Below are 57,671 nucleotides of genomic sequence, written 5' to 3' on the forward strand. Positions count from 1 at the left end.
ACGCGGTCGTGTTCACCCGGCGGCGGCTGTCCAATCCGGCGGGGGTGCTGCGTCGGTTGTGTGACGGCCGCCCGGCGGGGGCGGCCGCAGGACGCGAGGAGCGACCCGATGCCCAGCACCCAGTCCCGGAAAGTCCGTGACATGTACGTCCGGTGGGCCTGGAACAACCGGCACCCCGAGCGGGCCGACGTGTACGAGGGCGGCGACCACTGGGGCGACCTGACCGCCGAGCCCGGCGCGGTGGACTTCACCGAGACCGACGCCGGCGGAACCCCCGGCATGTGGCTCGACCCCAAGGACGCCGCCTGGGACCGGGTGATTCTGTGCGTCCATGGCGGCGGCTTTGTCGGCGGCTCGCTCTACTCCCACCGCAAGCTGTACGGCCGGCTTGCCCGGCAGGCCGGCACCCGGGCGCTGCTGGTCACCTACCGGCACACCCCGCGGCACGTCTTCCCCGCCCAGGTGGACGACGTCACCGGCGCCTACCGGTACCTGCTCGGCCAGGGCTTCGAGCCCGGCCGGATCGCTCTGGCCGGGGACTCCTCCGGCGGCGGGCTGGTGCTCAGCACGGTCCTGCGCGCCCGGCGCGACGGGCTGCCGCTGCCCGCCGCCCTGATGCTGATGTCGGCCTGGGCGGACCTGGAACAGCGCGGCGCGTCGTACGACGCCAACCGGGAGCGCGATCCGCTGTTCCACCGGGAGTTCGTCCAGGCGCTCGCCGACATGTACCTGGCCGGCGGCACCAGCCCGCGCGATCCGGTGGCGGGACCGCTGCACGCCGACCTCACCGGGCTGCCCCCGATGCTGCTCCAGGCCGGCGCCGACGAGTGCTGCCTGGACGACAGCCGGGCGGTCGAGAAGTACGCCCGCGACCACGGGGTGGACGTACGCCTGGACGTCTTCCCCGGCCAGCAGCACACCTTTCAGATGGCCGCAGGCCACGCCCCGGAGGCCGACGAGGCGCTGACCGCCCTCGCCGCCTGGGTACGGCCCCGGCTCGGTCTGGACTGAGCGCCCGGGCAGCGGACGCCCGGCGGCACCCGGACGTGCGTGTGCCGCACGACATGGCAGGTTGAGAGACGACCGGACGATTGGGGAGAGCACATGGCGCGTTTCATGCTGCTGCTGTACGCGAACGAGGGCGACGAGGCGGAGCGGGCCGAGCGCTGGGCGCAGATGCCGTTGTGGAATCAGCTCACCGAGGGGCTGCGGGAGGCCGGGCTGCTGGTCGACAACGCGCCGCTGCACCCGGCCGCAACGGCCACCACGGTGCGCGTGCGCGGCGGCCGGACCGAGCTGACCGACGGCCCGTACGCGGTGACCAAGGAGATCCTGGTCGGTTACTACCTGCTGGAGTGCGCCGAACTCGACGAGGCGCTGAAGGCCGCCGCCGCACTGCCCACCGCGAGCTTCGGGTCGGTGGAGGTGCGGCCGGTGATGAGCCCCGACAGCCTCCCGGGTCCCGCCGTGCCACTCGCCGGCCCCGCGACGCCGCCGACGGCACGGGATTGAGGACGACAGTGCCCCAGCAGCCCGCGGCCACCCCGGACGAGGCCGGCGCCGCCGTCTCCGAGGTCTTCCGCGCCGAGCGGATGACGGTGCTGGCCACCCTCGTCCGCCAGGCCGGAGACCTTCAAGTCGCCGAGGACGCCGTGCAGGACGCGTTCGCCGCCGCGCTCGTGGCGTGGCGGCGGGACGGGGTGCCGCGCAACCCGGCCGCCTGGATCACCGTGGCCGCCCGCCGCAAGGCCGTGGACCGGCTCCGCCGGGACCGGGCCACGGCCGAACGGGCCGCCCGGCTGGCGGAGTTGCGGCGGCTCGCGGACCAGGGGGACGCCGAGGACACCTCGGCGCGCGGCCCGATCGAGGACGACCGGCTGCGGCTGGTGTTCACCGCCTGCCACCCCGCGCTGGACCTGTCCGCCCAAATCGCGCTGACCCTGCGGGTGGTCGCCGGACTGACCACCGCCGAGATCGCCCGCGCCTTCCTGGTGGCCGAGCCCACCATGGCCAAACGCATCGTCCGCGCCAAGCACAAGATCGCCGCGGCCCGGATCGGTTACCGGGTGCCGGAGGCGGCCGACCTGCCCGAGCGGCTGCGCGGGGTGCTGCGGGTGGTCTATCTGATCTTCAACGAGGGCTACACCGCCGGTGAGGGCGACGACCTGGTCCGCGCCGACCTGTGTGCCGAGGCGATCCGGCTGGGCCGGCTGCTGCGCGAGCTGATGCCCGCCGAGCCGGAGTCCGGCGGCCTGCTCGCCCTGATGCTGCTGCACGACGCGCGCCGCGCGGCCCGGGTGGACGCGGTCGGCGACTGGGTGGCGCTGACCGAGCAGGACCGCTCCGGCTGGGACGGCGAACGGATCGAGGAGGGCCTGGCGGTCCTGGTGGCGGCGCTGCGGACGCGGCGGCCGGGCCCGTACCAGCTGCAGGCCGCCATCACCGCGCTGCATGTGCGCGGCGCCGGGACCGGGATCACCGACTGGCCCCAGATCGCGGCCCTTTACGCTCGGCTCGCCGACCTCGAACCGGGCCCGGTGGTCGCCCTCAACCATGCCGCCGCGGTCGGCTTCGCGCAGGGCCCGCACGAGGGCCTGCGCCTGCTGCGGCCGCTCCTGGACGACCCCCTGTTGCGCGACTACCGCCCGCTGCACGCCACCCACGGCGACCTGCTGCGCCGCGCCGGCGATCCCGACGCCGCCGCCCGCGCCTTCGAACGCGCTCTCGCGCTCGGCGGCAACGCGGTGGAACGCGCGGAGCTGGAACGACGACTGCACCGGATGCGCTGAGCACGGGCGGCAGGAGTGAGGACATCCCTCGGCGGTACGCCGGGCCCGTTCACCCCTGCCGGTCCTGTCGGCCGGTCGCCCCCGCACGTCGCCCGCTCACCCCCGCCGCGTCGCCCCCCTCACCCCTGTCGCGCCGCCGGGCGCTCGCCCCTCGCCTCACCGTCGCCCCGGCACTCGCCGTCCCCCGGCGAAGCACACTCGTCCGGCGGGACGGCCGGCTCCGGGCCCAGCGGGACCTCCGCCCAGATCGTCTTGCCGACGGGATTGTGCCGGGTGCCCCAGCGCTCGGTGAGGTTGGCGACGATGAACAGGCCGCGGCCGCCCTCGTCGAAGGTGCGGGCCCGGCGCAGGTGCGGGGAGGTGCTGCTGCCGTCGGAGACCTCGCAGATCAGCGCCTTCTCCCGGATCAAGCGGAGCTGCACCGGGCCGCCGGCGTAGCGGATGGCGTTGGTGACCAGCTCGCTGACCACGAGTTCCACCGTGAAGGCCGCCTCCGTCAGGCCCCAGGCGGCGACCTGGCGGCCGGCCGCGGTCCGGGCCTCGGCCACCGCACTGGGATCGCCGGGCAGCTCCCAGGTGGCGACGTGCCGCGTGTCGAGCGCCCGGGTGCGGGCCAGCAGCAGGGCGACGTCGTCGGCGGGGTGGCCGTCGAGCAGGGTGGACACCACGGTCTCGCACAGGGCGTCCAGCGACGGCGCCGGCCGGCCCAGGACGCCGCGCAGTGCGCAGATGCCGTGATCGATGTCGCGGTGCCGGGACTCGACCAGGCCGTCGGTGTAGAGGGCGAGCACACTGCCCTCCGGAAGCAGCACCTCCGCCGACTCGAAGGCCAGGCCGCCCAGGCCCAGCGGCGGCCCGGAGGGCAGGTCCACCAGCCGCACCTCGCCGTCCGGAGTGACCAGCGCGGGCAGCAGATGGCCGGCCCGGGCCATCCAGCAGCGGCGCGAGACCGGGTCGTACACCGCGTACAGGCAGGTGGCGCCCACGTCCGTGCCGAAGGCGCCGGGCGGTTCCGGGCCGCCGTGGCCCGTCTCGTCGCCGAGCCGGAGCACCACGTCGTCGAGGTGGGTGAGCAGCTCCTCGGGCGGCAGGTCGATGTCGGCCAGGGTACGGACCGCGGCGCGCAGCCGGCCCATCGCGGCCGACGCCAGCAGGCCGTGGCCGACCACGTCGCCCACCACCAGGGCGACGCGCGCGCTGGACAGCGGGATGACGTCGAACCAGTCGCCGCCCACCCCGCCGTACGCGCCGGCCGGCACGTAGCGGGAGGCCACTTCCACCGCCGCGAGCGCGTGGGTGCGGCGGGGGAGCAGGCTGCGCTGGAGGGTGAGGGAGGTGGTGTGCTCGTGCGTGTAGCGGCGGGCGTTGTCCAGGCACACCGCCGCCCGGGCCGCGACCTCCTCGGCGAGCAGGACGTCGTCGGCGTCGAAGGGGTCGGGCCGGCGGTGGCGGCCGAAGGCGACGACGCCCAGCGTGGCGTTGCGGGCACGAAGCGGCACGGCGATGCCGGAGTGGAAGTCGTACTCGGCTATCCGGGCCGCCCGCCGGGGGTCCACCCAGTCGCCCGTCCCGTCGCCCGCCGGCGTCCGGATGGCCCTGCCCTGGGCCAGCACCCGCGCCGGGAGGGAGAGCGGCGGATACGTCTCCGGTTCGCCCGGTTCGAGGACGGCCTCGGGCGCGCCGGGCAGCACCGAGCGCTGGGCGGCCCGGCGCAGGGTGATGTCGCCCTCGAAGGGACCCGGCGGCGGCTCCTCGCCGCGCAGCACCGAGTCGAACAGGTCCACGGTGACGAAGTCGGCGAACCCCGGGACGGTCACCTCGGCGAGTTCGCGGGCCGTACGGCTCACGTCCAGCGACCGGCCGACGCGGCTGCTGGCCTCGCTGAGCAGGGTGAGCCGGTCCCTGGCGACCATCAGACCGGTGATGTGCCGCTCCCGGGCCAGCCGCACCCGGCAGGTGACCAGGCCGACGCCGTACGCCAGCACCACCGCCATGATCACGACCAGCCGGCCGCCGGCCGAGATCGCGGGGACCACCCAGCCGTAGATCACGGTGACCGCGGCCACGTCGGCCGCGCCGATCAGGACGGTCGCCCGGAAGGGCAGCAGAGCCCCGGCGACGACGGGCCACAGCACCGAATAGCCGGCCCAGCGGACCAGTCCGCCGCCGGCCAGTCCCACCTGCAGGACCGAGGTCGCCACCATCGCGAGCAGCAGGAGGGCGACAATACCCCTGGTGGCGGGGTGGACCCTGAGCATGCCATGCACCTCCTGGGGGCGACGGCACGACTTCAGGCTACGCCCGGGCGACCGCGACGGCTCGCTCGCCGCGCGCCGCGGTCAGGGGTGCCCGTGCGGTCCGCGCGGATGCGCCGCGCGCGTCGTCCGCGGGAGGACCGCCCCCCGGCGGGCCCTTGCGCGCCCCCGTACGGCCGCGGCCCCCGCCGCCCGCAGCTCGGACGACGGGGGGCCGCGGCAAAAGGCTCACTGCGTGATGAGGTCGAACTCCTCCCACGGGCCGATCGCGGTGCGGTTGGCGATCAGCGGCTGGGTGCCGGCCTGTTCGGCGGTGACGTATTCGTTGTCGGCGCGGGCGAGCAGGGAGACGCTGCCGTCGCCGTTGTGCACGATCTGGAACTGCTCCCAGGGGCCGATGGCGGTGCGGTTGGCGATCAGGGGCTGGGTGCCGGCCTGTTCGGCGGTCACGTACTGGTTGTTGGCGTGGGCGCGCAGCGCGATCCAGCCGCCGCCCTGGTCGATCTCGTCGAACTGCTCCCAGGGGCCGATGGCCGTGCGGTTGGCGATCAGCGGGGAGGCGCCGGCGTTGTCGGCGGTGACGTAGTCGTTGTTCGCGTGCGAGCGCAGGCTGATCACCGGGCTGCCGGTGCCGGAGGAGGCGCCGAAGAGGTTCAGGTCCACCGCGTTCGCGATGGCCTGCAGGCCCGCCTCGTTGGGGTGCAGGTGGTCGCCGGCGTCGTACGCGGGCAGGTACCAGGTGGGGTTGGCGGGGTCGTGGGTGGCGGTGTCCTGGTCGATCACCGCGTCGCAGCCGCTGCCCGCGCCGCGGATGAAGTTGTTGACCGCCTGGCGCCCGTTCTCGCCGGCCTGCGTCCAGTAGCCCGCGCCCTGGAACGGGGTGAGCGTGGAGCACAGGAAGGACACGCCGGCCTGGTGGGCGCGGGAGATGAGCTGCTGGAGCCCGGTGATGAGCTGCGCGCCGGTGGGGGCGGGCGAGCCGCCCAGGTCGTTGATCGGGTCGTCGGAGAAGATCACCCAGCGCACTCCGGGCTGGCTCAGCACGTCGCGGTCGAACCGGTTCAGCGCGCTCTGCCCGGCTCCGTCCGCCAGCAGCCGGTTGCCGCTGATGCCCTGGTTGAGCACGCCGACCGTGCGCCCGCTCGCGGACAGCCGCTGGGCCAGGTCGTTGGGCCAGCGCCGGTTGTCGTCGGTGCCCGAGGCCACGCCGTCGGTGATGGACGCGCCGAGGGTGACCACCGCGCCCTGCGCGGCGGAATTCTGCACGTCGAGGTTGGTCAGGAAGGAGTACGTGCCGTTGGTCGCGGCGCCGGAGAGCGTGGCATTGCCGCTCACGTCGCCGCCGGCCGCGTAGTTGGTCTGGTTGCCCTGCTGGTGGTACGTGGCCGGGCCGGTGGCGTTCGGCAGGTAGAAGCTCACCGCCACGTCGGACAGCGCCGGCACGGTGAAGGCGGCCGAGTCGCTGACCGCGCTCCCGCCGGCCGGGACGGTCACCGAGGTCTGGCCGTTGAAGGTGAGCGCTCGGTCGGTCCCGGTGTTCACCGAGGAGCCGGAGGTGCGCTGGGCGATGTGCACGTCCGAGACGGTCAGCGGCGCGGAACCGAATACGTTGGAGATGTGGATCCGTGCGGCGCTCCCGCCGATGCTGGTGTGCACGATCTGACGCAGCGTCTGGCCGCTGTACGAGGGTCCGCCGCTCTGCGGGGACACCGACCAGCTGCCGGTCCAGGCCGTGGCGGCGGGAGCGGCTCGATGCGCCGCGGGCGACGCGGTGGGGGCGGCGGCGAAGGCTCCGGCGGACAGTGCCGGAACGAACAGCCCGGCGCCGAGGGCGGTGGCGACGAGCACCACTGCGCGCCGCGCGCCGAGGAGGGCATGCCGTTGCATGGGGTCTCCTGTGAAGGGTGAGAGACATGTCCTGTGCTGAGGCGGCGGCGACGATCCGGAGCGTAATGCGCCGCGGCGGATCCGCCAATCCCCGTGCGTCCGCGAACAGTCGATCCCGGCGCCGGAGCGGCGCCGGGAAGCCCGGCCCGAGTCCCGGACCTGCCCCCGACCTCGAATTTTAGTTTATTAGTAATAAACGTTGACAGGGTCGGGTGCCCCCGCCACAGTCGTCGTTCGTGACGGGCCGCCCCCTGCCGGGAGGCGTACGCCCGCACGTCACCGACTCTCGGGAGAAACACGTGACTTCGCATCGTTCAGGGATGGTGCGTGCCCGCCGCGCGGCGCTGGCGGCGGGCGCCGCGGCGCTGCTCGCCGTGGCGTTGCCGGGCGTGGCGCAGGCGTCGGGGCGCGGCGCGCCGGCCCGCGACGCGGGAGCGCCCGCGTACTACGACAGCGGCCTCGCGCCGACCCCGTACATGGGCTGGAACACCTACTACGGCCTGGGCGCGCCCACCGAGGCCCAGGTCAAGAGCGTGGCCGACTTCCTGGTCAGCAGCGGGTTGCGCAACAGCGGTTACGACATCGTGTGGCTGGACGGCGGCTGGCAGGCCGACAACCCGCGCGACGCGGCCGGGGAACTGACCGCCAACCCACAGCGCTTCCCCTCCGGCATCCCGGCGCTGGTGGACTACCTGCACGCCCGCGGACTGCGGGCCAGCATCTACACCGACGCCGGCGACTACGACCCGGCGTACTGCGGGCTGGGCAGCCGCGGCCACTACCAGCAGGACGCGGACCAGTTCGCCCGCTGGAAGATCGACGCCGTCAAAGTGGACTTCCTGTGCGGCATCGGCGAGAAGCTCGACCCGGGCCCGGCATACCGGCAGTTCAGCGACGCCCTGGCCAAGTCCGGCCGGCCGATGCTGCTCAACCTGTGCAACCCGCTCACCGACGACTGGGGGCTGCCGCACAAGCCCGAGCAGGACGCCCACAACACCTTCGTCTACGGCCCCACCACCGCCGACTCCTGGCGCACCGGCACCGATATCGCCTGGGGCAGCCCGACCGCCGGCGAATGGCCCGACATCCTGCGGAACATGGACGCCAACGCCTGGCACCCCGAGGCGCAGGGCCCGGGCCACTGGAACGACCCGGACTACCTCGTCCCGATGCGCAAGCTCGGCGACGGCACCTACGAGCTCAACCAGGAGGAGTCCACCACCCAGTTCGTGATGTGGGCCGAGATGGCCTCCCCGCTGATGCTCGGCTCCGACCCGCGCACCCTGTCCGCGTCCATGCTGGCCACGCTGCGCAACCCGGAGATCCTGGCCGTCGACCAGGACCCGCTGGGCATCCAGGGCGTGCGGGTGGCCACCGACGCCACCGGCGACGTGTACAGCAAGGTCCTCAAGGGGGCCGGCCGCCGCGCGGTGGTGCTGCTCAACCGCTCCGACCAGCCCGCGCAGCGCACCGTGACCTTCACCGACGCCGGACTCACCGGACCCGTCGCCGTCCGCGACCTGCGGGCCCGCGCGGACCGGGGCACGTACACCGGCTCCTACACCGTCACCGTGCCCGCCCACGGCACCGCATTCCTGAAGCTGACCGGCACCGACAACGCGCCCGGCGCCACGACCGGCACCGTCTCCACCGCCGACCCGGCGATCGTCGCCGACGGCGCGGCGCTGACCGCCTTCACCCGCGGCCGCGACGGCCACCTGACCGAGCAGGCCGGGCGCGCGGGCCAGTGGTCCGGGCCGGCCACCGACCTCGGCGGCCCCACCGACCGGCGGATCGAGGGCCAGCCGGCCGCGTACGGCTCGGCCGGCGGCCGCATCGACGTGTTCGTGCGCGGCACCGACGGCCACGCGTACCTGCGGACGTACACCGGCGGCCGGTGGGGGAACTGGCAGGACCTCGGCGGCGACCTGGCCGACGCGCCGACCGCCGCGTGGGCGAGCCCCGGCCAGTGGACGCTGTACGCCACCGGCGCCGACGGCACGGTGGTCACCCGCGGCCCGCAGGGCGGCTGGACCTCGCTGGGCGCGCCGGCCGGACTCGCCCTGTACGGCAGGCCGTCCGCGGTCCTGGACTCGGCCGGCCGCACCCATGTCGCGGTGCGCACCGCCGACGACTCGGTGTGGACCCGGGTCCGCGACGCCGCCGGCACCTGGTCGGACTGGACCGGCCTCGGCGGCACCATCAGCGGCAGCCCGACCCTGGTGACCACCGGCGGGACGGTCCAACTGCTCGCCCGCGCCTCGGACTACACGCTGTGGCGGCGCACCTACGACGCCGCCGCCGGCACCTGGGGCGGCTGGTTCCCGCAAGCCCAGTTCGTCAGCAACACCTTCGACGGCGCCATGGGCGCCACCGCCGGCCCCGGCGGCACCGTGCTCGCCGTCTCCCGCGGGGTGAACGGCGTGGTCCGGCAGAGCTCCTTCTGAGCCCCGTCCGGCACCGGTTCCCGAGGGTGCCCGGGCAGGACCCGCGACCCGGGCACCCTCGGATCCGTTACTGACTAAATTACGAATTAATCTTGACGCCGCCGCCGCGGCCCGCCAGGCTGAACCAGCCGACAAAGGAGTCCCATGAACACCCTCACCTCTACGCCGAGTACGCCGGGCAGCCGCCGGCAGTTCCTCGCCGGCGCCGGTGCGATCGGCGCCGCCGCCCTGATGAGCGGCTGCGTCACCTCCAGCTCGTCCAGCGGCGGCGGCAGCTCGTCCAACGGCGGTGGCACGGTCACCCTGCAGTCCAACCTGTCCTCGCCGCAGGCCAAGTCGGCCATGCAGGACCTGGTCGCCGCGTTCAACAAGCGCGGCAAGGTCAAGGCGGGCCTGAACACAGTGGCCTCCGAGACCTTCCGCACCCAGCTCCCGACGTACCTGACCTCCGCCAACCCGCCGGACCTGCTCACCTGGTACCCCGGCTCGGTCGCGGACACGTACGCCCGGAAGAACCTGCTGCTGGACGTCAGCGACATCTGGACCCGGCCCGAACTGTCCGGCTACTCCGACGCGCTGAAGAAGCTGTGCACCTCCTCGGCCGGCCACAAGGTGTTCGTCCCGGCCAGCTACTACTGGTGGGGCGTGTTCTACAAGAAGTCCAACTTCGCCAAGTGGGGCGTGCAGGAGCCCACGACCTGGGACGAGTTCCTCGCCCTGTGCGAGACCATCAAGGGCAAGGGCGTGCACCCCATCGGGCTCGGCGCCGGCGGCGGCACCGCCTGGGTCGCCTCGGCCTGGTTCGACTACCTCAACATCCGCGTCAACGGCGCCCAGTACCACCGCGACCTGCTGGCCGGCCGCCACCGCTTCGACGACCCCGAGGTCCACAAGGTCTTCGACACCTGGTCCCAGGCGCTGCCGTACTTCGACCCGAACGGCACCGCCCTGGCCTTCCAGGACGCCACCACCGCGCTGCTGAACAATCGCACCGGCATGATGCTGATCGGCACCTTCTTCGCCGACGCCGCCCCCAAGGACCAGCTCGGCGACCTCGACTTCTTCCGCTTCCCGATCATCGACCCCAAGGTCCCGGCCGCCGAGGAGGGCCCCACCGACGGCTACTTCGCCAGCGCCCGCACCCACCGCGCCGACGAGGTCAAGGAGCTGATGAGCTGGCTGGCCACCGCCGAGGCCCAGGAGATCTACCTCAAGGGCTCCTCCGGCACCGCGCTGCCGACCAACCCCCAGGCGAAGGACGCCGGCACCCCGCTGGTCAAGAAGGGCCGGGCGCTCATCGAAGGCGCCGCCGACGTCACCCAGTTCTTCAACCGCGACTCCAGCGACGCCCTCCAGCCCACCGCCGACACCGCGCTGACCAAGTTCCTGGCCAGGCCCAAGGAGGTCACCTCCATCCTGACCACCTGGCAGCGCGACGCGCAGAAGATCTGGAGCCAGTGACATGGCGCTCGTGACGGCCGGCCGGCTCCGGCGCCGCCCGCGCGGAGCCGGCCGGGTTCCCCCGCTGGTCCTGGCCTTCGTCCTGATCCCGCTGCTCGCCGAGGGCTTCTGGGTGTTCTGGCCGGCCGTACAGGGCTTCTACCTGTCCCTCACCAAGTGGGACGGCATCTCCCCGCCGCAGTTCATCGGCCTGGCCAACTACCGCGAGATGCTGCACGACAGCGTCTTCCACACCGCCGTGCTCGACACCGTGCTGTGGCTGGCCCTGTTCGGCGGGCTGTCCGCGGTCCTGGGCCTGGGCGCCGCGCTGCTGCTGCAACAGGAACGCCGCGGCGTCGGCTTCTACCGCGCCGCGCTGTTCCTGCCCGTGGTCTTCTCGCTCACCGCGACCGCCCTGGTCTGGCAGGCGATGTACCAGCCGGACGGCCTGATCGACAAGGCCATGAGCGGTGTCGGCCTCGGCAGCCTCACCCACCCCTGGCTCGCCGACCAGAGCACCGCCCTGTACGCGGTGATCGTGCCCGCGCTGTGGCGCCAGATCGGCTACGTCATGGTGCTCTACCTGGCCGGCCTGAAGGGCATCGACCCGGCGCTGTACGAGGCCGCCAAGGTCGACGGCGCCACCCGCTGGCAGCAGTTCCGCCACATCACCGTCCCCCAGCTCCGCAGTGTCAACGCCGTGGTCCTGTCCGTCATCGTCATCGACTCCCTGCGGTCCTTCGACGTGGTGTGGGCGCTCACCCGCGGTGGCCCTTACCACTCCTCCGAACTGCTCAGCACCTACATGTACTCCACCGCCTTCCAGTCCCTGCGGCTCGGCTACGGCTCGGCGCTCGCCGTCGTGATCTTCGTGCTCGCCTTCGGGGTCATCGCCTCCTACCTGGTCCGCGCGTTCCGGGAGGCCGACTGATGACGACCACCCACGCCGCGGCCCCGCCCGCCGACCGCGCCGAGGCGCAGCCGAAGCGCCTGCGCAGCGCCACCGCCGCCGGACGCCGCCGGATCTGGGGCACCGTGGCCTTCCACACCGGCGCCGGACTGCTGTCCCTGCTGTGGCTGGTGCCCATCGCGGTCGTCCTGATCACCAGCACCCGCTCCTTCGACGACATCGCCTCCCACGGCCTGGGCAGCCTGCCGCACTCCTTCACCCTCGGCGGCTTCCGCGCCGCCTGGGTGGACGGCGGCCAGAAGCAGGCCCTGATCAACAGCCTGATCGTCACCGTGCCCGCCGTGCTGCTGTCGCTGCTGCTGGCCTCCATGGCCGCCTTCGCGCTCAGCCGCTACGACCTGCCGCTGCGCCGGGCCGCGCTGCTGGTCATGCTCGGCGGCAACCTGCTGCCCCCGCAGATCCTGCTCATCCCCGTCTCCAAGCTCACCGAGCAGCTGGGCCTGTACGACACGCTGCCGGCGCTGATCGGCGTCCAGGTCGGCTTCGGCATCGGCTTCTACGTCTTCGTGCTGCACGGCTTCATGCGGGCCATCCCCGCTGAGATCCAGCAGGCCGCGGTCATCGACGGCGCGGGCCCCTGGCAGATCTACTCCCGCATCATCCTGCCGCTGACCCGCCCGGCCCTGGCCGCCCTCACGGCGCTGTCCTTCACCTGGATCTTCAACGACCTGCTGTGGGCCATCACCGTGCTGCGCAGCGACAGCAAGATGCCCATCACGGCCTCGCTGCTGGGCCTGCAGGGCCAGTACGTCTCGCAGTGGAACGTCGTCGCGGCCGGCTCGGTGATCGCCGCCGCCCCGACCGTCCTGGTCTTCCTGCGGTTCCAGCGGCACTTCGTGGCCGGACTCAACCTCGGAGCCGTCAAGTGACCGACCCTTCCGTGCCGTCGAGCGCCGCCGACCCGGTGACCGATCCCGCGACCGGCCCCGCGGCTGCCCCCGGTGCCGGTCCCGGTGCGGGTCCCGCCGCCGGTCCCGTCGCCGACGACCGGCAGTGGCGCTGGCTGCTGCGCACCGAACGGACCGCGTACGCCGTACGCCTGGAACCCGGCGGCCGGTGGGCCGAGCTCGACGCCTGGGGCCCGCACGGCACCGAGACCGGCCCCTCCGTACTCGGCCACTCGCGCCGCACCCACTTCATCACCCCCGCCGACGCCGCCCCCGCCGAGTACATCCCCACCGGCCAGCGGCCGTTCACCGGCGCCGACCTCACCGTGCGCCGCCCCGGCGGCGAACGCGGCACCTGGTGGACCTTCACCGGCGCCGTCCACGACCCCGACACCTCGCTGCGGCTGGAGTTCACCGACGAGGTCACCGGGCTGCGCACCGCACTGGCCTACCGGGTGGTGCCCGGCACCGACGTCCTGCTGCGCTGGACCGAACTCACCAACGGCGGCGGCGAGACGCTGCACCTGGAGGACCTGGACTCCGCCGCCGTCAACGTGCCGGTCACCGACGGCGCCCGGCTGACCTGCCTGTCCGGCCAGTGGGCCCAGGAGTTCCGGCTCACCCCGCTCGACCTGACCCGCGGCCGGTTCTCCATCGGCTCCACGCAGGGCGTCCCCGGGCACGCCTACGCCCCCTGGCTCGCCGTGCAGGACACCGCCGACGCCGACCGCCCCGACGCGCCCACGTACGGCATCGCCCTGGAGTGGCCCGGCAACTGGCACATCACCGCCGACGCCGAGCCCGGCGGCACGGTACGGGTCCGGGCCGGCCGCGTCCCCCACGAGGGGGCGGTCGCCCTGCGCCCCGGGCAGACGCTCACCACACCACGCCTGGCCTGCGCCTTCAGCGCCGAAGGGCTCGACGGCCTGTCCCGGGTCTGGCACCGCTACGAGCGGCACCTGGCCGGCGACCGGCTGCACCGTACCCGCAAGGTCCTCTACAACTCCTGGGAGGCCACCGGCTTCGACGTCCAGGCCGGCGCGCAGCTCGAACTCGCCCGGATCGCCGCGGACCTGGGCGCGGAACTCTTCGTCGTCGACGACGGCTGGTTCACCGGCCGGCACGACGAGAAGGGGGGCCTCGGCGACTGGGACCCCGACCCCGCGGCCTTCCCCGGTGGCTTCGACGCCTTCGTCGCCCAAGTACGCGGCCTGGGCCTGGACTTCGGCCTGTGGGTCGAACCCGAGGCGGTCAGCCCCGCCTCCCGGCTGTACGCCGAACACCCCGACTGGGTCTACCGGATCGACGGCCGCCCGGCGACCCCGGTGCGCGACCAGCTGCTGCTCGACCTCGGCCGCACCGACGTGCAGGACTTCGTGATCGCCACCCTCGACCGCCTGCTGGACGGCCACGCGATCGACTACCTGAAGTGGGACATGAACCGGCCGCCCACCCCGCGCGGCCGGCCCGGCGCCGGCCCGGCCGGCGAACTCGACCTGGACGCCGAGCACGCCGCCGGATACCTGCGGGTGCTGGACCACCTGCGCGCCCGCCACCCGCACGTCACCGTCGAGGGCTGCGCCGGCGGCGGCGCCCGCATCGAACACGCCACCCTCGCCCGTACCGACGTCGTCTGGCCGAGCGACAACACCGCGCCGCTGGACCGGCTCGCCGTTCAGCACGGCTACCTGCACGCGCACGCCCCGCACACCATGAGCTCCTGGGTCACCGACGCGCCCGGCGTGTTCGACCCGCGGCCGCGTTCGCTCGCCTTCCGCTTCGTCCTGGCCTGCGCCGGCGTCCTCGGCATCGGCGCCGACCTGCGCGCCTGGACCGGCGAACAGCGGGCCGAGGCCGCGCACTGGATCGCCTGCTACAAGCAGGTCCGGGACGTGATCCACCACGGCGAGGCCCGGCTGCTGGGCAGCCCCGGCGGACCGTCCTGCGGCGTGCAGTACGACGAGGCCGGCGGCCCCCGTACGGTCGTGGCCGCCTGGAGCACCGGGCCGCTCGACGGCGCGCCCCTGGTACCGGGCCGCCCCGCCCGGCTGCGGCTGCGCGGGCTGGACCCGGCCGCCGGCTACCAGGACACCGCCACCGGCACCGAATACCGCGGCGCCCACCTGATGCACGCCGGCCTGCCGCTGGCCTGGACCGCCCGGCACGACGCCGAGCTGGTGGTGCTGGCCAGGCAATGACCGGCCGGTCGGCCCGCCCTCACTAAAGTCGCCCGCACACCCCGATCCCGAGGAGACCACCCGCCCATGAACCCCACCGTCCCCCGCTTCGCCGGACAGGTCGCCGTGGTGACCGGCGCCGCCTCCGGGATCGGCGCGGCCACCGCCGAGCGCCTCGCGGCCGAGGGCGCGGCCGTCGTGCTCGCCGACATCGCGGCCGGCCCGGGCGAGGCGGTCGCCGCCCGGATCCGGGACGGCGGCGGGCGGGCCGTCTTCACCGAGGCGGACGTCGCCGACGAGGACGCCTGGCAGCGCCTGGTGACCGCCGCGCACGCCTTCGGGCCGGTCTCGGTCCTGGTCAGCAACGCCTTCACGGTCGATGTCCGGCCCGCCCACGAGACCACCCTCGCCTCGTGGCAGCGCCAGCTCGCGGTCAACCTCACCGCGTCCTTCCTCGGCGTCAAGGCCGCGCTGCCGGACCTGGAGCAGCGGCAGGGCGCGGTGGTGCTCACCTCCTCGGTGCACGCCCACCGCGGCATCCCCGGCCACCCCGCCTACGCCGCAGCCAAGGGCGCACTGCTGTCGCTGTGCGGCCAGCTCGCGGTCGAGTACGGGCCCCGGGTACGGGTCAACGCCGTCGTGCCCGGGCCCATCCTGACCGGCGCCTGGGACAGGGTGGGGGAGGAGGACCGGGCCCGCAGCGTCGCCGAGACCGCCGCCGGCCGGTTCGGCAGACCCGAGGAGGTCGCCGCCGCCATCGCCTTCCTCGCCGCGGCGGAGGCGTCCTACATCACCGGATCGAGCCTGCTCGTGGACGGCGGCTGGAGCGTCGTCAAGGCGTCCGCCTGACGCCTGGCGACACCCCGGCCGTACCCCCTGACCTGCAGAAAGGCAGAAAACGACATGACACCGTACGCGCGCCGCGGAGTGCACGGCCAGACCGTGGAGACTCTCGCGCGCCGGGTGCTCAGCGGCGAGATCCCCGAAGGGGCCACGCTCGACCTGGTGGCGCTGCAGCAGGAGTTGGACGTCAGCCTGACCGCGCTGCGCGAGTCGCTGAAGGTGCTCGCGGCCAAGGGCATGGTGGACGCCCGGCAGAAACGCGGCACCTTCGTCCGGGCGCGCTCCGACTGGAACCTGCTCGACGCGGACGTGCTGCGCTGGCAGTTCGCCGGCGGCGCCGCCGCGGACGTCGACCTGTCCCTGCTGCGCAACCTCGGCGAGGTCCGCGCCATCATCGAGCCCGCCGCGGTCCGGCTGGCCGCGCTGCGCCGCACCCCCGCCGACCTGGACGCCCTCACCGACGCGCTGGCCGCGATGGGCCGGCCGGACCTCGGCGCCGCGCACGCGGTGGAGGCCGACCTCGCCTTCCACCGTGCCCTGCTCGCCGCCACCCACAACGAACTGCTGGAGCGCATGGAGATGGTCATCGAGTCCGGCCTCGCCCACCGCGACCAGATCGTGCACTCCTCGCCGCACGGCGAGGACCCCGTGCCCAGCCACCGCGCCGTGCTGGACGCGGTGCGCGACCAGGACCAGGACGCCGCCGAGACCGCCATGCGGGCCCTGCTCGAACAGGCGGTCCGCGACCTGGACCTGGTGCACGGGGCGGACACCGACACCGCGGACGGCACCGACGGTTCCGCCCACGGGTCCACCGACGGCCTCACCGACGGGAGCGCCCGGTGAAGATCGCGCGCGTCGAGACCTTCCTGGTGCCGCCCCGCTGGCTGTTCTGCCGCATCGAGACGGACGACGGCGTGGTGGGCTGGGGCGAGCCGGTGGTGGAGGGCCGGGCCGAGGTGGTCCGCGCCGCCGTGGACGTGCTGGCCGAATACCTGGTCGGCAAGGACCCGTTGCGGATCCAGGACCACTGGCAGGTGCTCACCAAGGGCGGCTTCTACCGCGGCGGCCCGGTGCTCTCCAGCGCCGTCGCCGGCCTGGACCACGCGCTGTGGGACATCGCGGGCAAGGCGTACGGCGCCCCCGTGCACGCGCTGCTCGGCGGCGCGGTCCGGGACGCCGTACGCGTCTACGCCTGGGTCGGCGGCGACGAACCCGCCCGGCTCACCGAGCAGGTCACCGCCCAGATCGAAGCCGGCTTCACCGCGGTGAAGATGAACGCGGCCGGCCGCACCGACCCGCTCACCACCCCGGCCGGCACCGCCGCCGTCGTGGACCGGGTGGCCGCCGCCCGCGAGACGCTCGGCCCGGACCGGGACGTCGCCGTCGACTTCCACGGCCGGTTCAGCCCGGCCGGCGCCCGCCGGGTGCTGCACGAGATAGCCCCGCTGCACCCGCTGTTCGTCGAGGAGCCGCTGCTGCCCGAACAGGGCCACCTGCTCGCCCCGCTGGCCGCCTCCACCCCGGTGCCGCTGGCCACCGGCGAACGCCTCTACGGCCGCGCGGAGTTCCTGCCCGCCCTCACCGCCGGAATCGCGGTCGCCCAACCCGACCTGTCGCACGCCGGCGGCATCACCGAGGTCACCAGGATCGCCGCGCTCGCCGAGACCTTCGGCGCCCAACTGGCCCCGCACTGCCCGCTCGGCCCGATCTCGCTGGCCGCCAGCCTCCAAGTCGCCTTCTGCACGCCCAATTTCCTCATCCAGGAGCAGAGCCTCGGCATCCACTACAACAAGGAGGCCGACCTGTTGTCCTACCTGATCGACACCGAGCCCTTCCGCTTCGTGGCCGGCCACGCCCACCGCACCGACCTGCCCGGCCTCGGCGTCACCGTGGACGAGGCCGCGGTCCGCGCCGCCGACCGCACCGGGCACGCCTGGCGCAACCCCGTCTGGCGGCACGACGACGGCTCCTTCGCCGAATGGTGAGCGGGACCGTGAAGGGTGCGGCGGGCGGTGTCGTACGGGTCGTCACCGACCCGGCCCACGGCGGACGCTGGACGTCGCTGGTCACCGGCGGCCCGGGCGGCCCGCGGGAGTGGCTGTGGCACCGCGACGAGCCGCGGCGGTCCGCCGTGGCCCCCGGCGACCCCTTCGCCGACGCCGGCGGCCTGGAGGAATGCCTGCCCACCGTGCGCGGCACGCCCGACCACGGCGAGGTCTGGTCGCGGCCGTGGACCCGCGAGGGCGACGTGGAGCGGGTGACGGGCCCGGACTTCCGGCTCGACCGGCGGATCCGTACGGTGCCGGGCGGCGCGGTCGTGGCCGACTACCGGCTGACCGCCGCGCCCGGTCACCGCTTCCTGTGGGCCGCGCACGCGCTGCTCGACGTCTCCCCGGCCGCCCGGCTGGACCTGCCCGCGGGCGCGCCCGGCCGCCGCTACCCCGACGGCGGCGCCTCCTGGACCCCCTTCGCCTGGCCCGGCCCCGACCGCTTCGACCGGCTCGGCCCGGACGACGGCACCGCGCTCGGCGCGATCGTCACTGCCGCCGACGTCACCGTCCACGACGGACCGCACGCCCTGCGGCTCGCCCTCGACGCCCCCGGCCAGCCCGTCTCCGTCGCCCTGTGGCGCAACCTGCGCGGCTTCCCGGCCGGCGCCCCCTACCGCTCGATCGGCGTCGAGCCCATGCTCGGCCGCGTCTGGGACCTGTCCGCCGCGGCGGGGGACGAGGCCGCGCTCGTCCCCGCGACCGGTGAGGCGCACTGGCGGCTCACGATCTGCGCGGGCTGAGACCGCGGACCTCTTTCCCGTACCCACCCACCCTCCGTACCGGCACCGCCTGACCGCGTCCTGAAAGGACCCCCTCCCGTGGACCTGCTCGCCGCTCTCGGCGCCCATCGACTGTTGGCCATCGTGCGCGGCTCGTCGCCCGATGCCGCGCTCGCCACCGTGCTCGCCCTCGCCGAGGAGGGTGTCCCGCTGATCGAGGTCTCGCTGACCACCGCCGGCGCCTTCGGCGTCATCGCCGCCGCCCGGACCGCGCTCGGACCGGACGCACCGCTGGGCGCCGGCACCGTGCTGACCGCCGCCGATGCCGAGGGCGCCCACCGGGCGGGGGCCGCATTCGTGGTGACCCCGGCTCTCGGGGAGGGTGTCACCGCCGCCAAGGAGGCCGGGCTGCCGGTGCTGGCCGGGGTCATGACGCCCACCGACGTGGTGGCCGCCCGGCGGATGGGCGCCGACGCCCTGAAACTGTTCCCCGCCGCTCAGGCCGGCGGCCCCGGTTATCTGCGGGCATTGCGCGCACCCTTCCCCGACGCCCCCTTCGTCCCGGTCGGCGGCATCGACGCCCCTGCCGCACGCGAGTACCTCGCCGCCGGTGCCCTCGCGGTCGGCGTCGGGTCCCCGCTGGTCGGCGACGCGGCCGACGGCGGCGACCTCGGGGCGCTGCGGCTGCGGGCCCGGGACTTCCGCGCGGTGGCCGCGCGGCGGGAGGCGGCCCGATGAGCGAAGCGTGCTCACGGCAATGGAGGCGTACGACGGCTGCGGCACCCCGTCCGGCAGGTGCGCGGTGAAGGCGTTGCCGCCCGGGCCGGTGGTCTGTATCGGGGAGACCATGGCCGCGCTGGTGCCGGAGCCGGTGGGGGCGCTGGCGGCGGCGGGGTTGCTGCGGCTGACGGTGGCCGGGGCGGAGTCCAACGCGGCGATGTACCTCGCCGAGCACGGCGTGCCGGTGCGCTGGGTGTCCGCGGTCGGCGCCGACCCCTTCGGGCAGCGGATCCTCGCCGAGGTCGCCGCGTGCGGGGTGGACGTCACCGGGGTGCGCACCGACCCGGACCGGCCCACCGGGCTGCTGGTGAAGGACCCGGCGCCCGGCGGCACCCGGGTGCACTACTACCGGCGCGCGTCGGCCGCGTCGGCGCTCGGCCCGGAGGTGCTGGCCGGGGCGGCGGTGCGCGGCGCCGGGCTGCTGCACCTGACCGGGATCACCCCGGCCCTGTCCGCTTCCTGCCGGGCCCTGGTCGAGGAGGCGCTGACCGGTCCGCTCCCGGTGAGCTTCGACGTCAATTTCCGGCCCGCCCTGTGGCCCGACGGCTCCGCGCCGGAGGTGCTGGGGGCCCTGGCCGACCGCGCCGACCTGGTCTTCGTCGGCCTGGACGAGGCGCAGGCGCTGTGGGGGGCGCGGATCACCGCGCCCGCGGACGTACGCGCTCTGCTGCCGGGCCCGGCGCTGCTGGTCGTCAAGGACGGCGCCCTTGCCGCCACCGCCTTCGACGGCCGGGCCGTCCACACCGAACCGGCGCTGCCCACCGAGGTGGTCGAACCGGTCGGCGCGGGCGACGCCTTCGCCGCGGGCTTCCTGGCCGGCCTGCACCGCGGCGAGCCGGTCGGCCGCGCCCTGCGGCTGGCCCACGTCACGGCCGGCGCGGCGCTGCGGGCCTCCGGCGACCACGGTCCGCTGCCCGCCCCCGCCGAGATCGCCGCGCTGCTGGACGCACCCGCCGCGAGCCGCTGAGCGGACGGGGGCAGGGCCGGACGGACCGCCCCTCACCCGTCCGGCCGTACATGCGCATGCCATCCGCCCACTGGGCGTACCGCACCTTCACGTGTCCTTCCGTTCTCGTACCACTACCCCTGGTTACCTGAAGCAATGGACCACATCACCTTCCTTGTGGGAATGGTCATCGTCACGGCCCTCGCCTTCGACTTCACGAACGGCTTCCACGACACCGCCAACGCGATGGCCACGTCCATCGCCACCGGTGCCCTGCGCCCCAAGGTCGCCGTCGCGATAAGCGGCGTGCTGAACCTGGTGGGCGCTTTCCTGTCCACCGCGGTCGCCAAGACCATCTCGGGCGGCATCGTCGACGACAGCCTTGTCACCCCGGGCATGATCTTCGCCGGCCTGGTCGGGGCCATCCTGTGGAACCTGGCCACCTGGCTGCTCGGCCTGCCCTCCAGTTCCTCGCACGCCCTCTTCGGTGGGCTGATCGGCGCGGTGTGGGTCGGCGCCGGGCGGGGCGCCGTGCATTTCGACAAGGTGGTCGAGAAGATCATCATCCCGGCGGTGGCCTCGCCGATCGTGGCGGGCGTCGCGGCGCTCGCGGCCACGTACCTCGCCTACCGGATCACCCACCGGTCACGCAAGGAGACGGTGAGCGACGGCTTCCGTACCGGCCAGGTCGCCTCCGCCTCGCTGGTCTCCCTCGCGCACGGCACCAACGACGCGCAGAAGACCATGGGCGTGATCACCCTGGCGCTGATCTCCTGCGGCGCCCTGGGCCCGAACGCCGGGCCGCCGGTGTGGGTGGTGCTCACCGCCGGCCTGGCCATCGCGCTCGGCACCTACATCGGCGGGTGGCGGATCATCCGCACCATGGGCAAGGGCATCGTGGACATCGAGTCGCCGCAGGGCTTCGCGGCGGAGTCCGCGGCGAGCACGGTCATCCTCAGCTCGGCCAACCTCGGCTTCGCGCTGTCCACCACCCAGGTCTGCTCCGGCGGCATCCTCGGCGCGGGCGTCGGCCGTCGGCTCGCCGAGGTGCGCTGGAACACCGCCGGGCGGATGGCGATGGCCTGGCTGGTGACGCTGCCCGCCGCCGGGGCGGTCGGCGCGGTCGCCGCCAGCGCCGTCGTGCACGGCGGCACCACCGGGATCGTCCTGATCGCACTGGCCGCGCTGGCCGTCGCCGCGGTCATCGTCGTGCTCTCCCGCCGCAACCCGGTGCACGCCGACAACGTCAACAACGTCCCCGACACCGCCGTCCGCCGCCCGGCCCAGGCCGGCGCCGGCGTCTGAGCCCCCCGATCCCACCCAGACCCCCTTGATCCCACTGGGAACCCGATCCCACCGAGAACCGGGAGCAGCACCGATGAACATCAAATGGGGAGCCCTGGCCGAGGTCGCCACGGTGAGCTTCGGCGCCACGGTCGGCGTCGTGGTCTTCTTCGCCCTGGGGGTACGGACCCTGGCCGGGGGCGAGCAGCAGCGGGCGGCCGGGCGTACCGTGACCGCCCGGACGGCCGTGGCCGGCCTGTGCTTCACCGTGTGCGCGGGGGCCGTGGTCTACGGCCTGTACTTGATCGTTCCGCAGTTCCACTGACGGGGCAGACGGACCATGATGAAGGTGACCGGCACGGAGAACAGGCGAAAGGCGGTCGGGCGATGAGCGCGGACGCGGGCGACTCCCTCCTGGTCGGCATGCGTGTCGACTACAGCGACCAGGACGATCCGGTGCTGATCCGTCCGGACGGCAGCGTGGTCGACACCTGGCGGGAGAACTACCCGTACGACACGAGGATGGAACGGCCGGAGTACGAGCGGCACAAGCGGCTCCAGCAGATCGAGCTGCTGAAGCTGCAGAGCTGGGTGAAGGAGACCGGCCAGCGCATCGTCATCGTCTTCGAGGGCCGGGACGCGGCCGGCAAGGGCGGCACCATCAAGCGGTTCACCGAGCACCTCAACCCGCGCGGCGCCCGCGTGGTGGCGCTGGAGAAGCCCACCGACCGGGAGAACGGGCAGTGGTACTTCCAGCGGTACGTCGCCCACCTGCCGACCGCCGGCGAGATCGTGATGTTCGACCGGTCCTGGTACAACCGGGCCGGCGTCGAGCGGGTCATGGGCTTTTGCACCGACGACGAGTACCACCGCTTCATGCGGCAGGCGCCCGGCTTCGAACGGATGCTGCTGGACGACGGGATCCGGCTGGTCAAGCTGTGGTTCTCCGTTTCCCGCAACGAGCAGCGCACCCGCTTCACGATCCGCCAGGTGGACCCGGTCCGGCAGTGGAAGCTCAGCCCGATGGACCTGGCCTCGCTCGACCTGTGGGACGAGTACACCGAGGCCAAGGTCGCGATGTTCCAGGAGACCGACACCCAGTACGCGCCCTGGACGGTGGTCAAGAGCAACGACAAGAAGCGCGCCCGGGTCGAGGCCATGCGCAGCGTCCTGGACCGCTTCGACTACACCGGCAAGGACGAGGAGATAGTCGGCACCCCCGACCCGCTGATCGTGGGCGCCGCCGCGAACCTGCTGGAGGCGGGCGAGGACGCCACCGCCAGGTCGCTGGTACGCCCGTGACGACCGCCGCCGACCAACCCGTCCCCGGCCCGCGCGACGCCCTCACCGACGTGCGCGGGCTGCGGGTCGGCCACGCCGGGCGGGCCGGCGACGGCTGGCTCACCGGGGTCACGGTGGTGCTCGCCCCGGAAGGCGGCGTCGTGACCGCGGTGGACGTGCGCGGCGGCGGGCCGGGCACCCGCGAGACCGACGCGCTCGACCCGCGCAACCTGGTGCAGCGGATCGAGGCGGTGGTGCTCACCGGCGGCAGCGCGTACGGCCTGGACAGCGCCGGCGGGGTGGCCGGCTGGCTGGAGGAGCGGGGCCGCGGCTTCCGGGTCGGCCCGCCCGGGTACGTGGTGCCGGTGGTGCCCGCCGCCGCGCTGTTCGACCTGGGCCGCGGCGGCGACTGGGCGGCCCGCCCGGACGCCGCGATGGGCCGGGCGGCGGCCGAGGCAGCGGCGGCCTCTGCCGAGGGGGCGCCCGTTGCTCTCGGCAATGTCGGCGCCGGTACGGGAGCGGTCGCCGGAGGTCTGAAGGGCGGGGTCGGCACCGCGAGCCTGGTGCTGGCCTCCGGCACCACGGTCGCCGCCCTCGCGGCGCTGAATGCGGCGGGCTCGGCCGTCGACACCGGTACCGGCCTGTTGTGGGGCGTCCCCGCGGGCCGGTCCGCGGACTTCGGGCTGCCCGCCGGACCGCTGCCGGCCGCCACGGTGGCGGCGGCGCGGGAACGGCTCGCTGCCGCGCAGCCGCCGCCTTTCAACACCACCCTCGCCGTCGTCGCCACCGACGCCGTCCTCACCCGCGCGCAGGCGCACAAACTGGCCGGCACCGCGCACGACGGCCTGGCCCGCGCGGTCCGGCCGGTCCACCTGCTCTCCGACGGCGACACCGTCTTCACCATGGCCACCGGAGCCCGGCCGCTGGTTCCCGCCGACCGGCCGCCCCCGGCCGACCCCGCCTTCGGCGTGCACATGGCGGCCGGGGCGCTCAACGAAATCCTCGCGGCCGGTGCCGACGTTCTCACCCGCGCCGTACTGCGCGCGGTGCTGTCCGCCCGGAGCGTGTCCGGCCCGGGCGGCAGCTTTCCCTCCTACCGCGAACTGTACGGGCTGGGGCCGGGGCAAGCCGGCTGACGTCCGCCAGACCCGGCCGCAAGGTGCACTCGGCCCACCCCGCGGCCGGACTCGCGGGTCGCGACCGGCCGGCCGCCGTGCGCACCCGCGGCTGCCCCGCTGCGAGGCGCGCGCGACGCAGCCGGTCGGACCGGCTGAGGATCGCCCGGCCTCAGATCACCGCGGCCTCCAGCGACTCCGCCGCGAACAGCTCCTCCGGCTCCCACCGCCGCCGCGACAGCCCCTGCTCGTGGTGGTAGCGCAGGAAGGCCGCCAGCGCCTCCCGGTTGCGGTGGTCGGCCAGGCCGTACGACCAGTAGTCGCGGCCCAGCAGCGCGCGGGCCTCCTCCAGTTGCGGGGTGAGCCAGGGCAGCATGAAGCGCAGCGCCGAGGTGTCGTAGAGGGAGTCGTACGCCGCGTCGCGTGCCGCGACCAGCGCCTTGTACAGCGACTGGGCCACCCACCGGTGCTGCTCGTACACGTCGCGGCGGATCACCACCACGTGCATGATCGGGAAGATGCCGGTGGCCGCCCAGTACTCCTTCTCGGCGGCCACCACGTCGGGGAACAGCCGGCGCACCCGCGGGTCGCCGGCCGCGAACGGGCTCGGCACGCGCGGGGTGCACAGCGCGTCGATCTCGCCGGCCGCGAGCATCGCCGACAAGGTGGCGTCCTCGGGGATGCGGCTGATCCGCACCGACGCCGGCAGGTCCAGGCCGGCCTTCTCGATCCGGCCCGCGGTCTCCTGGCCGCCGGTGACGTAACGGACCGAGTCGAAGGGGACGCCGTGCCGGTCGCCGAGCACGCCGCGCATCCACACGCACGCGGTGAGCTGGTACTCCGGTGTGCCGACCAGCTTGCCGCGCAGGTCCTCGGGTTTCTCGACGCCGGAGTCGGCGTGCACGTACAGCGAGCCGTGCCGGAACATCCGCGAGGTGAAGACCGGCAGCGCGACGAAAGGCGCGGGGTCCTCGCGCAGGGAGACCACGTAGGAGGACAGCGACATCTCGGCGACCTCGAACTCGCGGTGCCGCAGCATCCGGAAGAAGGTCTCCTCCACCGGCAGCCGCAGGTAGGTCAGGTCGATGCCGTCGGCGCGGACCGTGCCCTCGGCAAGCGCCCGGGTCCGGTCGTAGTCGCCGCAGGCGAACGTCAGGTGCAGGGGGGCCATGGCGGTACTACCTGCCTTCCGTGAGCAGCCGGGCGTGCAGCCGGGGGTAGACCCGGCGGGCGTTGGCCTCGTAGACGCGGTGGCGCTGTTCGGCGCTCAGCCCCAGCCGTTCGACGTAGACCCGGGTGTCGTCCCAGGCGACGCCGGTCTCCGGGTCGGCGCCGCGCACCGCGCCGAGCATCTCCGAGGCGAAAAGGACGTTGGACGCGCCGATCACCCGGTGCAGCAGGTCGATGCCCGCCTGGTGGTAGACGCAGGTGTCGAAGAAGACGTTCTCCCGCAGGAGTTCGGCCGGGTCGGGGCGTCCCATGCGCATCGCGAGCCCCCGGTAGCGGCCCCAGTGGTACGGCACCGCGCCGCCGCCGTGCGGGATGACCAGCCGAAGCCCCGGGAAGCGGGTGAACAGGTCGCCCTGGAGCAGTTGCATGAACACGGAGGTGTCGGCGTTGAGGTAATGCGCGCCCAGTGTGTGGGCGCTGGGGTTGCAGGAGGTCGAGACGTGGATCATGGCCGGCACGTCCAGCTCGGTCATGGCCTCGAACAGCGGGAACCAGTACGGGTCGGTGAGCGGCGGCGCGGTCCAGTACCCGCCGGAGGGGTCGGGGTTGAGATTGCAGCCGACGAAGCCCAGCTCCGACACGCAGCGGCGCAGTTCGGCGACCGCGCCGTCCAGCGCGCCGCCGGGGGTCTGCGGCAGCTGGCAGACCCCGGCGAAGTGCGCCGGGAACAGCTCGGTGACCCGGTGCACCAGGTCGTTGGACGCCGCTGCCCAGGCGCGCGCGGTCGCCGGGCCGGCCACGTGATGGCTCATGCCGGACGCCTTCGGGGAGAACAGCATCAGGTCGGCGCCGCGCTGCCGCAGCACCTTGAGCTGGTGGTTCTCCACGCTGTCGCGCAGTTCGTCGTCGCCGATCGCGGCCAGTGCCGCCGGCGGCAGCGACGGGTCGGCCAGCCGGGCGAGCTGCGCGTCGCGGAACGCCTGCAACTGCGGCGGGGCGGTGGTGTAGTGGCCGTGGCAGTCGATGATCACCGGGCGGCCTCCGTACGGCTCCGGTTCGGCGGGACCGCGGCGCCGTCCTGGCGAGCGCCGTCGGGGTCCGCAGCGGTGCCCCGGCCGGCCGGGTCCGTGGGGCGTTCCGTGTGGTCGGTGTACGTCAGCCCCTTGGCCGCCAGCCGCTCGCGCATCGCGTGGATGTCCAGGCCGAGTTCGCCCCGCGCGTACCGCTCGCGCAGCGCGGCCTCGCGTTCCTCGCGGGCCCTGGAGGCGGCCAGCACCGCGGCGGCCCGGGCCCGCGGCACGCGTACCACGCCGTCGTCGTCGGCCAGCACCACATCGCCCGGCTCGATCCACTGACTCCCGCACACCACGGGCACGTTGACGTCGCCCAGCGTCTCCTTCACCGTGCCGAAGGCGCTCACATGCCGGGCCCACACCGGGAAGCCCATCGCGCGCAGCTCGGCCACGTCGCGGCAGCCGGCGTCGATGACCAGGCCGCGCACCCCGCGCGCGGCCACCGCGGTGGCCAGCAGGTCGCCGAAGTAACCGGCCTGGGACGGCGAGGTGGGCGCTACCACCAGGACGTCGCCCTCGCGGCACTGCTCCACCGCGACGTGCAGCATCCAGTTGTCGGCCGGGGGCACACTGACGGTGACCGCGGTGCCGGCCACCCGGGCGCCGGCCCACACCGGGCGCAGGCGCGGGTCCAGCAGCCCGGTGCGGCCCTGGGCCTCGTGCACGGTGGCGACTCCGAAGCCGGCCAGCTCGTCGACGGTCCGGAGGTCCGCCCGCGGCGGGTTGCGCACCACGACACTCATGCGGCCTGCTCCCAGGGCAGCAGGGACACGTGCACGGCGCCGTCGCCGAACTCGCCGCCCACCGTGCGGATCGCCCGGTCGGCGTCGGCCAGCCCGAAGGTGTGGGTGGCCAGCCGCTCCAGCGGGAAGCGGCCCGACGCGAGCTGTTCCAGGGCCAGTTCGCAGGAGCGGTAGCTGTGGCCGCGCGCGCTGCGCAGGCTGATCGACTTCTCGGTGATCTTCTTCAGCGGGAAGTCGGGGAAGGCGGCCAATTCGCCCTGGACCACCATCGTGCCCTCGCGGCGCTTGAGCGCGTCCACGCCGAGCAGCAGCGGCGCGGTGCCGGCGCCGGCCGTGCAGTCCAGCACCACGTCCACCCCGCGGCCGCCGGTGATCTCCATGACCCGCTCCAGCGGGTCCTCGCGGGTCACGTCCACCACGACGTCCGCGCCCAGTTCCTTGGCCAGCGCCAGCCGCGCCGCGTCCCGGGAGGTGCCGGTGACGATCACGAGTGAGGCGCCGGCCTGCTTGCAGGCGACCACCTGCGACAGCCCCTGCTGGCCGGGCCCCTGGATCAGCACTGTGGAGGCGTAGCGGACACCCCCGGTCACCAGCGCCCATTCGATGCCGTTGGACAACGGCGTGACCAGCCCGGCCAGTTCGGCGGTGACCCCGTCGGGCACCTTGTGGGTGACGGCGTTCCACGGCAGGTAGAGGTATTCCGCGAACCCGCCCCACAGGTGGTACGGGTTGGCGGCCGAGGTGTAGCCGTAGCGGCGGGCGTCGGGGTTGGTGCGCCAGTCGGTCGCCTCGCAGTGCCGGTACTCCCCGGCGTGGCACCACTCGCAGCGGAAGCAGCCGACGTAGTGCTCGACGAAGATCCGGTCGCCCTCGGCCAGCCCCTTGCGCTCGCGGAAGGTCCGCCCGGCCCTGGCGATCACGCCGACGTTCTCGTGGCCCATGATCACCGGGTCCGCGAACGGCGGCCGGGCGTACATCTTCACGTCGGTGCCGCAGATCCCGGCGACTTCCACCTTGAGCAGGGCGCCGTCGTCGGGGACGTCGGGCATCGGGAACTCGCGCAGTTCCGTGGTGCCCGGCGCGGTCCTGACCGCGGCCCGTACCTGTTCTGCCATCGGGGCCCTCTCCTCGTCCTCGCTGGTCCCTGGGTCGCCTCACTCTATGGCCTTATGGACTGACCATGCTACCTTTCGGGCATGGCCGGACCGAAGCTCACCGCAGTGACCCGCACCCAGGGCGCCAACGAGGCGCTGAAGAACGGCGATGTGCGCCCGCGCGGCGCCGAACTCGTCTTCGAGGAGGTGCCCGTGCTCGTGCACGCCTTCCGGCGGATGGTGCGCGGGCTGGAGTTCGACGTCTGCGAGATGGCGCTGACCACGTATCTGGTGGCCCGCGAGCACGGTGTCCGCTTCACCGCGCTGCCCGTCTTCCTGGTCCGCGGCTTCCACCACGGTGCGATCCTGTACGACCCGCGGTCCGGGCTGCGCGGCCCGAAGGACCTGGAGGGCCGCCGGGTCGGCGTCAACCGCGGCTACACCGTCACCACCGGGGTGTGGGCGCGCGCGGTGCTCGACCGTGAGTACGGCGTCGACCTGGACCGGGTGACCTGGGTGCTGTCCGGCGACGAGCACGTGCCCGGCTACCGGCCGCCGGCCAACGTCGAGCCGATGCCCGAGGGCGGCGCGCTGGAGGAGATGGTGCTCAGCGGCGAACTCGCCGCCGTCGTCGGCCTCGGCGCGCACACCACCCGCCTGGCACCGCTGCTCCCCGACCCCGAGCAGGCCGCGCTGGCCTCCTTCGCCGGCCACGGCACCTATCCCGTCAACCATCTGGTGGTGGTCCGCGACGACGTGCTGCGGCAGCACCCGGACCTGGCCGCCGACCTCTTCGGCGCCTTCGCCGAGGCCAAGCGGCAGTACGTGGAGCGGCTGGCGGCCGGGGCGATCGAGCGGCCCACGCCCGCCGACCTGACCAACCTGGCGGTGCTGCGGGCCGGCGGCCGCGACCCGCTGCCCTACGGCATCGAGCCCAACCGGGCGGTGCTGGAGGAGCTGACGGTCCACGCGGTCCGCCAGCACATCCTGCGCGCCCCGCTGCCGCTGGAGGAACTGTTCGCCGACGGCACCCACGACCTGACGGCCTGAGGGGAATCCGGTGCGCATCGCCGTCGCCGCCGACCACAACGGCGTCGCCTTGAAGGCCCGGCTCGCCGCCTGGCTCACCGCGCACGGGCACCGGGTCGACGACCGCGGGGCGCACGCGGCCGAGCCCCGCACCGACTACCCGCCGCTGTGCGCCGACGTCTGCCGGCACGTCACCGAAGGCACCGCCGACCGCGGCATCGTGCTCGGCGGCAGCGGCCTGGGGGAGACCATCGCCTGCAACAAGATCCGCGGGATACGGGCCGGGCTGTGCCACGACGAGTGGAGCGCGCGGATCTCCCGCGGCAACAACGACGCGAACGTGCTCGTCCTGGCCGCCAAGGTGATCACCCCGGAGACCGCCGAGCACGTTCTCGCCGTCTGGCTCGACACGCCCTTCCGTGGCGGCGAACACCGGCGGCGGCTGGACCAGATCGCCGCGCTGGAACGCGGGTTGCCGCTGAGCTGAGTGGCGGCCCGGGGCCGGTCCGCGATCGCGGCGCCCCGGGGCATGCGGCCGGTGGCCGAGCGGCACGCGCCCGGTGCGCCGACCGAATTCCCTCGGCCGGGTACGGCGGACGGGCATTCGGTGACAGCCGGCGGCCCCCGGCGGGCAGGACTCGCGCCGGGGACCGCGTCGTCACCCCGTTACCGCGGTGCCGCCGCCATCCCCGCGGCCTTGGCCGCTGCGTCCAGGAACTCCAGGATCCGCGGCGGCGCGGTGGCTTCGGTCTGCTCGGCCACCGGGACGTCCCAGAACTCGGCCCGCGGCAGGCACTCGCGCAGGTAGTGCGCGGCGGAGGGGGCGTGCGAGTCGTCCTGGCCGGGCACGATCAGCGCCGGCACGTCCAGCGTCAGCAGGTCCTCCGGTTCGGGGCCGGGCACGGTGTCGCGGTCGAAGAGCAGCCGGGCCGTCCCGGTCACCGCGATCCGGTACCGCTCGAGGTCGGTGCCGGCGTACCGCTCGGCGAAGAGCGGATCGGACCGCAGCACGCTCGCCCAGGGCCCGACCCGCGGGTCGGCCGAGAACCCCGCGGTGGTACTGCGGGCCAGTTCCACCACCCCCGCCGTTCCGTGTCGTTCGGTGAAGGCGAGGTGGGTGACGAAGCGGGCGTGCTGCTTCATCCGGTAACGCACGCCGCCGGCGGGGGAGTACAGCACCATGCCGGCCACCCGCCGCGGGTGGGCGACCGCCGCGGCGGCGACTGTGGAGCAGCCCACGCAGCCGCCCATCAGGAAGGCCCGTTCGACACCGAGATGGTCCAGCAGACCCATGCCCTGGCGTACGTAGTCGGCCCACCCGATGCGCTCCACCCGGCCGCCGGACCGGCCGGACTCGCGGCGGTCGAAGGTGACGCAGGTGTAGCGGCGGGTGAGGTGGTCCAGCAGGTTCAGCCGCTTGTAGACGCCGACCGTGCGCCAGCTCTCCAGCGTCGAGTCGAAGCCGCCGGGGGAGAACATCAGCAGCGCCGGGCCCGAGCCCGCGCTCTCGTAGCGGGTGGGGATCCCGTCGATCACCGCGGTGGGCATGGGCGTTCCTGTTCGCTCGGGAAGGTCGGGAAGGTCTGCAAGGGGGGTGGGTCGGCCGTCCGCCCGGGTGGTGACCGCCGGGCGGACGGGGGACGCGGCCCGGCCCGGGGGAAGGGCCGGGCCGCGCGATCAGCGGTCCGGGGGGACCGGGACGCCGCCGGCGATCTGGCGTGCGGCGCGGACGTCGCCGGCGTAGGCGGTGAGGGCGTCCAAGGTGATCCGGGCGACGTTGGCGTAGGTCTGCGGCGGGTCGTCCAGCGCGGAGGCGGCGTAGCCGATCGCGGCGTGCGCCATCCGCATCCGCCCGTCCAGCCAGGGCCCGCCGCCGAAGCCGCCGACGACCGGGACCGACACCGCTTCGGCGACCGCGGCGCCCACCACCGGGCCGGAGTTGGTGAAGTTCAGCAGCACCGCGCCGGCCTCCTCCAGCTTCTTGGCCTCCGCCACCATCGCGTCCTTCATCTCCACCGGCACCTGGTCGGCGGCCGACGGGATCGCGCGGTACTCCACGCCGTACCGCAGCGCGGTCTGCGGGGTGATGCCGAACTGGGCGAAGACGGGGATGCCCGCGGCGGCCACGGCCGCCACCGCGTCCAGGTGCTCGGCGGCGGCGTCCAGCTTGACCATGTCGACGCCCGCCTCCTTCACGAAGCGGACGGCGGCCCGCAGCGCCTCGGCGGTGCCCTCCTGGAGCGGGCCGAACGGGAAGTCCACGCTGACCAGGGCGCGGCGCACTCCGCGCCGTACCGCCTTGGCGACCAGGACCATCTCGTCCATGGTGACCTCGAACGGGTTGGCGTGCCCCCAGAGGTTGACGCCTACGGTGTCGCCGACCGAGACCAGCTCCACACCGGCCCGGTCCGCGATCCGCGCGACCTGGTAGTCCCAGGCCACCACGCCGACGATCTTGCGGCCCTCCTCCTTCATGCGCTGGAGTGCCCGCGGGGTGATCTTCTGACCGGACGGAACGCCCTGACCGGGCTGATGCGACTGACCGGGCCGGCGGGACTGACCGGACGGAACGGCCTGGCGGGACTGATCTGACGGGTCGGACATGGGGTGGGACATCTCGCCTTCGCGTCTGGGCCCCAGCGGGCGGGGCGGCGGTGGTGACGGGGGGCCGGGGTGATCGGGGGATCGAGGAGGTGCGTCCGGGCCGCGCGGGGGTGACGTGGACCCGCGCGGCCCGGGGATCCGGGGGAGCGCTACACCCGCAGTGCGGTGAGGAGTTCGACCACGTCGCCCTCGTCCGCCGACAGCAGCAGCACCCGCGCGTACGGACGCAGTGCCGCCACCGCCTCGTCCGCCTCGAAGCCGTCGCCGAGCACGACCCCGGCGGTGGTGACCGCGCGGGCCCAGCAGGCGCCGCCGATCGCCGCCGCCTGCGCCCCGCCGGAGTCCTCGCTGGCCAGCACCATCACCACGTCGGTGCCCTCCAGCGCGGCGGCCAGCGCGATCGGCGCCACGTCGGGTGCCTCGCCCACGGCGGACAGGGCCAGCTCCTCCGGCCGGCCCGGCGGCACCGGCCCGCAGGTGTAGAAGCGGGCGTGCGCCCAGGAGCGGCCGGCCACCGACCGGGCGACGGCGGCCGCGGCCTCGTCCAGCGCGATCACCCGGGCGTTGCGGGCCGGGGCGATCGGCCGGGTGATCCGGAATCGTGCCTCGGCGGCCGAGGCCGCCCGCGCGGACTGGCTCGGGTAGGTCACGGGCGCCGTCATGTCGCCGGCCTCGTCAGCCACGTCGACCGCCATGTCACACCGACGACTGGGCGACGCCCGGGGTCACGGTGACCGCGTCCCGGCAGGAGTCCAGGAACGACTCGGCCTGCGGCAGCACCACCGCCGCCGAGCGCACCCGGTGGTGCTTCGGGTCCACGCCGGGCGGGCGCACCCCCTCGTCGCGCAGCGCGATCGCGGCCTTGCGCAGCTTCTGCCGGGCCTTGATGATCCCGCTGTCGGCCGGCACCAGCCGCTCCTTGGTGCGGTCCACGATCGGGCCCATGCTCTCCTGCAACGAGGCGTCCTGCATGGCGATGCCGGCCACGCCCGAGTACGTGTCGCCGCGGCGCTGTGCCTCGCGGTCGATCAGGTAGTCGTTGTCCATGTTGGCCACCGGCCGATAGGTGCCGGGGATGTTCTTGCTGTGCACGCCATGGCCGTCGATCATCGCCTGCCGCTCGGTGTCGGTCAGTGCCCGCACCGGGTGGTAGTCGAAGCTGTACGTCCAGCAGTTCTCGTCGTCGATCGGCACCCAGAAGTGGCCGTGCACCGGGTGGTCGCCGCGCGGCGGCACCATGGTGAAGGACGGCATCACCCACGGTGTGATCCGCCAGTAGTACGTGCCCGGTTCGGCGTTGCGGCGCGCCCCGACGAACAGCCCGCCCTCGCTGTCGGCGACCTCGAAGAAGGGCTTGGTGTCCTTCATGTTGTACTCGTTGCCCTTGGCGCCCTTGAACAGCGGGTCGGTCCGCAGACCCCCGGAGTGCAGAAACGTCACATGGCTGGAGTCGATGCCGCCCTCGAACGCCTGGAGCCAGTTGCACTGCTGCCAGCGCTTGGAGGTGTACGTCTGCTCCGCCGGCACCTGCGCGAACTCGAACTCGGGCAGCGGCGGCTGCTCGGCCGCGTCGCCCATGTACGTCCACAGCACGTCGCCCACCTTGACCAGCGGATAGGCGGTCAGGTGCACGTTCTGGCAGAAGCTGCTGTTGTCCGCCTCGGAGGGCACCTCGACGCACTGGCCGGTGACGTCGTACTTCCAGCCGTGGTACGGGCAGCGCAGCCCGGAACCCTCGTTGCGCCCGAACCACAGCGAGGCGCCGCGGTGCGCGCAGAACTCGTCGACCAGGCCGTAGCGGCCCTCGCTGTCCCGGAAGGCGACCAGGCGCTCGGAGAGCAGCTTCACCCGGACCGGCGGCGAGTCGTTCTCCGGCAGCTCCTCGGCCAGGAGCGCGGGGATCCAGTACTGCCGGAACAACTCCCCCATCGGGGTCCCCGGGCCGGTCTGGGTCAGCAGCTCGTTGATGTCTCGTCTAAGCACGGCCGTATCCCTTTCACATGATGACCGTCACCGGCCCCGCCACCATCCGGCGGGGCAGGCGGTCAGGGCTGCTCCGGCGGGATCTCGACGGTCAGGCCGTCCAGTTCCTCGGTGATGCGTATCTGGCACGACAGCCGGCTCGTGGCGCGCCGCTCGGAGACCGCCATGTCCAGCAGGTCGTCCTCCATGTCGTGCGCGGGGCCCACCGCCCGGGCGAACTCCTCGCCCACGTACACGTGGCAGGTCGCGCAGGAACAGTTGCCGCCGCACTCCGCCACGATGCCGGGGACCCCGTTGCGGACCGCTGCGGCCATCACGGTGTCGCCGACCGATGCCTCGACGGCGTACTCCTCGCCGGCGCTGCCGATGTAGATCACTTTGGCCAAGGTCCCTCAGCCCTTTCGCGGTTGGTCGCGTCCCCGGGCGGTTCGGACGCGCCCCGCGGACCGACGTCCGTTGGTATGTCCATTAGACCAGGAGCCTGGCGGCGGCACAAGCGTCCGATCCCGGCCACGGCGTCGCCCGGTTCCGTCGAGGGGTCGTGCGGGCGGCGTGCCCGCAGGCCGTTGACAGGCCAAAATCCTTGGCCTTAAGGTCCTACCAATAGTGCCGTGCAGGAAGGTCGCGCCCATGTCCAGTGACGCCATCGTCAACGACTCCTTCGCGGCGAAGTTCGCCACCGAGAAGGACTCGCCGTACACCCGCTGGGTGGCTGCCGAGGGGCTGGACATCATCGCCGCCCACTACGTGCCGGACCTGCGCACGGTGGAGCTGCGGCCCTGGGAACGGCGCGGCGGGCGCGGGGTGTTCATCAACCACGAGGCCAGCCGCACCTCCAACGACTGCTACGTGTGCGAGATCCCGGCCGGCGGCGCGCTGGCCCCGCAGCGGCAGCTGTTTGAGGAGATGATCCTGATCCTGGACGGCCACGGCTCCACCCGGGTGTGGAACGACGCCGGCGCCGAGGTCGGCTTCGAGTGGGGCCCCGGTTCGCTCTTCGCCATCCCGCTCAACGCCCACTACCAGCACTTCAACGGCTCGGGCACGACCGCCGCGCGCTTCGTGGCCTCCACCAACCTGCCGCCGGTGCTCAACCTCTACGACGACGTCGACTTCGTCTTCGGCACCTCGCGCGACTTCCCCGAGCGCTTCAACGGCGAACCCGACTACTTCGCGCCCGGCGGCGAGCAGAAGGGCCTGCTGCTGGACACCAACTTCGTGGCCGACGCGGTCAACCTGCCGCTGATCGAGGCCAAGGAGCGCGGGGCCGGCGGCGGCCACATCCGGTTCGCCATGGCCCGCGGCTCGATGAACAGCCACATCTCCCAGTTCCCCACCCGCACCTACAAGAAGGGCCACCGGCACGGCCCGGGCGCCCACGTGATCATCCTGTCCGGCACCGGCTACAGCATGATGTGGCCCGAGGGCGAGGAGCCCAAGCGGTACGACTGGGGTCCGGGCACGCTGATAGTGCCGCCCAACATGTGGTTCCACCAGCACTTCAACACCGGTGCCGAGCCCGGCCGCTACCTGGCCTTCAAGCACGAGGCGGTCTCCCTGCGCAACGCCCAGGGCGTGCCCAAGGCATGGATCAGCCGGCGCATCGGCGGCGACCAGATCGACTACGCGGACGAGTCGCCCGTGGTGCGCGACACCTTCCGCAAGGCGCTGGCCGAGCAGGGCATGGAGCCGGAGATGGACGCGGCCTACGAGGCCGAGCTCGCCACCCTGCCGCCCAAGCCGTAACGGCCGGCCGTGCACAGCGACCACACACACGGCCACGCGAGCCACGGCGGGGGCGGACCGGTGACGAACCACTGCGCGTACCGGCCGGACCACGAGCACGACCACGACGACGCCCCGGGCCCGCTGGAGGACAACCCGATCTGGCGGCAGGACAACGTGCTGCTGCACAGCGTCGGGATGGACATCGGCTCCTCCGGTACCCAGGTGGTCTTCTCCCGGCTGCACCTGCGCCGCATGGGCGAGGAGCTGACCAGCCGTTACGTGGTGGTGCGCCGGGAGAACGTCTACCGCTCGCCGGTCGCGCTGACCCCGTACGCGGGGGCCGACCGGATCGACGCGGAGGCGCTGGGCGTCATCGTGGACCGCGCCTACCAGGCGGCCGGCGTCGACCCGGCGGGCGTGGACGCCGGCGTGGTCATCCTCACCGGGGAGGCGCTGCGCCGCGGCAACGCCGAGGCCATCGCCCGGGTGCTGGCCGAGCGGGGCGGCGAGCTGGTCACCGCCACCGCCGGCCACCACATGGAGGCGATGCTGGCCGCGTACGGCTCCGGCGCGGCCCGTACCTCCCACGACACCGGCGCCCGGCTGCTGACCGTCGACATCGGCGGCGGCACCACCAAGCTGGCCGTGGTCGACCGCGGCCGGATCGTCCGCACCGCCGCCCTGCACATCGGCGGCCGGCTGCTGGCGTACGACCCGCGCGGCCGGCTGACCCGGCTGGAACCGGGTGGTGAGCGGCAGGCCGCCCGGGCCGGCCTGGCCCCGCGGCTCGGCGAGCGGATCGGCCCGCCCGAGGTGGAGCGGCTCGGCTCGGCCATGGCCGACGCGCTGCTGGCCGCCCTCGCCCACCCGTCCGGCGGCGGCAGCGCGGACGAACTGTGGCTCACCGAGCCGATCGGGCCGCTGGACGGCGTGAGCGGCGCGGTCTTCTCCGGCGGCGTCGCGGAATACGTCTACGACCGCGAGCCGCGCGACTTCGGCGACCTCGGCCGGGCCCTCGGGCGCGCGCTGCGCCGCCGGCTCGACGCGGGCGCGCTGCCCTTCCCGCTGCTGCCGGCCGGCGAGTGCATCCGCGCGACGGCGCTCGGCGCCAGCGAGTACAGCGTGCAGCTCAGCGGCAACACCGGCTGCGTCACCGCCCCGGACCGGCTGCTGCCGCGGCGCAATCTGCAGGTCGTCCGGCCCGACTACGCACTCGGCGACCGCATCGACGCCGACGCGCTGGCCGCGGCGATCCGCCGCCGGCTGACCGATCTGGACGCCGACACCAGCCCGGCCGACGTGGTGCTCGCCCTGCACTGGCAGGGCCTGCCGCGCTACGACCGGCTCGTCGCGTTCGCCCGCGCGGTCCGGGACGGCCTCGCGACGCGCACCGCCTTCGGCCACGCGCTGTACGTCGTCCTCGACGGCGACGTGGCGATGACCCTGGGCCGGCTGCTGCGCGAGGAACTCGGCGTCACCGTCGACCTGTTCGTCGCCGACGGGCTGACCCTGCGCGACTTCGACTATGTCGACCTGGGCCGGCTCCGGCACCCCTCGAACACCGTCCCGGTCACCATCAAGTCCCTGGTCTTCGCCGCGGACCCGCTCCCGGCCGGCCCCGGGGCCGCGGCCCGCTGACCCGGCCGCCCTCGCCCGGAGTGCCCGCACGGCGCTCCGGGCGAGGGCGCGTCCACGCAACGCAGCGGTACACCCGACGGTCTCCGCGAGCCGTGTACGGAAGCCGGTGATTCGGTACGGCGGGGGCCGTCGCGGTGGAGCGACCGGCGCAGAGCCTCGCCGTACCGGCCGCGGGGGCCGGCAGGGCGGGTCCGTCACGGCAGAACCCGGGGTCGCGGCTCGCGGTCCCGCGGCGCCCTGATCCGCCGGCGGCCCGCCCCCTCCGCGGTGCTCCTGCGGCACCCCGGGGAGGGCGGCCGTCGCACGTCCGGACGGCCCGCCCCCGGCCGGGCCGGACCGCTCAGGCCGTGGTGGACGCCGTCGCCGGGTCCCGGCGGGCGGTGACGAGGGACTTCAGGGTCGTCGAGGTGTCGCGGGCGAGGTCGGGGTCGATGGTGACGCCGTCGGTCAGGGCGCGGCGCACCGCCATGTAGTCGGCCGGGCGGTTGACGGCGTCGGCCGCGAGCAGGCGGCCGTCGCGGTAGTAGAGGACCGAGAAGGACTCCGCGGCCGGATCGCCGCGCACCACGTAGCCGTCGTGACCGGCGGACAGCCCCGCCGTCTGGAGCGTCAGGTCGCCCTGGTGCGACCAGAACCACGGCACAGCGGGCGGCGGCACGGGCCGGCCGAGCAGGGTCGCGGCGGCGGTCTGTGCCTGGGCCACCGCGTTCTGCACCGACTCCAGCCGCAGCCGGCCGAGGCCGGTCAGCGGGTCGGGCCGTACAGTGCAGTCGCCGGCCGCCACCACCGCGGGATCGCTGGTGCGCGCGTGGGCGTCGACCACGATGCCGCCGTCGCAGGCCAGCCCCAGCCGCTCGGCCAGTTCGGTGCGCGGCGCGGCGCCGACGCCGACCAGCGCCAGGTCGGCCGGCAACCGGGTGCCGTCGGCCAGCAGGACTCCGGTCAGCCGGCCGCGCGGGTCGCCCTCGAAGGCCGCGACCGCCGCCGACAGCCGCACCGGGGTGCCGCGCCGCTCGTGGGCGGCCCGGTAGAACTCCGAGACCACCGGCGCCACCGCCCGGCCCATCAGCCGGCCGGCCGCCTCGACCACGGTCACCGAGGGCCGGCCCAGCGCGCGGGCCGCCGCGGCGGCCTCCAGGCCGACGAAGCCGCCGCCGACCACCACCACGTGGTCGGCCGTCGCCAGCCGCTGCCGCAGGTCGGCGGCGTCGTCGTGATCGCGCAGGGTGCACACGCCGTCCAAGTCGGCGCCCGGGAGGGCCAGTCGCCGGGGCCGGGCGCCGGTGGTGAGCGCGAGCCGGTCGAAGGCCAGCCGGCGCCCGCTCGCGGTGACGGCGACGCCCGCGCCGGGCGACGGGCCGGACAGCTCCACGTCGGTCACCCGCTCCCCGCACACCAACTCGATGCCGGCCTCGGCGTAGAAGGCTGGTGTGCGCAGCGCGAGATCGGCCGGTCCCGCGGAACCGGCCAGGAACTCCTTGGACAGCGGCGGCCGCTGATACGGCGGCAGCGATTCCGCGCCGACCAGCGTGATCGGCCCCGCGTCCCCCCACTGGCGCAGGGAGACGGCCGTCTGGAGGCCGGCCTGGCTGGCGCCGACGATCAGGGTCCCGTTGCGGCTCACCGCAGCTCCTCTCCGTCCCGGCTCCGCCCGGGCGCAGCTCTGATTGTCATACCATTATGCCATAGCCCTCCGATTCGTTGACGCTCCTTGAGGTCCGTTGATATAACGGTTAGGCCATTAAGGGGCCTGAAGGGCGAGGCCGACAGCAAGAGGAGAGCCGTATGAGCGACAAGAAGGGCCGGGTCTTCCTCCGGGGCATCACCTCGGAGACCTACGGGCTGAAGGAGTTCCGCCGCCGGCAGCTCGAAGCACCCCGGGTGCGTGACGACTCGGTGGTGGTGGACGACGCGAAGGTCGGCCACTCGGGCGACTCCGAGCAGTCCCGCACATGGTGGCGGATCGGCCCCGGCGACGACCCCTTCCTCACCCAGAGCCTCCAGGTGCACTTCGTGGAGCTGCCCCCGCACTCCTCCAACCACGGCCACGGCCACCAGAACGAGGCCGCCTTCTACATCCTGGACGGCGCCGGCTACGAGATCCACGACGACCAGCGCTACGACTGGGCCAAGGACGACCTGGTCATCGTGCACACCGACTCCGTGCACCGGCACTTCAACCCCTACGACGAGACCGCCCGCTGCCTGATATTCAAGGCCAAGTCCCTGTGGATGTACCTCGGCCTGATCCAGCAGGGCCGCAGCGGCCCGGTCGCCGACGAGGACCGCTTCGGCCCGCGCGAGGACTGGTCGCAGGTGTGGACCCCGGGTGTCGCGGACAAGCGCAAGGTCGTCAAGTCCGCCGACACCAAGTGGGAGACCACCCCGCTCGGCCGGGTCCGCACGCTGTCCGCCATCGGCGACGACGTCCGCACCTTCAGCGTGGACGCCTTCGTCCTGGAGGTCCCGGCCGGCAGCCGGTCCGGCAAGCGCTGGCAGATGGCCGACGAGGTGCTCTACGTACGTTCCGGCGCCGGCTACAGCCTGCACTGGGAGGTCGAGGCGGAGATCGCCGAGAAGTACTACGCCCGGATCGCCAAGGAGCCGACCCGGCACGAGTTCAAGGCCGGCGACACGATCTACGTCCCGCACAACACCGTCGCCCAGCACTTCGCCGCCGACGGCGAGCCGGTGACCCTCATCTCCGGGCAGAACCGTATCTTCAAGCAGCTCGGCTACGACCAGGTCACCTACCTGGAGAACGCCCCCGAGTACGACGCGGCCCGGTGATGGGCGAGGCGAGCAAGGTGTCGGCCGCGGTCTGGTCGGACCCGCAGTTCGCCCAGGCCTGGCTGGCCGCCGACCCGCAGGGGCCCCAGGACCTGCTGGCGCTGCCGCGGCGGATCGCGGCGGCCGTGGTGGCCGAGGAGACGCCCGCCCCGCGGCTGGTGGTGGACGTGGCGGCCGGCGCCGGCGCGTTCCTGTCGGTGCTGCTTGACGCCTTTCCGCAGGCGCACGGGGTCTGGCTGGACGCCTCGCCGGCGATGGGGGAGCGGGCCAGGACCGAACTGGCCCGGTTCGGCGACCGGGTGGAGTTCCTGGCCGGCGACATGACGGCGCTGCGCGCGGCCGGCGTGCCCGACGGCGCCGACCTGGTCGCCACCTCCCGGGCCACCCACCACCTGGACCGCGCGGAACTGCACGGCTTCTACCGCGAGGCCGCCGGACTGCTGGCCCCCGGCGGCTGGCTGGTCAACCTCGACCACGTCGGACTGGACGAGGTCTGGGACCGCCGGCTGCGCGCGGCGCGGCGCCGTTTCGTACCACCGCGCCCGGCGGCCACCGGTCACCACCACGACCGGCCGCTGCCCACCGTCCGGGACCACCTGGACGGCTACCGCGTGGCCGGCCTGCCCGAGGCGGAGGTGGTGTGGCGGGCCTTCCACACCTGCCTGTTCGCCGCTCGTGCGAACGAGCAGCCGGGCCGCGCGGACTGAGCGCCCGTTCGGCCGCCTCACCGTTCGCCTGCCTCAACTGCCCAGCAACAGATGGGCAGTTGAGGCGGCAGGATGTGCCCGGCAGGTGCTACGCGCCCGCCGGCGCCCGGCCGCGCGAGGTGCGCCGGGCGGCGGGTTCGTCCAGGCACAGCCGGTCGGCCGTGCGGCTCAGGTGCTCGCGCATGATCCGCTGGCCGGTCTCGCTGTCCCCGGACCGCACCGCGGCGATCAGCTCGCGGTGCTCCCGCACGCCCCGCTGCCCCATCTCCGGAGCGGTCTTCTGCGCGGTCGCCAGCGACATCAGCAGCGGCCCGTGGAAGGAGTGGATCAGCATCTCGAAGGCGGTGTTGTGGGTGCTCGCCGCCAGCCGGGTGTGGAACTCCGCGGACAGCGCCACGTCGTACTGCCCGGTGGCCAGCGCTGCTTCCTGCCGGTCGCAGATGTCCTCGAGCGCCGCCAGGTCGGTCTCGTCGGCGTGCTCGCACAGCAGCGGGATGATGCCGACCTCCAGCACCAGCCGGACCTCGGTGACATCGGCCGCGGTCACCGATGACAGGGTCAGCAGGTCGGTGAGGCTCGCGCCCACCCGGTCGCTGGTCGGCTTGGTGACGAAGGCGCCGCCGTGCGCGCCCACCCGGATCTCGACCAGGCCACTGGCCTCCAGCACGCGCAGGGCCTCGCGCACGGTCACCCGGCTGACCCCGAAGCGTTCGCACATCTCGCGTTCGGGCGGCAGCCGGTCACCGGGCGTCAGCTTGCCCTCATGGATCAGCGAGCGGACCTGGTCGACGATGAGCGCGGAGATGCGCCGGTCGGTCACCGGGCTGAGCAGTCCACCCGACTGACCGTCCGTGGTCCTTGCGGTACGGCGAGGCGGCACGGGGGTTTCCCTTTCTGGTCGTTGAGCCTCCCAGTGTACCGCCCTAGGGTATGACCAATAGGCCTGTTCCGGACGGCTGTGGCGCAGGCCACTGCCCCGCTGCCGGCGGCCCGCCTCCCCGCGCCGCGGCCGTGCTGTCACGTCCCGTGACGGCGAGCGCGTTCCCCCAATTATGTTCTATCTATTGCAATGGTCATACCGACAGCCCACAATGTCACTGTTTTCGAGCGGGCCACCCGCGAAAGTGGCTGCTGGCCAGCGCTTTTCCGGGCCCTCAACCGGAGGATGACCGCATGCACGAAGTCAGACACAGCCGAGCGGGCCGTCGAGCGCGCTCCGCGGCCCTCGTCGGCGCGGCCCTGCTGCTGCCCTGGACGCTCACCGCCTGTGGCAGCGCGGGACTCGGCTCCATCGGCGCGGTCGAGCCGGCCCGCACCCCCCAGGCGCTGCTCCCGCAGGCCCAGGCCGAGGGCAAGGTGGTGTGGTACACCACCTTCGCCGACTCCGACGTCAACGACATGATCTCCGCCTTCCAGAAGGCGTACCCCGGCATCAAGGTCGACGCGCTGCGGCTCAGCGCCGACAAACTGCCCTCCCGCCTGGTCACCGAACAGCGCGGCCGCAAGTACAACGCCGACGTCATCTCCGCCGACTGCGAACCGGTCTACCAACTGATCAAGGTCGGCACCCTGGCACCGTACCGGGTGCCCGCGGCGCCCCCGCTGCCGGCCCAACTGCGCAACCTCCCCGACGGATTCGGCAACGCCGTCTACGTCCTCACCAGCGCCATCGCCTACAACCCGGACGGCGTCAAGGCCCAGCACCTGCAGCCGCCCACCAGCATCGAGGACCTCACCGAGCCGCAGTGGAAGGGCCGGTTCTCCATCGACCCCTCGGCCATCAATTGGTACGAGAGCCTGATCTCCTCGATGGGCCACACCAAGGCACTGCAACTGGTCAAGGAACTCGGCGACAACTCGCCCCGGCTGGTGGAGAGCCACACGCAGTCGCTGACCGAGGTGCAGTCCGGTGAACCGCTGGCGTCGGTCAACGCCTACGCCTACAAGGCCGCCTCCCTGGCCCGGAAGACCCCCGGCCGGATGGCCTTCGCCAACACCGACCCGCAGCCGGCCGCCGCCGCCCTGGCCGAGATCGCCAGGAACGCCCCGCACCCGTCCGCGGCCAAGCTCTTCATGGACTGGATCATGTCCCCACAGGGCCAGGACAGCGTCGTGAAGATCACCAACCACACCTCGCTGAGCCCCGCCGCGGCCAACGATCCCAGCGTCTGGAACCCGGCGAAGTGGAAGCCCGCCTGGTCGATGCCGGTGATCACCGCCGACACCTACGACCGGTACCTCCAGGAATACCAGAAGGCGCTGCACGCGATCTGACGCGTCCCGCGCCCCGGCCGGCGCCGCCCGCGGGCCGCCCCGCACCCGTCCGCATCCCCGGCTCCCACCCACCCGACCCGAGAACGGCCACCGCATGAGCCTGATCAGCCGGTCCCGCCCAGCGCCACCACCCGCCCTCGCCGACCCCCGACGCCCCGCCCGCTCCACCCAAGGCCTGCGCGGCTGGTTCCGCGACCCCCGCAACCTGCTGCTCGCCGTCGTCGCCCTGGTCGTCGCCTACCTCGCGATCGTCCCGGCCGCCACCATGGGCGTGGCCAGCCTCCAGTCGCAGTTCCTCAGCACCGGCCCGGTGCACTGGACCTTCCGCCACTACACCGAGACCCTGGGCACCGCGGACTTCTGGACGCTGGTCGGCAACTCCTTCGGCTACGCGGCGGCCACCGCCGTCATCAGCACCGTGATCGGCTTCGGACTGGCGTACCTGGTCGCCCGCACCGACACCCCCGCCAAGTTCTTCGCCCAGGTCGCCGCCCTGGTGCCGCTGATCATCCCGGGCATCCTCAACACCGTCGCCTGGGCGCTGCTGTTCGCCCCGCACACCGGCGCGCTCAACGTGCTGCTGCGCGACGTGCACCTGCCCGCCTTCGACATCTACTCGCTGGCCGGCATGGTCCTGGTGCAGTCCATGCACGTCACCCCGGTCGCCTTCCTGATGGGCACCGCCGCCTTCAGCCAGATGGACTCCTCCCTGGAGGAGGCCGCGCTGGCCTCGGGGGCGCCGCCGCTGCGGGTCTTCCGTACCATCACCGCCCGGCTGATCCGCCCCGCCGTGCTCTCCGCAGTGCTGCTGATGTTCGTCCAGACCATCTCCACCTTCGAGGTGCCGCAGCTCATCGGCGTGCCCGGCCGTACCTTCGTCTTCGTCAGCCGGATCTACAACGCCTTGCAGGCGTTCCCCACCGACTACGGCACCGTCGGCGTCATCGGCGTGTTCATCCTGGTCGTCGCCACCCTCGGGCTGTGGCTCTCGCGCCGGCTCAGCGGCCCCGGCGCCGGCGTGCAGACCATCTCCGGCAAGGGCTACCGGCCCACCGTCACCGAACTGGGCCGCTGGCGCTGGCTGGGCCTGGCCGCCTTCGTCCTGTTCTTCGTGGTCGCCGTCGCCCTGCCGCTGCTGATGCTGGTGTGGTCCTCGCTGCTGCCCGGCTACGAGCCGCCGTCGTGGTCCGCGCTGCACCACCTGACGCTGTCCAACTACCGGGAGATCTGGCACACCCCGGGCCTGGTCGACTCCGTCCGCAACAGCCTGATCACCGCGGTGCTGGCCGGTGCGGTCGTCACCGTGCTCAGCTCCCTGGTCGCCTACATCACCGTCAAGACCAAGGCACGCGGCCGCGGCCTGCTCGACGGCCTGGCCACCATCCCGCTCGCGGTGCCCAGCGTCGTGATGGGCGTCGGCATCCTCTACTGGTACCTGAGCATGCCGCTGCCGGTGCACCTGTACGGCACCCTCACCATCCTGGTCATCGCCTTCGTGACCATCGGCCTGCCGTACGGCCTGCGCTACATCGTGCCCGGCATGGCCCAGATCAAGGACGAACTGGAGGAGGCCGCCGCGGCCAGCGGCGCGTCCTGGCCGCGCACCTTCTGGCGCATCTACGTGCCGCTGCTCGTGCCCTCCCTGGCCGCCGCCTTCCTCTACACCGTCATCGTCGCCTTCCGGGAGATCTCCGCGGCGATCTTCCTCTACACCCAGGGCACCCAGGTGGTGTCCGTGACGATCTACCAGCAGTGGTCCAACGGCAGCTACCCCGTGGTGGCTGCGCTCGGGGTGGTCATCGTCGTCTTCCTCGCCATGATCGTCGCCATCGTCCGCCTCCTCACCAGGAGATTCGGGCTGAACCGCCAGTAATGAGCACTCGAAGGAGAGTCTCGTGATCGAGGTACGCGGACTGACCAAGCGCTACCCGGGAAGGACCGTCACGCGCAACGCCGTCGACGGCATCGACCTGGAGATACCGGAAGGAAAACTGGTCACCCTGCTCGGCCCCAGCGGCTGCGGCAAGACCACCACACTGCGGCTGATCGCCGGCCTGGAACGCCCCGACGCAGGTGAGATCCGCATCGGCTCCCGGCTGATGTGCGCCCCCGCCGAAGGGGTCTTCGTCGGCGTGCACCACCGGCCCATCGGCGTGGTCTTCCAGTCCTACGCCGTGTGGCCGCACATGACCGCCGTGCAGAACGTGATGTTCCCGCTCCAGTCCGGGCAGAAGCGGATGGGCCGCACCGAGGCCCGGCGCCGCGCCATGGAGGCGCTGGAGATGGTGGGCCTGGCCGAGTTCGCCGACCGCCCGGCGCCCGCCCTGTCCGGCGGCCAGCAGCAGCGCGTCTCGCTGGCCCGCGCCCTGACCCGCGAGCCGGAGGTGCTGCTGCTCGACGAACCGCTGAGCAACCTCGACGCCGGGCTGCGCGACCGGGTCCGCGACGAGATCCGCTCGGTGCAGCAGCGGCTCGGCATCACCACCGTCTTCGTCACCCACGACCAGGACGAGGCGCTGGCCGTCTCCGACGAGGTCGTGGTCATGGACCACGGGCGGATCGTCGAACGCGGCCAGGCCCAGGACATCTACCGCTGCCCGCGCGAGGAGTTCACCGCCCGCTTCATGGGCATCTCCAACAGCCTGCCGGGCACCGTCCAGGAAGGCGGCCAGGACATGGCGGAGATCTCCCTCGCCCACGGCCGGCTGCGCTGCCTCACCCCCGCCGCGGCCCCGGTCGGCAGCCGGGTCAACGTCTTCATCCGGCCCGAGAGCCTGCGGCTGTCGCGCAAGGACTCCTCCGGGCGCGGCTGGAAGGGCACCGTGGAGTTCAGCATCTACCACGGCGACTGCTGGGACTACCACGTACGGGTCGGCGACACGCTGCTGCGCTCGCGCATGTACCGGGAGAAGGTCGGACTCGCCCACGGCGACCCGGTGTTCGTGGTCCCCGAGGAGGAGACCGCGATCGCCATCGCGGACAAGATCGCCGCCTCGGACGGAGCCGTCGCGGACAAGGACGAGTCATGGGCGAAGTGACGTGGACAAAGTGACCGCCGGTGCTGCCGAGGCGCTCGCCGACCTGCCCCACGGGGCGTCGGTGGCGGTCGGCGGCTTCGGCCTCAGCGGCGTGCCGGCCACCCTGATCGCCGCGCTGCACGACGGCGGCGCCCGCGACCTGCACGTGGTCTCCAACAACTGCGGAGTCGACGGCGCCGGCCTCGGCGTGCTGCTGGCCGCGGGCCGGATCGCCCGCGTCACCGGCTCCTACGTCGGGGACAACAAGGAGTTCGCCCGCCAGTACCTGTCCGGCGAACTGGAGGTCGAGCTGATCCCGCAGGGCACGCTCGCCGAGCGGCTGCGGGCCGGCGGCTGCGGCATCCCCGCCTTCTACACCCCCGCCGGCGTCGGCACCCTGGTCGCCGACGGCGGGCTGCCCTGGCGGTACGGCCCCGGCGGCGCGGTCGCCGTGGCCTCCCCGCCCAAGGAGGTCCGCGCCTTCGCCGGCCGCGACCACGTCCTGGAGCACGCCATCACCACCGACTTCGCCCTGGTCCGCGCCGCCCGCGGCGACCGGCACGGCAACCTCGTCTTCGCCCGGGCCGCACGCAACTTCAACCCGTTGGCGGCGATGGCCGGCCGGATCACCGTGGCCGAGGTCGAACAGCTCGTCGAACCGGGCGAGCTCGACCCCGACGAGGTGCACCTGCCCGGCGTCTTCGTGCAGCGCGTCGTCGCCCTCACGCCCGAACAGGCCGCGGCCAAGGGCGTGGAGCGGCGTACGGTCACCGAACCGCCCGCGGTTTCCGCCGCTTCGGGAGCGCGCGGCTGATGGCCTGGACCCGCCAGGACATGGCTGCCCGCGCCGCCGCCGAACTGACCGACGGCTCCTGCGTCAACCTCGGCATCGGCCTGCCCACGCTCATCCCCGGCCTGCTGCCGCCGGGCGTGGACGTGGTGGTGCACTCCGAGAACGGGCTGCTGGGTGTCGGCCCCTACCCCGCGCCCGACCGGGTCGACCCCGACCTGATCAACGCGGGCAAGGAGACCGTCACCCTGCTGCCCGGCGCCGCCTGCTTCGACTCGGCGCTGTCCTTCGGGATGATCCGCGGCGGCCACGTCGACACCGCCGTGCTCGGTGCCCTCCAGGTCTCCGCCCGCGGCGATCTCGCCAACTGGTCCGTCCCCGGCCGGATGATCAAGGGCATGGGCGGCGCGATGGACCTGGTCCACGGCGCCCGCCGGGTGATCGTCCTCATGGAACACCTGGCCAAGGACGGCTCGCCCAAGCTCGTCGACCACTGCACCCTGCCGCTGACCGGCCACGCCTGCGTCCACCGGGTCATCACCGACCTCGCCGTGATCGACGTGACTCCCGCCGGCCTCCTCCTGATCGAGACCGCCCCCGGCGTCCAGCCGGAGGAGGTCGTACGGGCCACCGGCGCGCCTTTGTCGACAGGTCGCCCCGACCCGCGGGCACCCCAGCGGGAGGTGGTCGTATGACCGTCGCCGGCGCCCCGTCGCCGTCCTGCCGTCCGGTCCCGTGGGCCCTCGATCGAGTCGGCCGTGCTGTTCGGCGGCTGCATCGATGCCTGGGCCGTCCGGGCCGGTGGGCACCCGAGCGGGAGGTGGTCCGGTGACCGCTGCTGACGTCCCTGTGTCGAGTTGCCGTCCGGGCCCGTGGGCCCCCGACCGGGAGGTGACCCCGTGACCGCCGCCCCGCCCGTCCGCCCGGCGTCCCCTGCGCCCGCGGACCCTGTGGAGCCCGAGGAGCCCACGCAGGCGCGGATCAGCGCCGAGATCGCGGCCGCGCACCGGGCCGCCGCCGATCCGGAAGAAGCTGCCGCCGGGCACCCGCCGCGCGCCTTCGCGCCGTACCGGAGCAGCGCCCTGCGCCACCCGAGGCAGCCGCTGGTCGCCGCCGGCGGCGATCCGGAGGCGGTCGAGCGCGGCGGCCCGGTGTTCGGCGTCACCGATGTCACCGACCTCGACGCCGACCTGACCGCCCAGCACCTCGGCGAACCCATCGGCGAGCGGATCACCGTCACCGGGCAGGTGCTCGACCGGGCCGGGCGCCCGGTGACCGGCCAGCTCGTGGAGATCTGGCAGGCCAACGCGGCCGGCCGCTACGCCCACCGGCGCGACCGACACCCGGCCCCGCTGGACCCGCACTTCACCGGCGTCGGCCGCTGCCTGACCGACGCAGAGGGCCGCTACCGCTTCACCACCGTCCGCCCCGGCGCGTATCCCTGGCGCAACCACACCAACGCCTGGCGCCCTGCGCACATCCACTTCTCCCTCTTCGGCACCGCCTTCGCCCAGCGCCTGGTGACGCAGATGTACTTCCCCGGCGACCCGCTCTTCCCCTACGACCCGATCCTGCAGTCCGTCACCGACCCCGCCGCGCGCTCCCGGCTGGTGGCGGCCTACGACCACGACCTGTCCACGCCCGAGTGGGCGCTCGGCTACCGCTGGGACATCGTCCTCGACGGCCCCGCCGCCACCCCGCCCGACCCCGAGGACCCCCGCTGATGCCGCTGCCCACCCCCTCCCAGACCGTCGGCCCCTTCTACGGCTACGCGCTGCCCTTCCCCGGCGGCGGCGAGATCGCCGGCGCCCACCGCCCCGACGCGATCACCCTGCACGGCCTGGTGTACGACGGCGCCGGCCGGCCCGTCCCCGACGCCCTGCTGGAGACCTGGCAGGCCCACCCCGACGGCTCGCTCACCGGCCGCCCCGGATCCCTCCGGCGCGACCCCGTCACCGGCGGCTTCGCCGGCCGCGGCACCACCGACTTCACCGGCTTCGCCCGCGTGGCCACCGACGCCGCCGGCCACTGGGAGGTCCGCACCCTCCCGCCCCCGCCCCAGCGCCCCTACCTCTCGATCTGCGTCTTCGCCCGCGGCCTCCTCCACCACCTCTTCACCCGCGCCTACCTCGACCCCGCCCCCCACGACCCGCTCCTCGCCGCCGTCCCCGCCCCCCGCCGCCCCACCCTCCTCACCACCCGCGAGGACGACCACACCTACCGCTTCGACATCCGCCTCCAGGGCGAGGGGGAGACGGTCTTCCTTGATTTCGGGGCCTGAGGGTGCCGGTGCCTGCGGCGCTCCGGCCGGATGGGGTGACCCGGAGGGTCCCGCGGGCCGGGCCGGTGAGGTGACTTCGGCGTACGACGGCGGTCCGGCTGTCGACAGCCGTGGCGGCCCGGCCGGTGGGGACGTCTCGGCTGATTCGGCCGATGTCGTTGGTGGGGCGGGTTCGTTCGAGGCGGTCGACACGGTTGATCGGGTGGGCCAGGTGGTGTCGGTGCGCGACGGTGGCCCGGGCGATGAGGCCGGCCCGGTGGACGATGCTGATGGCGCTGATCCGAGGCGAGCCATGGACGCGGTGGATCGGGGCGGTCCGGCCGGTCGGATCGGCGCCGTGGCTTCGAGCTCTGAGAGCGACAGGGCTGCCGTGGCCGGTCAGGGCGATGCGGCTGACTCGCTGGGGCAGGCGGCTTTGGCGCGGGACGGGGTTCCGGCTGATGAACCCGGACGGGACGGCGCGGCTGAGCCGGGCGACGCGGTCGGCCCGCGTGACGCGGCTGATCGGCTGGTTCAGGCGGCCTCGGAGCGGGACGGCGTCCCGGCTGACGCAACCGGGCAGGACGCCCCGGCCGGTACGGGCGGGGCCGCTGATTCGGTCGGCAGACTCGGCGCGGGCGCTACGGCTCTTCCTGGGGATGCGGACACCGGCGACGTCGGGCTGCTCGAGCCCGTGGCCGCGGGTGAGGCGGTGTGGGGGGTGACCGGGGATCGGGCCGTGTTGCAGGCGATGCTGGATGCGGAGGCCGGGTTGGTGCGGGCTCAGTACCGGGTCGGGGTGGCTCCACGGGGGGCCGCGGAGGCGGTGACGGGGGCGGCCCGGGCCGAGCGGTTCGACGCGCGTTCGCTGGCCGTGCGGGCGGCGGGGGCCGGGGGAAATCCGGTGATCCCGCTGGTCGCCGACCTGACCCGGGAGGTCGAGCGGCGGGACGCGGACGCGGCGTCGTACGTGCATCGGGGTGCCACCAGCCAGGACATCCTGGACAGCGCGCTGATGCTGGTGGCCGCGCGGACGCTGGATCTGATCACCGCGGAACTGCGCGCGACCGCCGCCGCACTCGGCGAGCACGCCGCCCGCCATCGCGGCACGGTGCTGCCCGGCCGCACGCTGACCCAGCACGCCGTACCGACCACCTTCGGGCTCAAGTCGGCCGGCTGGCGCTCGCTGGTCCTCGACGCCCATGACCGGCTGCTCGGCGTACGCACGGCGCTGCCCGCGCAACTCGGCGGCGCTGCGGGCACCCTGGCCGCGTTCCACGTCCACGCGGCCCACGCGGCCGGGCCTCGACGCGGGCCCACGGACGGGCCGTCGAACGGGTCGGCCGGCGGGCGGCCGTCCGAGCCGGCGGACGGCCCGACAGGGGATGCGGCGTCAGGCGCATACTCCGCGCCGGTACTTCGCGGGGACGGACGCGGCGACGACCCCGGGCTGACGCTCGCCGCCGCGTATGCCGCCGAACTGGGCCTCGCGGAGCCGGAGTTGCCCTGGCATGTGCTGCGTACCCCCATTGCCGACCTGGCCGGGGCGCTGGCCTTCTGCGCCGGCGCGCTGGGCAAGGTCGCCGCGGACGTGCTGGTGCTGTCGCGTACGGAGATCACCGAGGTGGCCGAGGGCAGCGGCGGCGGCTCCTCGGCGATGCCGCACAAGGCCAATCCGGCGCGCGCGACCCTGATCGCCTCGGCCGCCCGCCAGGTGCCGGCGCTGGCCGCTGTCCTGTTCGGGGCGATGGCGGCGGAGGACGAGCGCCCGGCCGGCGCCTGGCACGCCGAATGGCACCCCCTGCGCGAGGCGCTGCGCCTCACCGGAGGCGCCGCCCGTACCGCCCGCGACCTGTGCGAGGGACTCACGGTCTTCCCCGGCCGCATGCGCGACCACCTCGGCCTGACCGGCGGCACCCTGCTCGCCGAGCACGTCACCGCTCACCTCACCCCCGTCCTGGGCCGGGCCGTCGCCCGCGCCGCCGTCGCCACCGCCTCCCGCCGCGCCGCCGCCGATGGCTCCGGCCTTGCCGCCGCCCTCGCCCGCGACCCTGCGGTCGCCGCCCTCCTGGACGCCGCCGCCCTCGCCGCCCTGACCGACCCCGCCGGCTACCTCGGCTCGGCCCCCGCCCTGACCGACCGCGCCCTGCGCCGCACCCCGGCCCGGGCATCGGGAGGCCGGCCTATCCCTCCGGAGCCGGGCGAGGAGACGAGGGGGTGACCGTACAGTGCGCGCTCGGCGTCCGTCCGGCCGGTACGGGTTCGGCCCGGACGGCGCGCGACCACCGCGGTGGCGCGGCTCGCCATCGGCTCCAACGGGGTTGCCGTCCGCGACCTTCCCCGGAGCCGGCTGCCCGCGCTCGGTGTCCGTCCGGTACGGGCTCAGCCCGAGCGACGCACCGGCCATCACCGTGGCGCGGGGCCGGCACTGGCCCGAAGGGGGCGGGTTGCCGCCGTCTCCTGACCGCCCCCGGAACTTCCGCGCGCGGGGGCACCCCGCCGGCGTCCTCCGCCCGCGCTCACCTGCCCCGCAACGAGCCCCCGCCGTACGCATTCGCGCGCCGCGCGGGCCGAATCCCGTGCCCGCCCGCTGACCACCAGGAGTGAAGGGTGACCGATCTGCTGAACCACGTCGTGGCCGGGCCCGCCGCCGCGCCCATCGTCGTCCTCGGGCCGTCGCTCGGGACGTCGGTGCGGGTGTGGGAGGCGCAGGCGGCCGTGCTGGCCGAGGAGTTCCGGATGGTGCGGTGGGACCTGCCCGGGCACGGCGGCTCGTCGGCGGATCTGCTGCCGGCCGGGGGCGGGGTGGCCGACCTGGGCCGGCTGGTCCTGGCCGTGGCCGACGTCGTGGGGGCCGAGCGGTTCGCCCATGTCGGGGTCTCGCTCGGGGGCGCCGTGGGGGCGTGGCTGGCCGCGCATCACCCGGACCGGATCACCGCGCTCGGCCTGGTCTGCTCCTCCGCCGACTTCGGGCCGCCGGGACCGTGGCGGGAGCGGGCGGCGGCCGTACGGGCAGGTGGCATGGCTCAGCTCGCGGAGCGCGCCCCCGGCCGGTGGTTCAGCGCCGGCCATGCCACGGCGGGCCGGCTTCCGGCCGGTGCGGCCGGCCTCCTGGCGGACCACCGCGGGGCCGATCCCGAGGCGTACGCGCGCTGTTGCGAGCTGCTGGCGGACCTCGACCTGCGCGGCGACCTGCCGCGGATCACCGCCCCGACGCTCGTCCTGGCCGGACGCGAGGACCGGGCCACCGCGCCGCCGCACTCCCGGGCCCTGGCCGACGCCGTACCGGACGCGCAGCTCCTGGAACTGCCGCACGCCGCGCATCTGGCGCCCGTCGAGCGGCCCGCCGAGGTCACGGCCGCCGTGCGCCGCCACCTGCGGGTCGTACTGGGTACCACCGATGCGCCGCACGTCCCCGACCACGCCGCCGGCCTGCGGATACGGCGCGAGGTCCTGGGCGACGCGCACGTGGACCGGGCGCTGGCCGGCGCGAACGCCTTCACCGCCGGCTTCCAGGACCTCATCACCCGATACGCCTGGGGCGGCAGCTGGGCCCGCGGCACCTTCGACCGGCGGACCCTGAGCTGCATGACCCTCACCGCCCTGGTGGCCGGCGGGCACACCGAGGAACTGGCCCTGCACGTGCGCGCCGCGGTCACCAACGGCCTGACCCCGCAGGAGATCGCCGAGGTGCTGCTGCACGCGGCGGTCTACTGCGGGGTGCCGGCCGCCAACTCCGCCTTCGCGGTGGCGGACCGGGTGCTGCGCGACCTGTTCCCGGAGGGCGGGCCGGGGAACGCCGGCTGAGCGTGCCCGCCCGCCCCCGCGCGTTCAGCCTCCCGCGGGCCCGGAGCGGGACCCGGGAAGGGAGCCGGGAAATGGATCAGCACCCGGAACGGGATCCGTACCCGGAAAGGGCGGCTCGGCATAGAGCTCCGCGATGTCCTGCACGGTGATGTGTTCCATCGCCTCGCGGACGGTCGTGGCCACCGGAAGCGTACGGCCCTCGTCCTCGGCCATCAGCAGCGCGTTGGCCAGGTCCTTGCGGTGCCAGGTCAGCCGCATCAGTTCCATCTCGGCCAGGGTGCGGCTGGCCGCGGGGCCGTCGAGCAGCGCCTCGCGCAGCCGGGCCGGGGGCACACCGAGCGCGCGGCCGAGGCGCAGGGCCTCCACGACGGCGGCCAGCTGTCCCCAGTGGCACAGGTTGTTGACGGTCTTGCCGATCTGCCCGGCGCCGAGGGGGCCGAGGTGGTGCACGGTCCGGGTCCAGGGCGCGAGCACCGGGCGGATCCGCTCCAGGACCGCGGCGTCACCGCCGACCAGCAGGTTCACCGTGCCCGCCACGGCCGCGCGGACCCCGCCGGTCAGCGCGGCGTCGAGCACGTCCACGCCCAGCGGCACGGCCTGCGCGGCGACCGCCCGGCAGGTGGCCGGGGTGACCGAGGAGCAGATCAGCACCACCGTGCCGGGCACGGCCGCCGACAGCACGCCCGTCCCCGGCGAGCAGACGTCGAGCACGTCCTGGTCGGAGGGCACGGTCACCACGACGACATCGCTCGATGCCGCCAGCTCCGGGACCGACCCCGCCGTCCGCACCCCCTCGGCCGCGGCGGTGCCCATCGCGGCGGGATCCGCGTCGTAGCAGTACGTCACCACGCCCGACCGGGCCAGGAAGCCCGCCGCGGGACCGCCCATGGCGCCGAGCCCGACGAGGCCCACCGTCCGGACCGGGCCGGGGGAGCCACCGGTCCGGTCCGGACCGGCGGCAGAAGGCGGCGTGGAATCTTCGGTATGCGCCATCGTGCTCCCTCTTTCGCGCGGCGACAGGGGCTCCCTGATGGTCATACCATTGCGATGGTCTGACGCGCCAGGCCGGGTGCGGGTTTCCCCGACCCGGGCCGGCGCCTCAGCGGTCACGCGCCCGACCGGGTCCGGCCGGAGGATCTCCGGCCGGACCCGGCCGCGGTCACAGCAGCGGCTCGGGCAGCGGGGCCAGTGGGACCCCGTGGTGCACCCGCTCGATCAGCGTGCCGTAGGCGGCGATCATGCGGGTACGGCTGAACCGCTCGCGGCTGAGCTCGAACAGCCCGGCGAACTCGGGGGCGCGGGCCGCCGCCTCGGCCCAGGCGCCGGCGATCTCCACCGGGTCGGGCGCGGTCACGAAGCCCTGCCCGGCCACCAGTGCCGCACTGTCGCCGACGTCGGTGGTCACCGGTACGGCGCCGCACATCATGCCCTCGATCAGGCACAGCGGCGCCGCCTCGCCCGACTCGGAGGTCAGCGACACCACGTCGGCGGACGCGTAGACCGTCTCCATGTCCGGCCGCACCCCCAGCAGCGACATCCGCTCCGCGAGCCACGGCTCGTCGCCGAGCGCAGCGGCGATGTCGGCGCGCAGGTCCGCGTTGCCGGCCGTCATCCCCGCCCCGCACATCAGCACGTGCGCGTCGGGGTCGCGTCGCAGGTACTCCCGGGCCGACCGCAGGAACAGCGGCACGTTCTTCATCCCGGCGTAGCGCGCGGCGAAGACCACCACCGGCGCCCGGGCCGGGATGCCCAGCTCGGCCCGCAGCAGGGAGCGCCGGACCGGGTCGGGACGGAACCGCAGCAGGTCCACCCCGTTGGGGATCACGTGCAGCAGCTCCGCGGGCACGCCTGCGGCGGCGTAGGCGGCCCGGGTGGACTCCGCGCAGCACACGCAGGCCCGTACCCGCCCCGCGGCGATCCCGGCGAGCAGTGCGTCCAGCGCCGGGCCCTGGTTCTCCGGGTCCGAGCGGTGCAGGCACACCACCACCGGCCGGTAGGGCAGCCCGGCCTGGTTGAGCAGCGTCAGCGGCTGCTCCTTGAGCGAAAGGATCACATCGGCCCCGGCCGCGGCGCGCGCGGTCGCCGCCAGCTCGTCCGCGGTGAAGGTGTCGGGCGCCACCGACGGATCCAGGCCGCGGCGCAGCGCCGACACCGGCACGCCGGAGCCGGTCAGCATCCGGTAGCAGGCGTCCTCCTCCATCGGCTGCCGGGTCGCCTCCCGGTGCATCTCGCCCTGGATGCTGAGCACCGCGTGCCGCTGCAGACCCTGGTGCAGGCCCAGCACCACATCGCTGTGCAGAATGCGGGCGCCGCCCGAAAAGAACCCCTCGTAGACCGAGAGCACACGCAGTTCGCTCATAAACGCCCACCCATCGGACGTCCCGCTGTGGCGGGAAAGTGACGGAACCCTATTGACCAGCGGGTTAGCCGCGATGGGACCAGCCGAAACTTGACGGCATGTGAATTCCGGATTTCAAGCGATCGCGCGTACGGTTACGGACCCGTATGACCTCGGGAAAAGCCGGCCGGGTGACCCGGCGTGCCGGGTAATAAGCGGGTCGTGTTTTCCCCATACGGCAGCATGGCCGGTCCTCGCGCGCGGGGGAGCGCGCTCCGGTCACCTCACCGCCACGACGGGTGACCCTCCGGGACGGTGCCTGTGGTGAGGGGGCGCGCTCCTGTGCCGTCCGCGCGGACCGCCCACACCGCGGGCGTGGGAATCGGCCCGCGCACATAGGCCACCCACTTCCCGTCGTGCGACCACACCGGGTCCATCTCCTGGTCGGCAGTGGCCGCCAGCGGCCGGTCACCGGTGCCGTCCGCCCCGATCACATGGATGTCGCCCTGCGTGCCCTCGCCCGGCTTGCCGTACGCGTACACCAGCCGCCGCCCGTCCGGCGACCACTGCGGCGTGAGCGCCCGTTGCGTGCCGTGGGTGACCTGGCGGGGGGCCGTCGCACCGGCTGTCAGGTCCAGCAAGAAGACCTGCCACAGGCCCGGCTCGGTCTGCCGGCACAGCGCCATCCGCGAGCCGTCCGGCGACCACGCCGGATCCTCGCTGTCCTGCCGGCCAGTGGTCACCTGGGCCGCCGAGCCGTCCGCCACGCTCACCGTGAAGATCTGCAGTACGCCGTCCGTCCGGCGCACCACCGCCAGCCTGCTGCCGTCCGGCGACCAGGACACCCGTCCGCCCGCGGTCGCGGCGACCCGCCGCGCCCCCGAGCCGTCGGCGTTCGCCACCCACGCGGCCTGCGTGCGGTCCGGCGAGACCCGGGTGAAGGCGAAGCGCTTGCCGTCCGGTGCCCAGACCGGCAGGACGTCACAGGTCCCGCCGTCCACGATCCGCCGCGGCCGGTCGTCTCCCGCGTCCCGCAGCGCGATCACCGCGTGGCAGGGGTCCGGCCAGCCCGGCGCGGTGTCCATCCGCACCAGCAACGGTGCGGTGGGCAGCGCCGCGGGCCCCGGAGCCTCCGCCGACGTCCCGGGGTGCGTGGAGGGCCGGGTCCCGGCCGCGGCATGGCCCCCGGACGCCCACGGCTGCCACACCACCACGCCCGCGACCGCGGCGGCCACCACGAGCAGCGCCGCGACCACGGGAGCACGCCGCCGCGCCGGCCGGTCACCGCCTCGCCCCGCCGACGGCACGGGCGCCGGTGGTACGGAACCATCCGCCGGTGGTACGGACGAGGCGCCCGGCGGCGGCCCGAACACGCCCGGGGCGGGCGCGGCGGGGGCGGTCGGGGCGTACGGCCCGCCGTGGGCCGCCGGCGTGGGCGCGGGGCCGGCTGCGGGGCCGGGTGGACGGCCGGGCGCCGGTCCTTCCGGGGGCCCCGCGGGGGAGGACGGAGCGTGGGGCTGCCGGCCGTGACCAGCCGGTGCGGGTGCGGATTCGGGGTCCAGCCCCGTCCGCGGACCGTCCGCTTCCGGGGGTGCGGCCGCGGGGACACTGGTGTCGGCCAGGTCCGCGGTGGCCGGAACGGTCGCCGGGGACACCGTACGCAGCAGCGCCGTGGCGTCGGCCGGGAGCCAGGCGCCGTCGGGGAGGGGCCGGGCGGTCAGGCGGGTCAGGGCGTCGCGCGGGCCCGGGCGGTCCGCGGGGGACTTGGCGAGGCAGTCGGCGATCAGCGGCCGCAGCGCGTGCGGAACGCCGGTGAGGTCGGGCTGCTCGTGGACGGCGCGGTAGTGGCGCGCCGCCGACGGGCCGTCGCCGAACGGGGCCGCGCCGGCCGCCTGGGCCAGCACCAGGCCGAAGGCGAACATGTCCACCGCCGGGGTGACCGGGGCGCCGGTGAGCTGCTCGGGGGCCAGGAACCCGGGTGTACCCACCTGGAACCCGGTGCGGGTCAGGGTGGTGCCGTCCAGGGCGCGGGCGATGCCGAAATCGATGACCCGCGGCCCGTCCTCGGCCACGATGATGTTCGCCGGCTTGAGGTCGCGGTGGATCACGCCGGCCCGGTGCACGGCCTCCAGCGCCTCGGCCAGGCCGGCCCCGAGCACCCTCAGCGTGTCCGTGGGCAGGCTGCCCACCCGGGCCAGCACGTCGGCCAGCGTCGGGCCGGACACGAAGGCCGTGACCAGCCACGCCGGATCGCCGTCGGGGTCCGCGTCGACCACCGGCGCCGTGTGGAACCCGCCGACCCGGCGGGCCGCGGCCACCTCGTCGGCGAACCGCCGCCGGAAGCCCGGTTCGCCGGTCAGCTCCGGCCGGACCACCTTCACGGCGACCGCCCGCCCGGAGAGCGAGCGCCCGAAGTACACCACGCCCATGCCGCCCTGCCCAAGCCGTCCGGTGAGCCGGTACCGGCCCTGCCCGACCGACGTGGGGTCCCCCGCTTCGAGCGGTCTCATCCTTCCCCCTCCGCCACCACCCCGCGTGACGGCACCTCCCTACCGTCGCCTGCCCACCCCGTCAAGCCGTGCCCCCGGGCCGGCCCCACACCCGTCCCACCCGTCCCCGTCGCACCGCCGGTCCCGCGCGGGACCGGGTCCGGCCTCAGTGCTCGGTACGTATTCGTCGCCGGACCACCACCAGCAGCAGCCCCGCGGCGATCAGGGTGCTGCCGCCGGTCAGGAACGCCATCCGGGGTGTG

50 protein-coding genes (1 of these 50 running past the window's edge) are annotated in these 57,671 nt (G+C 74.1%); 33 read left to right on the forward strand and 17 right to left on the reverse strand.

The features are described 5' to 3' along the window. Positions 1–108 precede the first annotated feature (108 nt). The 3 genes from ITX44_RS02040 (at position 109) to ITX44_RS02050 (ending at position 2,789) form a co-directional block, all read left to right on the forward strand. Positions 109–1,011 (forward strand): alpha/beta hydrolase, encoded by a 903-nt coding sequence (locus ITX44_RS02040; protein ID WP_205355181.1) that lies wholly within the window; start codon positions 109–111, stop codon positions 1,009–1,011. Between the two features lie 93 nt (positions 1,012–1,104). Next, positions 1,105–1,512, forward strand: coding sequence for a YciI family protein (locus ITX44_RS02045; protein WP_205355182.1), 408 nt, complete (start codon positions 1,105–1,107; stop codon positions 1,510–1,512). Positions 1,513–1,520: 8 nt separating this feature from the next. Then, positions 1,521–2,789: an RNA polymerase sigma factor gene (locus ITX44_RS02050; protein WP_307795037.1), complete on the forward strand. Its 1,269-nt coding sequence runs from the start codon at positions 1,521–1,523 to the stop codon at positions 2,787–2,789. A gap of 119 nt (positions 2,790–2,908) precedes the next feature. On the opposite strand, the gene ITX44_RS02055 is transcribed toward ITX44_RS02050, so the two are convergent. After that, positions 2,909–5,047 (reverse strand): ATP-binding SpoIIE family protein phosphatase, encoded by a 2,139-nt coding sequence (locus tag ITX44_RS02055; protein ID WP_205355183.1) that lies wholly within the window; start codon positions 5,045–5,047, stop codon positions 2,909–2,911. Between the two features lie 225 nt (positions 5,048–5,272). Continuing rightward, a complete protein-coding gene (locus ITX44_RS02060; protein WP_205355184.1) occupies positions 5,273–6,931 on the reverse strand; it encodes a GDSL-type esterase/lipase family protein in 1,659 nt (552 codons plus the stop codon). Between the two features lie 320 nt (positions 6,932–7,251). On the opposite strand from ITX44_RS02060, the gene ITX44_RS02065 reads away from it, so the two are divergent. The 15 genes from ITX44_RS02065 to ITX44_RS02135 all read left to right on the forward strand — a co-directional run bounded on the left by ITX44_RS02065 (position 7,252) and on the right by ITX44_RS02135 (position 23,895). Next, complete coding sequence (locus ITX44_RS02065) at positions 7,252–9,378, forward strand: DUF8189 domain-containing protein (RefSeq protein ID WP_205355185.1); 2,127 nt, start codon at positions 7,252–7,254, stop codon at positions 9,376–9,378. Positions 9,379–9,522: 144 nt separating this feature from the next. Then, positions 9,523–10,839 (forward strand): ABC transporter substrate-binding protein, encoded by a 1,317-nt coding sequence (locus ITX44_RS02070; protein WP_205355186.1) that lies wholly within the window; start codon positions 9,523–9,525, stop codon positions 10,837–10,839. Position 10,840: 1 nt separating this feature from the next. Then, the gene (locus ITX44_RS02075; protein WP_205355187.1) at positions 10,841–11,749 is read left to right on the forward strand and encodes a carbohydrate ABC transporter permease; all 909 of its coding nucleotides are present in this window, start codon (positions 10,841–10,843) and stop codon (positions 11,747–11,749) included. Then, positions 11,749–12,657 (forward strand): carbohydrate ABC transporter permease, encoded by a 909-nt coding sequence (locus tag ITX44_RS02080; RefSeq protein WP_205355188.1) that lies wholly within the window; start codon positions 11,749–11,751, stop codon positions 12,655–12,657. Before ITX44_RS02075 ends, ITX44_RS02080 begins: the two co-directional genes overlap by 1 nt. A 134-nt stretch (positions 12,658–12,791) precedes the next feature. Beyond that, positions 12,792–14,873, forward strand: a complete 2,082-nt coding sequence (locus ITX44_RS02085; RefSeq protein ID WP_236059947.1) for an alpha-galactosidase — start codon at positions 12,792–12,794, stop codon at positions 14,871–14,873. A 66-nt stretch (positions 14,874–14,939) separates the two neighbouring features. Then, positions 14,940–15,701, forward strand: coding sequence for an SDR family NAD(P)-dependent oxidoreductase (locus ITX44_RS02090; protein ID WP_205355189.1), 762 nt, complete (start codon positions 14,940–14,942; stop codon positions 15,699–15,701). A 54-nt stretch (positions 15,702–15,755) separates the two neighbouring features. Continuing rightward, positions 15,756–16,541, forward strand: a complete 786-nt coding sequence (locus ITX44_RS02095) for a FadR/GntR family transcriptional regulator (RefSeq protein WP_205355190.1) — start codon at positions 15,756–15,758, stop codon at positions 16,539–16,541. After that, complete coding sequence (gene dgoD / locus ITX44_RS02100; protein ID WP_205355191.1) at positions 16,538–17,683, forward strand: galactonate dehydratase; 1,146 nt, start codon at positions 16,538–16,540, stop codon at positions 17,681–17,683. The genes ITX44_RS02095 and dgoD overlap by 4 nt, the downstream gene beginning before the upstream one ends. 8 nt (positions 17,684–17,691) lie before the next feature. After that, positions 17,692–18,489: a hypothetical protein gene (locus tag ITX44_RS02105; protein WP_307795038.1), complete on the forward strand. Its 798-nt coding sequence runs from the start codon at positions 17,692–17,694 to the stop codon at positions 18,487–18,489. Positions 18,490–18,567: 78 nt separating this feature from the next. Then, positions 18,568–19,206: a bifunctional 4-hydroxy-2-oxoglutarate aldolase/2-dehydro-3-deoxy-phosphogluconate aldolase gene (locus ITX44_RS02110; RefSeq protein ID WP_205355193.1), complete on the forward strand. Its 639-nt coding sequence runs from the start codon at positions 18,568–18,570 to the stop codon at positions 19,204–19,206. A 109-nt stretch (positions 19,207–19,315) separates the two neighbouring features. Continuing rightward, positions 19,316–20,215, forward strand: a complete 900-nt coding sequence (locus tag ITX44_RS02115; RefSeq protein ID WP_236059951.1) for a sugar kinase — start codon at positions 19,316–19,318, stop codon at positions 20,213–20,215. 135 nt (positions 20,216–20,350) lie between these two features. Beyond that, positions 20,351–21,499, forward strand: coding sequence for an inorganic phosphate transporter (locus tag ITX44_RS02120; protein ID WP_205355194.1), 1,149 nt, complete (start codon positions 20,351–20,353; stop codon positions 21,497–21,499). A gap of 73 nt (positions 21,500–21,572) precedes the next feature. Continuing rightward, positions 21,573–21,803: a hypothetical protein gene (locus ITX44_RS02125; RefSeq protein ID WP_205355195.1), complete on the forward strand. Its 231-nt coding sequence runs from the start codon at positions 21,573–21,575 to the stop codon at positions 21,801–21,803. Positions 21,804–21,865: 62 nt separating this feature from the next. Further along, the gene (gene ppk2, locus ITX44_RS02130) at positions 21,866–22,780 is read left to right on the forward strand and encodes a polyphosphate kinase 2 (RefSeq protein WP_236059721.1); all 915 of its coding nucleotides are present in this window, start codon (positions 21,866–21,868) and stop codon (positions 22,778–22,780) included. Beyond that, positions 22,777–23,895, forward strand: coding sequence for a P1 family peptidase (locus ITX44_RS02135; RefSeq protein ID WP_205355196.1), 1,119 nt, complete (start codon positions 22,777–22,779; stop codon positions 23,893–23,895). The genes ppk2 and ITX44_RS02135 overlap by 4 nt, the downstream gene beginning before the upstream one ends. Positions 23,896–24,046: 151 nt before the next feature. Here ITX44_RS02135 and ITX44_RS02140 read toward each other — a convergent pair whose 3' ends face one another. Genes ITX44_RS02140 through ITX44_RS02155 form a run of 4 tightly spaced genes read right to left on the reverse strand, consistent with a single transcriptional unit; the run spans position 24,047 to position 27,975 of the window. Beyond that, the gene (locus ITX44_RS02140) at positions 24,047–25,045 is read right to left on the reverse strand and encodes an ABC transporter substrate-binding protein (RefSeq protein ID WP_205355197.1); all 999 of its coding nucleotides are present in this window, start codon (positions 25,043–25,045) and stop codon (positions 24,047–24,049) included. Positions 25,046–25,052: 7 nt separating this feature from the next. Next, positions 25,053–26,075 (reverse strand): amidohydrolase family protein, encoded by a 1,023-nt coding sequence (locus ITX44_RS02145; protein ID WP_205355198.1) that lies wholly within the window; start codon positions 26,073–26,075, stop codon positions 25,053–25,055. Then, entirely contained in the window at positions 26,072–26,860 is a 789-nt protein-coding gene (locus ITX44_RS02150) for a 4-carboxy-4-hydroxy-2-oxoadipate aldolase/oxaloacetate decarboxylase (protein ID WP_205355199.1), read from the reverse strand. The genes ITX44_RS02145 and ITX44_RS02150 overlap by 4 nt, the downstream gene beginning before the upstream one ends. Beyond that, a complete protein-coding gene (locus ITX44_RS02155) occupies positions 26,857–27,975 on the reverse strand; it encodes a zinc-dependent alcohol dehydrogenase (protein WP_205355200.1) in 1,119 nt (372 codons plus the stop codon). The genes ITX44_RS02150 and ITX44_RS02155 overlap by 4 nt, the downstream gene beginning before the upstream one ends. Before the next feature lie 81 nt (positions 27,976–28,056). Here ITX44_RS02155 and ITX44_RS02160 point away from each other — a divergent pair, with 81 nt between their 5' ends. Together ITX44_RS02160 and ITX44_RS02165 are read left to right on the forward strand one after the other, a co-directional pair. Next, positions 28,057–29,004, forward strand: coding sequence for a substrate-binding domain-containing protein (locus ITX44_RS02160; protein ID WP_205355201.1), 948 nt, complete (start codon positions 28,057–28,059; stop codon positions 29,002–29,004). Between the two features lie 10 nt (positions 29,005–29,014). Then, on the forward strand, positions 29,015–29,470 hold the full coding sequence (locus tag ITX44_RS02165) for an RpiB/LacA/LacB family sugar-phosphate isomerase (protein WP_205355202.1): 456 nt from the start codon (positions 29,015–29,017) through the stop codon (positions 29,468–29,470). 179 nt (positions 29,471–29,649) lie between these two features. On the opposite strand, the gene ITX44_RS02170 is transcribed toward ITX44_RS02165, so the two are convergent. The 5 genes from ITX44_RS02170 to ITX44_RS02190 form a co-directional block, all read right to left on the reverse strand. After that, positions 29,650–30,531, reverse strand: a complete 882-nt coding sequence (locus ITX44_RS02170; RefSeq protein ID WP_205355203.1) for an alpha/beta fold hydrolase — start codon at positions 30,529–30,531, stop codon at positions 29,650–29,652. 129 nt (positions 30,532–30,660) lie between these two features. Beyond that, complete coding sequence (locus ITX44_RS02175; protein ID WP_307795065.1) at positions 30,661–31,482, reverse strand: 3-methyl-2-oxobutanoate hydroxymethyltransferase; 822 nt, start codon at positions 31,480–31,482, stop codon at positions 30,661–30,663. A gap of 254 nt (positions 31,483–31,736) precedes the next feature. Then, on the reverse strand, positions 31,737–32,270 hold the full coding sequence (locus ITX44_RS02180) for a 3-methyl-2-oxobutanoate hydroxymethyltransferase (protein WP_307795040.1): 534 nt from the start codon (positions 32,268–32,270) through the stop codon (positions 31,737–31,739). Positions 32,271–32,283: 13 nt separating this feature from the next. Further along, on the reverse strand, positions 32,284–33,570 hold the full coding sequence (locus ITX44_RS02185) for an aromatic ring-hydroxylating dioxygenase subunit alpha (protein ID WP_205355205.1): 1,287 nt from the start codon (positions 33,568–33,570) through the stop codon (positions 32,284–32,286). Positions 33,571–33,632: 62 nt separating this feature from the next. Beyond that, positions 33,633–33,947, reverse strand: coding sequence for a 2Fe-2S iron-sulfur cluster-binding protein (locus tag ITX44_RS02190; protein ID WP_307795066.1), 315 nt, complete (start codon positions 33,945–33,947; stop codon positions 33,633–33,635). A gap of 253 nt (positions 33,948–34,200) precedes the next feature. Between ITX44_RS02190 and ITX44_RS02195 the strand changes: the two genes are divergently transcribed. After that, positions 34,201–35,316 carry a cupin domain-containing protein gene (locus tag ITX44_RS02195; RefSeq protein ID WP_205355207.1) on the forward strand — a complete coding sequence of 372 codons (1,116 nt, stop codon included), beginning with the start codon at positions 34,201–34,203 and terminating at the stop codon, positions 35,314–35,316. 60 nt (positions 35,317–35,376) lie between these two features. Further along, positions 35,377–36,936: an ethanolamine ammonia-lyase reactivating factor EutA gene (locus ITX44_RS02200; protein WP_307795041.1), complete on the forward strand. Its 1,560-nt coding sequence runs from the start codon at positions 35,377–35,379 to the stop codon at positions 36,934–36,936. Positions 36,937–37,276: 340 nt separating this feature from the next. Here the strand turns inward: ITX44_RS02200 and ITX44_RS02205 are convergent, their stop codons facing one another. Beyond that, entirely contained in the window at positions 37,277–38,560 is a 1,284-nt protein-coding gene (locus tag ITX44_RS02205) for an NAD(P)/FAD-dependent oxidoreductase (protein WP_205355209.1), read from the reverse strand. Positions 38,561–38,721: 161 nt separating this feature from the next. Here ITX44_RS02205 and ITX44_RS02210 point away from each other — a divergent pair, with 161 nt between their 5' ends. Together ITX44_RS02210 and ITX44_RS02215 are read left to right on the forward strand one after the other, a co-directional pair. Next, a complete protein-coding gene (locus ITX44_RS02210; protein ID WP_205355210.1) occupies positions 38,722–39,726 on the forward strand; it encodes a cupin domain-containing protein in 1,005 nt (334 codons plus the stop codon). After that, positions 39,726–40,433 (forward strand): class I SAM-dependent methyltransferase, encoded by a 708-nt coding sequence (locus ITX44_RS02215; protein ID WP_205355211.1) that lies wholly within the window; start codon positions 39,726–39,728, stop codon positions 40,431–40,433. Before ITX44_RS02210 ends, ITX44_RS02215 begins: the two co-directional genes overlap by 1 nt. 88 nt (positions 40,434–40,521) lie before the next feature. Here the strand turns inward: ITX44_RS02215 and ITX44_RS02220 are convergent, their stop codons facing one another. Further along, the gene (locus ITX44_RS02220) at positions 40,522–41,313 is read right to left on the reverse strand and encodes a FadR/GntR family transcriptional regulator (protein ID WP_205355212.1); all 792 of its coding nucleotides are present in this window, start codon (positions 41,311–41,313) and stop codon (positions 40,522–40,524) included. A 293-nt stretch (positions 41,314–41,606) separates the two neighbouring features. Between ITX44_RS02220 and ITX44_RS02225 the strand changes: the two genes are divergently transcribed. The 9 genes from ITX44_RS02225 to pcaDC all read left to right on the forward strand — a co-directional run bounded on the left by ITX44_RS02225 (position 41,607) and on the right by pcaDC (position 52,581). Further along, a complete protein-coding gene (locus ITX44_RS02225) occupies positions 41,607–42,707 on the forward strand; it encodes an ABC transporter substrate-binding protein (RefSeq protein ID WP_205355213.1) in 1,101 nt (366 codons plus the stop codon). Positions 42,708–42,801: 94 nt separating this feature from the next. Next, positions 42,802–44,580, forward strand: coding sequence for an ABC transporter permease (locus ITX44_RS02230; protein WP_205355214.1), 1,779 nt, complete (start codon positions 42,802–42,804; stop codon positions 44,578–44,580). A 22-nt stretch (positions 44,581–44,602) separates the two neighbouring features. Next, complete coding sequence (locus ITX44_RS02235) at positions 44,603–45,745, forward strand: ABC transporter ATP-binding protein (protein WP_205355215.1); 1,143 nt, start codon at positions 44,603–44,605, stop codon at positions 45,743–45,745. 1 nt (position 45,746) lies between these two features. Further along, positions 45,747–46,538 (forward strand): CoA transferase subunit A, encoded by a 792-nt coding sequence (locus tag ITX44_RS02240; RefSeq protein ID WP_205355216.1) that lies wholly within the window; start codon positions 45,747–45,749, stop codon positions 46,536–46,538. Then, positions 46,538–47,209 (forward strand): 3-oxoacid CoA-transferase subunit B, encoded by a 672-nt coding sequence (locus tag ITX44_RS02245; protein ID WP_205355217.1) that lies wholly within the window; start codon positions 46,538–46,540, stop codon positions 47,207–47,209. Before ITX44_RS02240 ends, ITX44_RS02245 begins: the two co-directional genes overlap by 1 nt. Before the next feature lie 255 nt (positions 47,210–47,464). Next, positions 47,465–48,238, forward strand: a complete 774-nt coding sequence (gene pcaH, locus ITX44_RS02250) for a protocatechuate 3,4-dioxygenase subunit beta (protein WP_205355411.1) — start codon at positions 47,465–47,467, stop codon at positions 48,236–48,238. Continuing rightward, on the forward strand, positions 48,238–48,795 hold the full coding sequence (pcaG, locus tag ITX44_RS02255; RefSeq protein ID WP_205355218.1) for a protocatechuate 3,4-dioxygenase subunit alpha: 558 nt from the start codon (positions 48,238–48,240) through the stop codon (positions 48,793–48,795). The genes pcaH and pcaG overlap by 1 nt, the downstream gene beginning before the upstream one ends. A gap of 673 nt (positions 48,796–49,468) precedes the next feature. Beyond that, positions 49,469–50,995 (forward strand): lyase family protein, encoded by a 1,527-nt coding sequence (locus tag ITX44_RS02260; RefSeq protein ID WP_372440818.1) that lies wholly within the window; start codon positions 49,469–49,471, stop codon positions 50,993–50,995. A gap of 389 nt (positions 50,996–51,384) precedes the next feature. Further along, a complete protein-coding gene (gene pcaDC, locus ITX44_RS02265) occupies positions 51,385–52,581 on the forward strand; it encodes a bifunctional 3-oxoadipate enol-lactonase/4-carboxymuconolactone decarboxylase PcaDC (protein ID WP_205355220.1) in 1,197 nt (398 codons plus the stop codon). 24 nt (positions 52,582–52,605) lie between these two features. Here the strand turns inward: pcaDC and ITX44_RS02270 are convergent, their stop codons facing one another. The 4 genes from ITX44_RS02270 to ITX44_RS02285 form a co-directional block, all read right to left on the reverse strand. After that, a complete protein-coding gene (locus ITX44_RS02270) occupies positions 52,606–53,574 on the reverse strand; it encodes an NAD(P)-dependent oxidoreductase (protein ID WP_205355221.1) in 969 nt (322 codons plus the stop codon). 166 nt (positions 53,575–53,740) lie between these two features. Beyond that, positions 53,741–54,940, reverse strand: coding sequence for a glycosyltransferase (locus ITX44_RS02275; protein WP_236059727.1), 1,200 nt, complete (start codon positions 54,938–54,940; stop codon positions 53,741–53,743). 263 nt (positions 54,941–55,203) lie between these two features. Beyond that, entirely contained in the window at positions 55,204–57,429 is a 2,226-nt protein-coding gene (locus ITX44_RS02280) for a protein kinase domain-containing protein (RefSeq protein ID WP_205355222.1), read from the reverse strand. Positions 57,430–57,574: 145 nt separating this feature from the next. Beyond that, positions 57,575–57,671 carry the 3' portion of a hypothetical protein gene (locus tag ITX44_RS02285; RefSeq protein WP_205355223.1) on the reverse strand. 1,166 nt of this gene lie beyond the right edge of the window, so only the last 97 of its 1,263 coding nucleotides appear in the window; the start codon falls outside the window, past its right edge — the gene reads right to left on this strand; the stop codon is at positions 57,575–57,577.

The sequence above is a fragment of the Actinacidiphila acididurans genome, from assembly GCF_016918855.1.
GTDB classification, from domain to species: domain Bacteria; phylum Actinomycetota; class Actinomycetes; order Streptomycetales; family Streptomycetaceae; genus Actinacidiphila; species Actinacidiphila acididurans.

Excerpts from the sequence above, each read along its gene's own strand:
- ITX44_RS02155 (WP_205355200.1), bottom strand. The coding sequence starts at position 27,975 with ATGGCAGAACAGGTACGGGCCGCGGTCAGGACCGCGCCGGGCACCACG.
- ITX44_RS02275 (WP_236059727.1), bottom strand. The coding sequence starts at position 54,940 with ATGAGCGAACTGCGTGTGCTCTCGGTCTACGAGGGGTTCTTTTCGGGC.
- ITX44_RS02160 (WP_205355201.1), top strand. The coding sequence starts at position 28,057 with ATGGCCGGACCGAAGCTCACCGCAGTGACCCGCACCCAGGGCGCCAAC.
- ITX44_RS02210 (WP_205355210.1), top strand. The coding sequence starts at position 38,722 with ATGAGCGACAAGAAGGGCCGGGTCTTCCTCCGGGGCATCACCTCGGAG.
- ITX44_RS02140 (WP_205355197.1), bottom strand. The coding sequence starts at position 25,045 with ATGGCCCCCCTGCACCTGACGTTCGCCTGCGGCGACTACGACCGGACC.
- ITX44_RS02055 (WP_205355183.1), bottom strand. The coding sequence starts at position 5,047 with ATGCTCAGGGTCCACCCCGCCACCAGGGGTATTGTCGCCCTCCTGCTG.
- ITX44_RS02090 (WP_205355189.1), top strand. The coding sequence starts at position 14,940 with ATGAACCCCACCGTCCCCCGCTTCGCCGGACAGGTCGCCGTGGTGACC.
- ITX44_RS02245 (WP_205355217.1), top strand. The coding sequence starts at position 46,538 with ATGGCCTGGACCCGCCAGGACATGGCTGCCCGCGCCGCCGCCGAACTG.
- pcaG (WP_205355218.1), top strand. The coding sequence starts at position 48,238 with ATGCCGCTGCCCACCCCCTCCCAGACCGTCGGCCCCTTCTACGGCTAC.
- ITX44_RS02170 (WP_205355203.1), bottom strand. The coding sequence starts at position 30,531 with ATGCCCACCGCGGTGATCGACGGGATCCCCACCCGCTACGAGAGCGCG.
- ITX44_RS02150 (WP_205355199.1), bottom strand. The coding sequence starts at position 26,860 with ATGAGTGTCGTGGTGCGCAACCCGCCGCGGGCGGACCTCCGGACCGTC.
- ITX44_RS02045 (WP_205355182.1), top strand. The coding sequence starts at position 1,105 with ATGGCGCGTTTCATGCTGCTGCTGTACGCGAACGAGGGCGACGAGGCG.
- ITX44_RS02120 (WP_205355194.1), top strand. The coding sequence starts at position 20,351 with ATGGACCACATCACCTTCCTTGTGGGAATGGTCATCGTCACGGCCCTC.
- ITX44_RS02060 (WP_205355184.1), bottom strand. The coding sequence starts at position 6,931 with ATGCAACGGCATGCCCTCCTCGGCGCGCGGCGCGCAGTGGTGCTCGTC.
- ITX44_RS02040 (WP_205355181.1), top strand. The coding sequence starts at position 109 with ATGCCCAGCACCCAGTCCCGGAAAGTCCGTGACATGTACGTCCGGTGG.
- ppk2 (WP_236059721.1), top strand. The coding sequence starts at position 21,866 with ATGAGCGCGGACGCGGGCGACTCCCTCCTGGTCGGCATGCGTGTCGAC.
- ITX44_RS02195 (WP_205355207.1), top strand. The coding sequence starts at position 34,201 with ATGTCCAGTGACGCCATCGTCAACGACTCCTTCGCGGCGAAGTTCGCC.
- ITX44_RS02230 (WP_205355214.1), top strand. The coding sequence starts at position 42,802 with ATGAGCCTGATCAGCCGGTCCCGCCCAGCGCCACCACCCGCCCTCGCC.
- ITX44_RS02065 (WP_205355185.1), top strand. The coding sequence starts at position 7,252 with ATGGTGCGTGCCCGCCGCGCGGCGCTGGCGGCGGGCGCCGCGGCGCTG.
- ITX44_RS02095 (WP_205355190.1), top strand. The coding sequence starts at position 15,756 with ATGACACCGTACGCGCGCCGCGGAGTGCACGGCCAGACCGTGGAGACT.
- ITX44_RS02270 (WP_205355221.1), bottom strand. The coding sequence starts at position 53,574 with ATGGCGCATACCGAAGATTCCACGCCGCCTTCTGCCGCCGGTCCGGAC.
- ITX44_RS02080 (WP_205355188.1), top strand. The coding sequence starts at position 11,749 with ATGACGACCACCCACGCCGCGGCCCCGCCCGCCGACCGCGCCGAGGCG.
- ITX44_RS02125 (WP_205355195.1), top strand. The coding sequence starts at position 21,573 with ATGAACATCAAATGGGGAGCCCTGGCCGAGGTCGCCACGGTGAGCTTC.
- ITX44_RS02215 (WP_205355211.1), top strand. The coding sequence starts at position 39,726 with ATGGGCGAGGCGAGCAAGGTGTCGGCCGCGGTCTGGTCGGACCCGCAG.
- ITX44_RS02225 (WP_205355213.1), top strand. The coding sequence starts at position 41,607 with ATGCACGAAGTCAGACACAGCCGAGCGGGCCGTCGAGCGCGCTCCGCG.
- ITX44_RS02115 (WP_236059951.1), top strand. The coding sequence starts at position 19,316 with ATGGCCGCGCTGGTGCCGGAGCCGGTGGGGGCGCTGGCGGCGGCGGGG.
- ITX44_RS02280 (WP_205355222.1), bottom strand. The coding sequence starts at position 57,429 with ATGAGACCGCTCGAAGCGGGGGACCCCACGTCGGTCGGGCAGGGCCGG.
- ITX44_RS02075 (WP_205355187.1), top strand. The coding sequence starts at position 10,841 with ATGGCGCTCGTGACGGCCGGCCGGCTCCGGCGCCGCCCGCGCGGAGCC.
- ITX44_RS02070 (WP_205355186.1), top strand. The coding sequence starts at position 9,523 with ATGAACACCCTCACCTCTACGCCGAGTACGCCGGGCAGCCGCCGGCAG.